Source organism: Ignavibacteriales bacterium, from assembly GCA_020635255.1.
Classification (GTDB): domain Bacteria; phylum Bacteroidota; class Ignavibacteria; order Tepidaquicellales; family Tepidaquicellaceae; genus JAEYVS01.
Genome location: JACKAC010000002.1, coordinates 1 through 57,671, shown reverse-complemented (window position 1 = coordinate 57,671; position 57,671 = coordinate 1). Strand labels below are relative to the sequence as shown.

45 protein-coding genes (1 of these 45 running past the window's edge) are annotated in these 57,671 nt (G+C 41.0%); 20 read left to right on the top strand and 25 right to left on the bottom strand.

The features are described from left to right. Together H6614_08075 and H6614_08070 are read left to right on the top strand one after the other, a co-directional pair. A protein-coding gene (locus H6614_08075; protein ID MCB9243613.1) for a T9SS type A sorting domain-containing protein crosses the window boundary here: on the top strand, window positions 1-334 show its 3' end. 1,547 nt of this gene lie to the left of the window's left edge; the window shows 334 of its 1,881 coding nt (coding positions 1,548-1,881); its start codon lies off the left edge, out of view; it ends in the stop codon at window positions 332-334. Between the two features lie 92 nt (window positions 335-426). Further along, window positions 427-3,543 carry a T9SS type A sorting domain-containing protein gene (locus H6614_08070; protein ID MCB9243612.1) on the top strand — a complete coding sequence of 1,039 codons (3,117 nt, stop codon included), beginning with the start codon at window positions 427-429 and terminating at the stop codon, window positions 3,541-3,543. A 50-nt stretch (window positions 3,544-3,593) separates the two neighbouring features. Here the strand turns inward: H6614_08070 and H6614_08065 are convergent, their stop codons facing one another. Beyond that, window positions 3,594-5,054, bottom strand: a complete 1,461-nt coding sequence (locus tag H6614_08065) for a hypothetical protein (GenBank protein MCB9243611.1) — start codon at window positions 5,052-5,054, stop codon at window positions 3,594-3,596. Between the two features lie 159 nt (window positions 5,055-5,213). Here H6614_08065 and H6614_08060 point away from each other — a divergent pair, with 159 nt between their 5' ends. The 6 genes from H6614_08060 to H6614_08035 all read left to right on the top strand — a co-directional run bounded on the left by H6614_08060 (window position 5,214) and on the right by H6614_08035 (window position 20,727). Next, complete coding sequence (locus H6614_08060; GenBank protein MCB9243610.1) at window positions 5,214-5,423, top strand: hypothetical protein; 210 nt, start codon at window positions 5,214-5,216, stop codon at window positions 5,421-5,423. Window positions 5,424-5,425: 2 nt separating this feature from the next. Then, on the top strand, window positions 5,426-8,251 hold the full coding sequence (locus H6614_08055; GenBank protein MCB9243609.1) for a T9SS type A sorting domain-containing protein: 2,826 nt from the start codon (window positions 5,426-5,428) through the stop codon (window positions 8,249-8,251). Between the two features lie 74 nt (window positions 8,252-8,325). Next, entirely contained in the window at window positions 8,326-11,448 is a 3,123-nt protein-coding gene (locus H6614_08050) for a T9SS type A sorting domain-containing protein (GenBank protein ID MCB9243608.1), read from the top strand. A 75-nt stretch (window positions 11,449-11,523) separates the two neighbouring features. Continuing rightward, window positions 11,524-14,346: a T9SS type A sorting domain-containing protein gene (locus tag H6614_08045; GenBank protein MCB9243607.1), complete on the top strand. Its 2,823-nt coding sequence runs from the start codon at window positions 11,524-11,526 to the stop codon at window positions 14,344-14,346. A 75-nt stretch (window positions 14,347-14,421) separates the two neighbouring features. Then, window positions 14,422-17,532 carry a T9SS type A sorting domain-containing protein gene (locus H6614_08040; GenBank protein MCB9243606.1) on the top strand — a complete coding sequence of 1,037 codons (3,111 nt, stop codon included), beginning with the start codon at window positions 14,422-14,424 and terminating at the stop codon, window positions 17,530-17,532. A gap of 78 nt (window positions 17,533-17,610) precedes the next feature. Continuing rightward, window positions 17,611-20,727 carry a T9SS type A sorting domain-containing protein gene (locus H6614_08035; protein MCB9243605.1) on the top strand — a complete coding sequence of 1,039 codons (3,117 nt, stop codon included), beginning with the start codon at window positions 17,611-17,613 and terminating at the stop codon, window positions 20,725-20,727. Between the two features lie 149 nt (window positions 20,728-20,876). On the opposite strand, the gene H6614_08030 is transcribed toward H6614_08035, so the two are convergent. Continuing rightward, window positions 20,877-22,337, bottom strand: coding sequence for a hypothetical protein (locus H6614_08030; GenBank protein MCB9243604.1), 1,461 nt, complete (start codon window positions 22,335-22,337; stop codon window positions 20,877-20,879). A 187-nt stretch (window positions 22,338-22,524) separates the two neighbouring features. Between H6614_08030 and H6614_08025 the strand changes: the two genes are divergently transcribed. Together H6614_08025 and H6614_08020 are read left to right on the top strand one after the other, a co-directional pair. Then, on the top strand, window positions 22,525-22,728 hold the full coding sequence (locus H6614_08025) for a hypothetical protein (GenBank protein ID MCB9243603.1): 204 nt from the start codon (window positions 22,525-22,527) through the stop codon (window positions 22,726-22,728). A 2-nt stretch (window positions 22,729-22,730) separates the two neighbouring features. Further along, a complete protein-coding gene (locus tag H6614_08020; GenBank protein ID MCB9243602.1) occupies window positions 22,731-25,538 on the top strand; it encodes a T9SS type A sorting domain-containing protein in 2,808 nt (935 codons plus the stop codon). 173 nt (window positions 25,539-25,711) lie between these two features. On the opposite strand, the gene H6614_08015 is transcribed toward H6614_08020, so the two are convergent. Continuing rightward, complete coding sequence (locus H6614_08015; GenBank protein ID MCB9243601.1) at window positions 25,712-26,380, bottom strand: hypothetical protein; 669 nt, start codon at window positions 26,378-26,380, stop codon at window positions 25,712-25,714. A 133-nt stretch (window positions 26,381-26,513) separates the two neighbouring features. Between H6614_08015 and H6614_08010 the strand changes: the two genes are divergently transcribed. Then, a complete protein-coding gene (locus H6614_08010; protein ID MCB9243600.1) occupies window positions 26,514-27,983 on the top strand; it encodes a hypothetical protein in 1,470 nt (489 codons plus the stop codon). Between the two features lie 350 nt (window positions 27,984-28,333). Here H6614_08010 and H6614_08005 read toward each other — a convergent pair whose 3' ends face one another. From H6614_08005 to H6614_07975, 7 genes are all read right to left on the bottom strand, one after another. After that, entirely contained in the window at window positions 28,334-29,107 is a 774-nt protein-coding gene (locus tag H6614_08005; GenBank protein MCB9243599.1) for a hypothetical protein, read from the bottom strand. A 44-nt stretch (window positions 29,108-29,151) separates the two neighbouring features. Further along, window positions 29,152-29,991 (bottom strand): aspartyl protease family protein, encoded by an 840-nt coding sequence (locus H6614_08000; GenBank protein ID MCB9243598.1) that lies wholly within the window; start codon window positions 29,989-29,991, stop codon window positions 29,152-29,154. Between the two features lie 117 nt (window positions 29,992-30,108). Then, entirely contained in the window at window positions 30,109-30,321 is a 213-nt protein-coding gene (locus H6614_07995; protein ID MCB9243597.1) for a hypothetical protein, read from the bottom strand. A 3-nt stretch (window positions 30,322-30,324) separates the two neighbouring features. Next, entirely contained in the window at window positions 30,325-30,897 is a 573-nt protein-coding gene (locus H6614_07990) for a hypothetical protein (protein MCB9243596.1), read from the bottom strand. Window positions 30,898-30,901: 4 nt separating this feature from the next. After that, complete coding sequence (locus tag H6614_07985; protein ID MCB9243595.1) at window positions 30,902-31,678, bottom strand: hypothetical protein; 777 nt, start codon at window positions 31,676-31,678, stop codon at window positions 30,902-30,904. Window positions 31,679-31,681: 3 nt separating this feature from the next. Beyond that, window positions 31,682-32,443 (bottom strand): hypothetical protein, encoded by a 762-nt coding sequence (locus H6614_07980; protein ID MCB9243594.1) that lies wholly within the window; start codon window positions 32,441-32,443, stop codon window positions 31,682-31,684. Between the two features lie 3 nt (window positions 32,444-32,446). Further along, window positions 32,447-32,944, bottom strand: a complete 498-nt coding sequence (locus H6614_07975; GenBank protein ID MCB9243593.1) for a hypothetical protein — start codon at window positions 32,942-32,944, stop codon at window positions 32,447-32,449. Window positions 32,945-33,489: 545 nt separating this feature from the next. Here H6614_07975 and H6614_07970 point away from each other — a divergent pair. The 5 genes from H6614_07970 (at window position 33,490) to H6614_07950 (ending at window position 41,638) form a co-directional block, all read left to right on the top strand. Then, window positions 33,490-33,729 (top strand): hypothetical protein, encoded by a 240-nt coding sequence (locus tag H6614_07970; protein ID MCB9243592.1) that lies wholly within the window; start codon window positions 33,490-33,492, stop codon window positions 33,727-33,729. A 148-nt stretch (window positions 33,730-33,877) separates the two neighbouring features. Further along, window positions 33,878-35,362: a hypothetical protein gene (locus H6614_07965; protein MCB9243591.1), complete on the top strand. Its 1,485-nt coding sequence runs from the start codon at window positions 33,878-33,880 to the stop codon at window positions 35,360-35,362. 167 nt (window positions 35,363-35,529) lie between these two features. Next, window positions 35,530-37,719 (top strand): T9SS type A sorting domain-containing protein, encoded by a 2,190-nt coding sequence (locus H6614_07960; protein ID MCB9243590.1) that lies wholly within the window; start codon window positions 35,530-35,532, stop codon window positions 37,717-37,719. 129 nt (window positions 37,720-37,848) lie between these two features. Next, window positions 37,849-40,041: a T9SS type A sorting domain-containing protein gene (locus H6614_07955; protein MCB9243589.1), complete on the top strand. Its 2,193-nt coding sequence runs from the start codon at window positions 37,849-37,851 to the stop codon at window positions 40,039-40,041. A 124-nt stretch (window positions 40,042-40,165) separates the two neighbouring features. After that, window positions 40,166-41,638, top strand: coding sequence for a hypothetical protein (locus H6614_07950; GenBank protein ID MCB9243588.1), 1,473 nt, complete (start codon window positions 40,166-40,168; stop codon window positions 41,636-41,638). Here the strand turns inward: H6614_07950 and H6614_07945 are convergent, their stop codons facing one another. The 8 genes from H6614_07945 to H6614_07910 all read right to left on the bottom strand — a co-directional run bounded on the left by H6614_07945 (window position 41,639) and on the right by H6614_07910 (window position 48,435). Further along, window positions 41,639-42,109 carry an SRPBCC family protein gene (locus H6614_07945; GenBank protein ID MCB9243587.1) on the bottom strand — a complete coding sequence of 157 codons (471 nt, stop codon included), beginning with the start codon at window positions 42,107-42,109 and terminating at the stop codon, window positions 41,639-41,641. It lies immediately after the preceding gene. A gap of 1 nt (window position 42,110) precedes the next feature. Continuing rightward, complete coding sequence (locus tag H6614_07940) at window positions 42,111-42,548, bottom strand: GNAT family N-acetyltransferase (GenBank protein MCB9243586.1); 438 nt, start codon at window positions 42,546-42,548, stop codon at window positions 42,111-42,113. Window positions 42,549-42,590: 42 nt separating this feature from the next. After that, complete coding sequence (locus tag H6614_07935; GenBank protein ID MCB9243585.1) at window positions 42,591-43,337, bottom strand: hypothetical protein; 747 nt, start codon at window positions 43,335-43,337, stop codon at window positions 42,591-42,593. 3 nt (window positions 43,338-43,340) lie between these two features. Continuing rightward, a complete protein-coding gene (locus tag H6614_07930) occupies window positions 43,341-44,828 on the bottom strand; it encodes a hypothetical protein (protein MCB9243584.1) in 1,488 nt (495 codons plus the stop codon). A 9-nt stretch (window positions 44,829-44,837) separates the two neighbouring features. Further along, window positions 44,838-46,085: a membrane dipeptidase gene (locus H6614_07925; GenBank protein ID MCB9243583.1), complete on the bottom strand. Its 1,248-nt coding sequence runs from the start codon at window positions 46,083-46,085 to the stop codon at window positions 44,838-44,840. Window positions 46,086-46,237: 152 nt separating this feature from the next. Beyond that, on the bottom strand, window positions 46,238-46,828 hold the full coding sequence (locus H6614_07920; protein ID MCB9243582.1) for a hypothetical protein: 591 nt from the start codon (window positions 46,826-46,828) through the stop codon (window positions 46,238-46,240). Window positions 46,829-46,926: 98 nt separating this feature from the next. Further along, on the bottom strand, window positions 46,927-47,904 hold the full coding sequence (locus tag H6614_07915; protein ID MCB9243581.1) for a hypothetical protein: 978 nt from the start codon (window positions 47,902-47,904) through the stop codon (window positions 46,927-46,929). A 12-nt stretch (window positions 47,905-47,916) separates the two neighbouring features. Further along, window positions 47,917-48,435: a hypothetical protein gene (locus tag H6614_07910; protein ID MCB9243580.1), complete on the bottom strand. Its 519-nt coding sequence runs from the start codon at window positions 48,433-48,435 to the stop codon at window positions 47,917-47,919. 292 nt (window positions 48,436-48,727) lie between these two features. On the opposite strand from H6614_07910, the gene H6614_07905 reads away from it, so the two are divergent. Further along, window positions 48,728-49,219 (top strand): DinB family protein, encoded by a 492-nt coding sequence (locus H6614_07905; GenBank protein ID MCB9243579.1) that lies wholly within the window; start codon window positions 48,728-48,730, stop codon window positions 49,217-49,219. 3 nt (window positions 49,220-49,222) lie between these two features. On the opposite strand, the gene H6614_07900 is transcribed toward H6614_07905, so the two are convergent. The 5 genes from H6614_07900 to H6614_07880 all read right to left on the bottom strand — a co-directional run bounded on the left by H6614_07900 (window position 49,223) and on the right by H6614_07880 (window position 52,817). Further along, complete coding sequence (locus H6614_07900) at window positions 49,223-49,594, bottom strand: VOC family protein (GenBank protein ID MCB9243578.1); 372 nt, start codon at window positions 49,592-49,594, stop codon at window positions 49,223-49,225. Window positions 49,595-49,600: 6 nt separating this feature from the next. Further along, window positions 49,601-50,338, bottom strand: coding sequence for a class I SAM-dependent methyltransferase (locus H6614_07895; GenBank protein MCB9243577.1), 738 nt, complete (start codon window positions 50,336-50,338; stop codon window positions 49,601-49,603). Further along, complete coding sequence (locus H6614_07890; protein MCB9243576.1) at window positions 50,328-51,455, bottom strand: diaminopropionate ammonia-lyase; 1,128 nt, start codon at window positions 51,453-51,455, stop codon at window positions 50,328-50,330. Before H6614_07890 ends, H6614_07895 begins: the two co-directional genes overlap by 11 nt. Window positions 51,456-51,528: 73 nt before the next feature. Next, window positions 51,529-52,218 (bottom strand): alpha/beta fold hydrolase, encoded by a 690-nt coding sequence (locus tag H6614_07885; GenBank protein MCB9243575.1) that lies wholly within the window; start codon window positions 52,216-52,218, stop codon window positions 51,529-51,531. Between the two features lie 89 nt (window positions 52,219-52,307). Beyond that, window positions 52,308-52,817 (bottom strand): DNA topology modulation protein, encoded by a 510-nt coding sequence (locus tag H6614_07880; GenBank protein MCB9243574.1) that lies wholly within the window; start codon window positions 52,815-52,817, stop codon window positions 52,308-52,310. Between the two features lie 32 nt (window positions 52,818-52,849). Here H6614_07880 and H6614_07875 point away from each other — a divergent pair, with 32 nt between their 5' ends. Continuing rightward, entirely contained in the window at window positions 52,850-53,548 is a 699-nt protein-coding gene (locus H6614_07875) for a hypothetical protein (GenBank protein MCB9243573.1), read from the top strand. Window positions 53,549-53,580: 32 nt separating this feature from the next. On the opposite strand, the gene H6614_07870 is transcribed toward H6614_07875, so the two are convergent. Beyond that, window positions 53,581-54,699 (bottom strand): transporter, encoded by a 1,119-nt coding sequence (locus H6614_07870; GenBank protein ID MCB9243572.1) that lies wholly within the window; start codon window positions 54,697-54,699, stop codon window positions 53,581-53,583. Between the two features lie 52 nt (window positions 54,700-54,751). Then, entirely contained in the window at window positions 54,752-55,120 is a 369-nt protein-coding gene (locus tag H6614_07865; GenBank protein ID MCB9243571.1) for a hypothetical protein, read from the bottom strand. A gap of 116 nt (window positions 55,121-55,236) precedes the next feature. Here H6614_07865 and H6614_07860 point away from each other — a divergent pair, with 116 nt between their 5' ends. Further along, window positions 55,237-56,559 (top strand): T9SS type A sorting domain-containing protein, encoded by a 1,323-nt coding sequence (locus tag H6614_07860; protein MCB9243570.1) that lies wholly within the window; start codon window positions 55,237-55,239, stop codon window positions 56,557-56,559. Window positions 56,560-56,564: 5 nt separating this feature from the next. Continuing rightward, window positions 56,565-57,671, top strand: a 1,107-nt coding sequence (locus H6614_07855; GenBank protein MCB9243569.1) for a hypothetical protein, incomplete at its 3' end; no start/stop codon positions are given.

Sequence of the window (57,671 nt, the reverse complement as noted above, 5' to 3'; positions counted from 1 at the left end):
CGGTAATTCGGGATATTCAAACGTAGTGTCCTCATTAATAACAGGTATAACAGGAAACGGCTCTCTTCCCGATAAATATGCACTGTACAATAACTACCCAAATCCATTCAATCCAAGCACAAAGATAAAGTTCGACATACCGAAAAGCGGTATAGTGAAGCTGACTATCTATGACATACTGGGCAGGCAGGTAAGCACACTTGTGAATAATGAACTCACAGCAGGAAGGTATGAAATGGAATGGAATGCAGGAAGCTATTCGAGCGGGATATATTTTTACAGGATCGAAGCGGATGGCTTTACAGAGGTAAAGAGAATGATGCTGGTTAAGTAATTCTTAACCCCCCGCCTCTACGAGGCACCCCCCTTTGGAAAAAGGGGGGATATGTGAAAAAGTTTAAAGCTTAAAGTTAAAAGGAAAATAAAATGAAAAAGGTCACAACAACAGTATTTTCACTAGTCTTGCTTCTTATTATGATGTATGGAAACGCAAGCGCACAGCTGACGGGTACTAAGACCATTCCCGGCACATACGCTAGCATAAAACTCGCCGTAGACGACCTCAATGCCAACGGTGTCGGCACAGGTGGAGTAACATTCAATATCACACCCGGTTACACGGAGACCATACCAATGGGCGGACTTATAATAGACATAGCAGCGAACCTGCCGACGTCTGGAAACCCCGTGGTGTTCCAGAGGAATGGCGCGGGAACAAATCCCGTCATCCAGACAGATACGAACGGTTCGGGGGTATTGTCATCGTCAGGCGCCGATTGGAATGGTGACGCCATACTCAAACTGGTAGGCACGGATTACATCACAATTAACAATATAGATTTCATAGAAAACTATACCGGGGGTAACCAGACGCTTCAAACCGAGAGCGGAATACGTCTGCTAAGAAAATCTTCCACCGACGGATGCAAGAATGTGCAAATAACGGGATGTACTATTCAACAGCAGCAGAATGATCAGTACTCAGCCTGCATATCATCTTTAAACAGAGACCTGGCAGGCGGTATAACAAACCCGACAACGATCGAAGGGAGACACGAGAATGTATCTATACAGGGCTGTACTATGAATAACAGCAGGTATGGCATTTTTTGTCTTGGTTATAACGCGCCGTCACCTTATGACCTGTATGACCATTTCTTTGACATAGGAGGCACGACCGGAAATACTATAATCAATATCGGAACAGGTCTTATTAACGGTGGAGGAACATCCGGTCATCGGGGAATATCTGTTTTATATCAGGACAGTTTGATAATCAGTAATAACACTATAAGGGTCAATACCGGCACAAGCGGCGCTTCGCCTTATCCTATATTTTTAGGGACAGGGTTGAATTCATCGGCTACAGTAAATAATAATGACATGTCCGATACATTAGGCGGCAGTACCACATCTAGTTTTGGAATATTCTGCGATTATGGTAAAGACGGGGTAAATAATACAGTAAATATCACTAACAATAAGATCCATGACTGCCGGTATGACGGCGCGACTTTAGCTCCAACAAATGCTTCTATATACATACAGACGAATCCTTACACACTAAATATAACCGGGAATACGATCAGGGATAATTATTTAGGAAACGGAAGTTCGACAGCTACAGGCAGCATGTACGGAATTTATATGTCATCGTCAAACACAAACTTTGGCTCGTCATACACAGTCTCTAACAATACCATCAAAAACCTTCGGCGGAACCAATCCACCCCGGGAAATGGAAATACATATTGTATTTATGTGAACGGCGGCGCTTATAATTATGAAGTAAGCAATAATACTGTGGACAGTATTTTCTCGACTGCGTCCACCGGCAGCATGATGGGGATAGCATGCGCGTACACATCACCGGGAATGATCAGCATACATGATAATACTATAGGCAATTTAATAAAAGAATCGGGTACGACAGGAAGTATCTATGGAATCTATAATAATAATAATACAGATACTTTAGAAGTGTACAATAATGAAGTGTTTAACCTTTATAATAACGCAACGACGGGATTATTATACGGATACTATAACTCAGGAATTCTCTCGGAAGGTTACGAAGATGTATACAATAACAAGATCCATGATCTAACAAATAACAGCAGTAATGTTTGTATAGGAATGAATATGAAAAACAATAATACTGCCAATACTCAGGAGAAAAATGTTTATGGAAACCTGGTTTACAATATCATAAATGACAGCATAGGCCAGACCGGTGGAATACAACTCGCTAAACCCGGCGTGGCCAATATATCCGCCAACCGTATATTTAATATTATTACCAGAAAAGGTTCTTCTGTTACATACGGTTTATATTTTAACGGTGCAAGTAATTCGAACTGCAACATATATAACAATATGATAAGCGAGATCTATGCTCCCGTGCAAAACACCACTTTGGGTGTGATAGGACTGGTAATAGAAAACAGCGATACTGTAAACCTGTCTTATAATACTATTTATATGGACAGCAGTTCTACAGGCGCGAATTCGGGCAACATTGCTTTGTATATTTCCGGGTTTAGTAATTCGACATTGAAGAATAATATTGTGATCAATAAGTTCACCCCTTCGGGCGGCGGACAAACGATAGCCATATTTAAGGACCCGGGTGTAACGTATAATGCGGCTTCAAACAATAATAATATTTATGTACCGGCAGGGGCATCGAACTTCTATTATTGTGACGGCAGCAATTTCCACTCTACATTTGCGGCATTCCAGACTGCTGTATCACCTGCGGATACGAATTCGTTTTCGGAGAACAGTCCTTTTAAAAATGTATCCACAAGTCCGTATGACCTGGACATGAAGACAACCATCCCTACACTATGTGACGGCGGGGCAATACCGGTAGCGGGAATAACTACGGACATACACGGCACAACGAGGAATGTATCGACTCCTGACGTTGGCGCGGATGAATTTGAGCTAAAAAATCCGGTAACGGCAGCTCCGACACTAGTATATCCAGCAAATAATGCTGTGCTGGTGGAGGTAAACCCGCTGATGAACTGGGACGAAGTGACAAATGCAACTATATATCACATACAAATTTCCACTGATTCCACATTTGGAAGCTCACTAGTGGATGTGGATACTCTTACATCATCGGAACTCCAGCTGGGCAATAACTTTCTTGCAATCAATACAAAATATTACTGGAGAGTGAGCGGAAAGAATCCTGTGGGCGAAGGTCCTTTCTCATCTGTATGGAATTTTACAACAGGTGTAACAAACATCGAACCAACATCATTACCGGTGGTATATGAGCTTTACCAGAACTACCCGAATCCCTTCAATCCAAGCACAAAGATAAAGTTTGACATACCGAAGTCAGGGTTTGTTTCGCTGAAGGTATATGATATCACAGGCAGAGAGGTTAGTACTCTGGTAAACAGCGAGCTGGCAACAGGAAGGTATGAATTTGAGTGGAATGGTGGACAGTTTGCAAGCGGAGTGTATTTCTTCCGAATAACAGCCGGCGATTTCGTGAAGGTTCAGAAAATGATACTGGTAAAGTGATAGAATTCAATACGAACAATCCTCTTAAATCCCCTTATCAAGGGGATTTTTTATTTTTGGAGCTCTTTGATCTTTATTAAGAACCATTTGCGGGATGGCAGGACATCGATGCCCTCAGCTTTTTTCAGAAGGAGGTCGATGTCTTTAGTATTTCCGGTTGTGCGGACCTTGAATAAAGAATTATAAATATCTATGAAATTTTTAAATGGACGCAGAAATTTTTGAGAATAGTCTTTAGTGTATTTGATATATTGCTTGTAAGCAGCTATAAGGGACTCTGCCTGGTCAAACAACTCCAGCTCGTAATATGTCAAAAGAAGGAGATTTTTTACATCGAGCTTATAAGTAAACATATCGTATTGTATTTTTGAAGTAAGGTCGAGAGCTTTTTCAAAATTACCCCTTTCAAATTCCAGCCTTGCCAGTGAAAAGTTTTTCATGCTTTTCCTGTGCTGCGGCAGAAGCAACGGTACACAATCATTAATAAACTCTTCAAGCCAATCAAATTCCCTCACTTTAAGGGCAGAATAAACGGTATTTCTGAACTTAATTATCTCATAAGTCATATTATCGTCAGGTGTCAATGCATTTTCATCCTTGGTCTGTTTGCATATTTCAAATTCGTCCCGGTAAAACGAGGTATCACCATGACGACCCCGTACTATACAAAAAGCACCAAGATCCTCTAAAATAAAATGTTTCTCAAAACGTGAGTATTTTTCTATATGCTCGTTAAATACCTTCCTTGCCTTATAAAAAGCATCCACATCTTCATAATTCGAAGAAAACCGAAGAGCATAATAATATAACTCGATCAACCAGAGGTATGGATATTTCCTCTTACGCAGACCTGCAATAATCTTTTTCAGGTCAAGTACATCACGGACCTCATCCACAAGCGGATTATGTATGGAATTCTTAAATAGACCATCAACCTTTTCCCTATAGATAAGACTTTTGATGAACATAATAAGGAAAGATAATGTACCGTATTCAGCTGTTTTGCCCATTAATGGAATCGCCCTGTCAAATTGGTTGAATCTTAAATAATAACTATACTTGTATGTTGTGATCGTTTCTTTATCCTTGAATGTCCTCATGCGGTTAAACGGCAATTTATCGATCTTCTTCTCAAGAGCGTTTAGAGTACTGTAGAATTGTTTAAAATTTTCTCTAAAGAAGTAATCTTTAGACAACATTAACTCTGTTTCAAAGGAGTCTTTTTTAAATCTTTCGTAAACCGCAAACTGCTCGGCAAGTTTTACCAGGGCAGAGGTTACGTTTTTAAATTTCTTTTCGTTGAATTTTTCTCCGGGGAAAAGTTTTTTAAAAACGAGTGTCCTATCCAACTCAGGTGAATCGAAGTCCGGGTAATAATTTTTCAGAATATTGAACAGTCCATCAGCATTCCTTCCTGTACTAAAGTAAGGTGAATTAACAAATTTTCCGAGCTCATTGATCTCCTTAGGCGAGAAAGTCTGCAGGATCTGTACGATTTTGCTGTTTTCCATTTGAGACTAATATACCTGAACAATTAAAATTTTTAAAGGATAAAGGTGGATTCCTGCTTAATTTTGCTGTTTTTGGCAAATTTCATTGGGATTTCCATTTGAGACTTTTGAAAAAAATCTTTTTGAAGGAGCGGACTATTGTGAATATTTTGGATACAAATGAAAAACAAAAAACTAATGGAAAAAGTAACACACAAACTTGAAGAGTTGAACAGCCTTATAAAGGTGATGAACTCGGAAGTGGTAAAGATGATAAATATATCAGCAGAGACAGAGCTATCGATGAGGAAGAACGATGCGCAGAAACTGGCAGGGGCAGAAAAAAAGATAGAAGAAATTTTAAAAAAGCATATAAACAAGGAAGATTAAAAATGGAAAAGACCACAACAACAATAATTTCACTAGCCTTGCTTCTAATTATGATGTATGGAAATGCAAACGCTCAGCTGACGGGTACAAAGACCATTCCCGGCACCTACGCAAGCATAAAGCTCGCTATAGACGACCTTAACGCTAACGGGGTTGGCACGGGCGGAGTTACATTCGATATCGCGCCCGGCTACACGGAGACCATACCAATGGGCGGACTTATAATCGACATCACAGCGAACCAGCCCACGTCCGGAAACCCGGTAGTCTTCCGGAGGAGCGGGGCGGGAACAAATCCCCTGATACAGACAGACGTTAACGGTTCGGGGGTATTGTCAGGAGCCGGTTTTGGAGTACGTAAAGACGCTATTCTCTGGTTGGTAGGAACGGATTACATTACAACCAATAATATTGACTTTGCTGAGCAGTACACAGGGGGATCACAGGTACTAAAAACAGAGTATGGGATAGTTTTAATGCGTAAGAGCAGTACGGACGGCTGCAAGCATGTTACTATAACCGGCTGTACTATCCGGATGCAGCAGTCAGATGTACAATCAACCTGTATAGTATCATTAAACAGAGACCTGGCAGGAAATACCACAAACCCCACAACTACCGGGGGAAGACACGAAAGCATTTCCATACAGGGCTGTATGTTGGATAACAGTTTCAATGGAATGTATTTTACGGGTTATGCTGATTCCGCCCCATACGACCTCTATGACCACTTTTATAATATAGGGGGGATCACAGGGAATATTTTGACAAATATAGGTTCAGGTTTAGTGAATTCTACTAATAATTCTAGTACAAAATACGGGATCTATTGTTCACTTCAGGATAGTGTAACTGTCAGTAATAATACAATTAGAGTAAACAGCGAATCGAATAATTCACAGGTCTACGGAATAAATTTGACAGTAGGCATAAACTCATCGGCGACCATAGATAACAATGACATTTCCGATACCTGCGGGGGGACAACACAAACTCACAGTGCAATATACTGCAGGCTTGGAGAGAGCGGAGTCGATAATACTGTAAATATAACTAACAATACTATTCATGACTGCACGTATGATGGCGTGACTAGCGCTAACAACTATTACATATATATTCGGAACGCTCCATACACTTCAAATGTAACGGGAAATATGATCCGGGATAACTCTGTCGGGAACGGAACTTCGACAGCCACAGGAGGGATCAATGGTATTTATAAATCGCTTCCCTCAAATAATTTATATGGAGCATCATTTACTATATCAAACAACACAATCAAGAACAACAGACGAAATCAATCTACTCCCGGTACCGGAGAATTTTTTTGTATAAATATGGAAGGTCCAAATTACAATACTGAAATTAGCAACAATGTGATCGACAGCATATTTAATCCCACCGGGGATGGCGCATTAGGAGGCATCTTTTCAGTAAACGAAGCGGATGGGAAGATTAACATACACGGCAACACAATAAGCGGCTTATTTAAAGAATCCACTGATGAAACATCGTTGTGTGGAATCCAACACATTGGTGATACGGATACAATAGAGATCTACGATAATAATATTTTTAATATATACAATACTACCGGTGATTGCGATGTATTCGGTATTTACAGCAGGGGTGACCAGACCGGCGGATATGAAAGTATATACGATAATAATATTCATGATATTGTAGGTACGGGCATAAGACATGTGGTCGGTGTGTATATACAAGCGGAAGCCACAAACAATGCGGCAATAAAGAATATAACAGGAAATAGCATTTATAATATTATGAATGACAGCACAGGACAGACCGGGGGAATACAACTCTCCGGACCAAGTATGGCTAATATATCCGCAAACCGTATACATAATATTATTAATAGAATAGGGTCCTCTACTGCATTCGGAGTATATTTTGAAGGTTCAAATAGTTCGAACGGCAATATATATAACAATATGATAAGCGAGATCTATGCTCCGGCGCAAAATACTCCTTTAGGTGTGCTCGGTCTTATAATAGAGGGGTGCGATACTGTAAACCTTTCGTATAATACCATTTACCTGGATAGCAGCTCTATAGGTGCGAATTCAGGTAACTTTGCTTTGTATATTGGCGGGTCGAGTAACGCGACATTGAAGAATAATATTGTGGTCAATAAGTTCACACCTACAGGCAGCGGACAAACAATTGCCATATATAAGGAAGCAGGTGTAACATATAATGCGGCTTCAAACAATAATAATATCTTTGTCCCGGCAGGGGCATCGAATTTCTATTACTTTGACGGCAGTAATTTTCACTCTACATTTGCCGGATTCCAGACAGCTGTCTCTCCCGCGGGAACGAACTCGTTTTCAGAGAACAGTCCGTTTATGAACGTATCTACACATCCGTATGATCTGGATATGGACTCTACTCAATCGACACTCTGTGAAGGCGGGGCAGTGCCAATCCCGGGTATTACGACCGACATTCACGGCACAACAAGGAATCCCTCGACACCGGATGTTGGAGCGGATGAGTTTGATCAGGTCATAACCAATATCGAACCAACATCATCACCGACAGTATATGAGCTTTACCAGAACTACCCTAACCCGTTCAACCCATCGACAAAGATAAAATTCGACATACCGAAAGCAGGCTTTGTATCTCTGAAGATATATGACATTACGGGCAGAGAAGTGAGTACTCTGGTAAACAGCGAGCTGGCAACAGGAAGGTATGAGTTTGAGTGGAACGGTGCGCAATTCGCGAGCGGAGTATATTTTTTCAGGATTAATGCAGGCGACTTTGTGAAGGTTCAGAAAATGATGCTGATCAAATAAGTCGAAGACTGTTTGAGTAGTCCCGCTTTAGCGGTGACTGGTAAAATAAAATTGAAACTATAACATAATAAAAAATGAAAAGGATCATAACGACAATATTAGCGCTTGCCCTGCTTCTGACGATGACACAGAGCAAAGCAAACGCACAGCTGACGGGTACAAAGACGATTCCCGGCACATACGCGAGCATAAAGCTCGCGATAGACGACCTCAACGCAAACGGAGTTGGCACCGGTGGAGTTACATTCAATATCGCGCCCGGTTATACGGAGACTATACCGATGGGCGGACTTATAATAGACATTACAGCGAATCAGCCCACGTCCGGAAACCCGGTGGTCTTTCAGAGGAGCGGTACGGGAACAAACCCCCTGATCCAGACAGATACTAACGGTTCGGGGATAATATTGACAACAGGTTTTGGAGACCGTAAGGACGCTATACTCTGGCTTGTAGGAACGGATTATATTACAATCAATAACATCGATTTTGCAGAGCAGTACACCGGCGGTTCGCAGACTTTGAAAACAGAGTATGGGATAGAAATGGTGCGAAAGAATAGTACGGACGGGTGCAAGCATGTTACCATAACCGGCTGTACGATCCGGATGCAGCAGTCTGATTTCCAATCAACCTGTATTGTATCAATAAACAGAAACCTGGCAGGAAATATCACAAACCCGACAACTATCGGTGGAAGACACGAAAGCATCTCGGTGCAGGGCTGTACGTTAAATAATAGTTTCAATGGGATGTATTTTACGGGTTATAATGATTCTGCCCCATACGACCTCTATGACCATTTTTATAATATAGGGGGGATTACAGGGAATACTTTGATCAATATAGGTTCACGTTTAATTAGTAATAATAATGCTTCTTCAAAATATGGGATCTATTGTCAATTTCATGATAGTGTAACTGTCAGCAATAATATTGTCAGAGTAAGTACCGGACCAAGTAATTCTCCGGTCTATGGAATATATTTGACAGTAGGCACAAACTCCTCGGCGACCATTGATAACAATGACATCTCTGATACCCTCGGCACTACATTTACACTCAATCACTATGCAATATATGCAGGAATTGGTGAAAACGGAACCAATAATACTGTAAATATAACCAACAATACTATTCATGACTGCAGATATGACGGAGCTTCAGGAGGTGCAAACTATTATATCTATATTGCGAACAATCCATACAATGTAAATGTAACGGGAAACACGATCCGGGATAATTACGTCGGCAATGGAACTTCGACAGCTACGGGAAATATGTACGGGATTTACAGGTCATCGGCAAACACAAACTTTGGTTCGTCCTTCACTGTCGCAAGCAACACTATCAAAAATCTGCGTAGGAACCAATCTGCGCCGGGATCTGGATTAGATTATGGTATCTATGTGCTAGGCGGCGCTTATAATTATGAAGTAAGTAATAACACCGTGGACAGTATTTTCTCGACTACATCCAGCAGCGATATGGCAGGGATAGTATGCTCATACACGTCACCCGGATTAACCGACATACATGATAATACTGTAGGCAACCTGTACAAATTAACATCTACGGGAGGTTCATTAATGGGAATTTCTACACTCATTAACAACACGGATTCGATGGCAGTATATAATAATACCGTATTTAATCTCTATCACCATGCAGGTTCCGGATCAACAATAGGTTATTACACAAGCAGTCAGGCGGCAACAGGATTCGGAAATATATATAACAACGTCGTGCATGATATTCATGCTACAAGCGTTTACCTTTGTATGGGAATTTACACCAGTTCCGCCCCGGGTACCTGCAGAAAGAGTTTTTATGGCAACAGGATATATAATATAACAAATGACAGTACCGGTACCTCAATGGGTATCAATGCTCAATTTAGTGATATAGGTGGTTCTGTATATAGCAACCGGGTCTATGGAATTTCCAGTATGAAGAACAGCGTGGGAGCGGCAGTATACGGAATGCAAATTTACGGAATATCAACCGATTCAAGGTTTGATATTTATAATAATATGGTAAGTGAGCTTTATGCTCCTTTGAGTAACTGGAATACTGGAGTAATAGGGCTACTTGTAAACTGCGTAGATACTACGAACATTTCATACAACACAATATATATTGATAGCAGCTCGACAGGTTCAAATGCCGGCTGTTATGCTCTCTACATAGCCGGAGCAAAAGTAACCTTCAGGAATAATATCATTATTAATAAATTTACTCCCTCAGATACAGGGTCAAGTATAGGGATATATAAGGTCTCCTCGACGGTATATGATCCTGCGTCTAACAACAATAACTTATATGTACCCGCAGGCGCGTCGAATTACTTTTACTATGACGGAACAAGCTTGTATTCGACATTTACAGCATTCCAGACGGCTGTGTCTCCTGCGGAGACCAATTCCTTCGCAGAAGATAGTCCGTTTATGAACGTATCTACTCATCCGTACGACCTGGATATGAAAACGACCGTCCCGACATTATGCGACAGCGGCGCCATACCTATACCCGGCATCACAACTGATATACACGGTACAATGAGGAATGCTGTAGCACCGGACGTAGGAGCAGATGAATTCGACGGTATTCCGCCGGTTACGAGCGCTCCGGTGCTAGTATATCCAGCAAATAATGCTGTGCTGGTAGAGGTAAACCCGCTGATGAACTGGGATGACGTGACAAATGCAACTATGTATCACATTCAGCTCTCGGCCGATTCTACATTTGGAAGTACGCTCGTGGATACGGATACTCTTACGTCATCAGAACTCCAACTGGGCAATAACTTCCTCGCCATCAATACAAAATATTACTGGAGAGTGAGCGGAAAGAATCCTGTGGGCGAAGGTCCCTTCTCATCGATATGGAATTTCACTACTGGTGTAACGAACATCGAACCTTCTTCATTACCGGTGGTATATGAGCTATACCAAAATTACCCTAACCCGTTCAACCCAACAACAAAAATAAAGTTCGACATACCGAAAGCAGGCTTTGTTTCGCTGAAGGTTTATGACGTAACAGGCAGAGAAGTGAGCACTCTGGTAAACAGCGAGCTGGCAACAGGAAGGTATGAGTTTGAATGGAACGGCGGGCAGTTTGCGAGCGGAGTGTACTTCTTCCGAATCAATGCCGGCGACTTCGTGAAGGTTCAGAAAATGATGCTAATCAAATAAGTCGAAGACTGTTTGAGTAGTCCCGCTTTAGCGGTGACTGGTAAAATAAAATGAAATTATAACAATAATAATAAAATGAAAAAGATCACAACAACAGTATTTTCACTAGTCTTGCTTCTTACTATGATGTATGGCAATGCAAATGCACAGCTGACCGGTACCAAGACCATTCCCGGCACATACGCGAGCATAAAGCTCGCGATAGACGACCTCAACACTAACGGGGTTGGAACGGGAGGAGTTACATTCGATATCGCGCCCGGTTATACGGAGACTATACCAATGGGCGGACTTATAATAGACATCACAGCAAACCAGCCGGCAGCCGGCAGACCGGTGGTCTTCCGGAGGAGCGGCGCGGGAGCAAATCCCCTTATTCAGACAGACACGAACGGTTCGGGCGTAATATCAAATGCCGGTTTTGGAGTACGTAAAGATGCTATGCTCTGGCTGGTAGGAACGGATTACATTACTATCAATAATATTGATTTTGCGGAGCAGTACACAGGGGGATCACAGACTCTGAAAACCGAGTATGGGATAGAAATGGTGCGAAAGAGCAGTACGGACGGCTGCAAGCATGTTACTGTAAACGGCTGTACTATACAGCAGCAGCAGTCAGATTTTGAATCAACCTGTATCACATCAATAAACAAAAACCTGGCGGGAAATACCACGAATCCCACAACTATCGGCGGAAGACATGAAAGCATTTCCGTGCAGGGCTGTACGTTAAATAATAGTTTCAATGGAATGTATTTTATGGGTTATGGTGCATCTGCTCCATATGACCTCTATGACCATTTTTATAATATAGGCGGGATCACAGGGAATACTTTGACAAATATCGGCGCAGGTTTAGTTAATAGCCCTAACTCAAAATATGGGATCTATTTTTTATACCATGATAGTGTAACTGTCAGTAATAATACAATCAGAGTAAATAGCGGATCGAATATGCTGTCAGAGACCCATGGAATACATTTGTCAGTAGGCATAAATTCCTCGGCAACTATTAGTAGCAACGACATCTCAGATACCTGCGGAGGGACTACGCAAATCCACAGTGCAATATATTGCAGGCTTGGAGAGAGCGGAGTCGATAATACTGTAAATATAACTAACAATACTATTCATGACTGCACGTATGATGGCGTGACCAACGCTAACAACTATTACATATATATTCGGAACGATCCATACACTGCAAATGTAACGGGAAATATGATCCGGGATAACTCTGTCGGGAACGGAAGTTCGACAGCCACAGGAAGAATGTATGGTATTTACAGGTCAGCGGCAAACACAGAGCCAGGCTCGTCATTCACGGTCGCAAACAATACTATCAAAAATCTGCGTAGAAACCAATCTACACCGGCAGGCGGATTAGATTATTGTATCTATGTGGAAGGCGGCGCTTATAATTATGAAGTAAGCAATAACACTGTGGACAGTATATTATCGACTACATCTACCGGGGACATGGCAGGGATAGTATGTTCATACACATCCCCCGGATTAACCAGCATACATGATAATAATATAGCTAACCTGTATAAACTTACTTCGACATCTGGCACGATGTATGGAATTGCTACCATAACTAACAACACTGATTCAATAGAAATATATAATAACAACTTATCCAATATGTATCACCAGGCAGTTTCCGGTATAACAATGGGTATTTCCAAGGGCAGTAATGCGACCGAGGGATTTGGGAAGATATATAACAACGTCGCACATGATATTCATATTAAAAGCAGCAATTTTTGCGTGGGGATATACGCCACCTCCTTCGAAGGTACCTGCATTCAAACCATTTATGACAACAAGGTATATAATATAACTAATGACAGTACCGGATCCATATTCGGTCTCAGCGCTCAAAATATTGATATAGGTGTAATACACAGCAACTGGGTCTATGGTATTTCCGGCAATGGGAGCGACACGATGAACTCTGCCGCATCCGGAATGTATATTTCCGCAGCATCGTTCACGTCTAACCTTGACGTATATAACAATATGATAAGTGAGATATATGGTCCTTTGAGTAATTCGAATAATGGAGTACTAGGGTTAATAGTAAGCGGCGGAGATACGACAAACATTTCATACAACACAATATATATAGACAGCAGCTCGTCAGGTTCAAATACAGGAGGGTGTGCCCTGTACATAACCGGAAAAAAAGCAACGTTAAAGAATAATATCATTATTAACAAATTCACTCATGCGGGTACAAGATCAACTATAGGCATCTATAAGTATCCCACAACGGTATATGATTCCTTATCTAATAACAATAACGTGTATGTACCCACAGGCGCGTCGAATTATTTTTATCATGACGGTATAACGGGTTATGCAGCTTTTAGCGGTTTTCAGACAACGGTAGCTCCTGCCGAGAATAACTCCTTCACAGAGGACAGTCCATTCATGAACGTAGTATCGCATCCGTATGACCTGGATATAAATCCCTCCATACCTACACTCTGCGATGGCAGGGCAATTCCGATAACGGGAATAACGACGGACATTCACGGTACAACAAGGAATCTCTCGACACCGGACGTTGGAGCGGATGAATTCGACCAGGTTATAACAGGAATCGAGCCAGGTTCAGCCCCAATATCATATGAGCTGTACCAGAATTACCCGAATCCGTTCAATCCATCGACGAAGATAAAATTCGACATACCCAAGGCGGGCTTTGTTTCGCTGAAGATATATGACATTACAGGCAGGGAAGTAACGACATTAGTAAACAGGGATCTCGAAGCATCCCGATATGAAGTAGAATGGAACGGGTCACAGTTCGCGAGCGGAGTGTACTTCTTACGAATCAATGCGGGTGACTTCGTGAAGGTTCAGAAAATGATGCTAATCAAATAAGTCGAAGACTGTTTGAGTAGTCCCGCTTTAGCGGTGATTGGTAAAATAAAATTTGAAACTATAACAATAATAAAAATGAAAAAGACCACAACAATAATAATTTCACTAGTCTTGCTTCTTATTATGATGTATGGAAATGCAAACGCACAGCTGACGGGTACCAAGACAATCCCCGGTACTTACGCGAGCATAAAGCTTGCCATAGACGACCTTAACGCTAACGGGGTTGGCACGGGAGGAGTGACATTCAATATCGCTCCCGGTTACACCGAGACAATACCATTTGGCGGACTTATAATAGACATCACAGCGAACCAGCCGACGTCAGGAAACCCCGTGGTCTTCCAGAGAAGCGGAGCAGGAGCCAATCCCTTGATACAGACAGATACTAACGGTTCGGGGATAATATCCAATGCCGGTTTTGGAGTACGTAAAGACGCTATGCTCTGGCTGGTAGGAACGGATTATATTACTATAAATAACATTGATTTTACTGAGCGGTACACGGGAAATTCACAGTCGCTGCAAACCGAGTATGGGATAGAAATGGTGCGCAAAGACAGTACGGACGGATGCAAGCATGTAACTATAAACGGCTGTACGATTCAGATGCAGCAGTCCGATATACAATCAACCTGTATCACATCGATAAATGTAAACCTGGCGGGAGTTATTACAAACCCTGTAACTACCGGGGGAATACATGAAAGCATTTCAGTGCAGGGCTGTACGTTAAATAACAGTTTCAATGGAATGTATTTTGAAGGTTATGGTGCTTTTGCCCCATATGATCTCTATGATCATTTTTACAATATAGGAGGTATTACGGGGAATACTTTGATAAATATCGGCGCAGGTTTGACCGGAACTAACAGCCCTAATGCAAAACACGGGATCTATTGTCTAAACATGGATAGCGTTATTGTCAGCAATAATACAATCAGAGTAAATAGCGGATCGAATAATACCGTGACCTATGGAATACATTTGTCAACTGGCAGAAACTCCTCGGCAATAATTAATAATAATGATATTTCCGATACCTGCGGTGGGACATTACAACCTCATAGTGCAATTTATTGCGGACTTGGAGGAAATGGAGTCGATAATATAGTTAATATAACCAACAATACGATTCATGACTGCCGGTATGACGCCATGACATCCGCTACCAATGCTTACATACAAGTTGCAACAAATCCATACACTGTAAATATAACAGGCAATACGATCAGGGATAACTATGTCGGTAATGGCAGTTCGACAGCTACGGGACACATGTACGGCATCTACCGCTCAGCGGGTAGTTCTGCCTTTGGTGCATCGTACACTATCTCCAATAACACCATCAAAAATCTAAGGAGGATCCAATCGACACCCGGCGCAGGGAGGATCTTTGGTGTTTATACAGCGGGCGGGGCGTATAATAACGAAATAAGTCATAATACCATAGACAGTATCTATTCTACTTCCTCGACAAACGATATAGCGGGAATATTCTGCCAGGAAACCGCACCGGGAATGATCAGCATACATGATAATAAGATAGGAAATTTAATAAAAGTATCGGGTACTTCAGGTAATATCTATGGGATCTACAATAGCAATAATACGGACACTTTAGAAGTGTATAATAATGAAGTGTTTAACCTTTACAATAAGGCAACAACGGGATTATTATATGGATATTATAACTCCGGAGTTCTTGCCGTAGGTCTCGAGAATGTATATAATAACACGATCCATGATCTGACTAATAACAGCAATAGTGTTTGTGTAGGTATGAATATGTCAAACAGTAATACCTCCAATACTCATGAAAAAAATGTTTATGGAAACTTGATTTACAATATCATAAGTGACAGTATAGCGCAGACCGGTGGAATACAAGTCTCTAAACCGGGCGTGGCTAATATTTTTGCCAATCGTATATATAATATTATTACAAAAGGTTCGTATACTGCATTCGGTGTATATTTTAATGGTGCAAATAATTCGAACTGTAATATATATAACAATATGATAAGCGAGATATATGCTCCATTTCAGAACACCTCTTTGGGTGTAATAGGACTGGTAATAGAAAGCAGCGATACAGTAAACCTGTCGTATAATACCATTTACATGGACAGCAGCTCTACAGGTGTGAACTCGGGTAACTTTGCTATGTATATTGCCGGTTTTAGTAATACGACATTAAAGAATAATATTGTGGTCAATAAGTTCACACCCACAGGTAGCGGACAAACGATTGCCATTTATAAGGAAGCAGGTGTAACATATAATTCAGCTTCAAACAATAATAATATATTTGTCCCGGCTGGGGCATCCAATTTCTATTACTTTGACGGTAATAGTTTTCACTCTACATTTGCCGGATTCCAGACTGCTGTATCTCCTGCGGATACGAATTCGTTTTCGGAGAACAGTCCTTTTAAAAATGTATCCACAAATCCGTATGACCTGGACATGAAGACCACCATTCCTACACTATGTGACGGCGGGGCAATGCCTATAGCAGGCATAACTACGGACATACACGGCACAACGCGGAATGTATCGACACCTGACGTTGGCGCGGATGAATTTGAGCTAAAAAATCCCGTAACGGCAGCTCCGACGCTCGTATATCCTGCAAACAATGCTGTACTTGTGGAGGTGAACCCGCTCATGAACTGGGATGAAGTGACAAATGCAACAATGTACCATATACAGCTCTCGACCGATTCCACATTTGGGAGTACGCTGGTGGATGTGGATACTCTTACATCATCGGAGTTGCAGCTGCCGAATAACTTCCTCGCTATCAACACAAAATATTACTGGAGAGTGAGCGGAAAGAACGGGATAGGCGAAGGTCCTTTTTCATCTGTGTGGAATTTTACAACAGGAGTAACAAACATCGAGCCGTCCTCGGTGCCTATTGTGTATGAGCTTTACCAGAACTACCCTAACCCGTTCAACCCATCAACAAAAATAAAGTTCGACATACCGAAAGCGGGCTTTGTTTCGCTGAAGGTGTATGACATAACGGGCAGAGAAGTAGCTTCTCTCGTGAATAAAGATCTCGTGGCATCCCGATATGAGGTGGAATGGAACGGCTCACGGTTCGCAAGCGGAGTATATTTCATCCGAATCAATGCGGGTGACTTCGTGAAGGTTCAGAAAATGATGCTAATCAAATAAGTCGAAGACTGTTTGAGTAGTCCCGCTTTAGCGGTGACTGGTAAAATAAAAAAAATCTAAACCTATAAATTTAATAAAATGAAAACGATCATCATGACAATATTAGCGCTTGCCCTGCTTCTGACGATGACACAGAGCAAAGCAAACGCACAGCTGACGGGTACAAAGACCATTCCCGGCACGTACGCGAGCATAAAACTGGCGATAGACGACCTTAACGCTAACGGGGTTGGCACTGGAGGAGTGACATTCGATATCGCGCCCGGTTACACGGAGACCATACCAATGGGCGGACTTATAATAGACATCACAACAAACCAGCCGACATCAGGCAGCCCGGTGGTCTTCCAGAGGAGCGGAGCCGGAACAAATCCACTGATACAAACAGATACGAACGGTTCGGGCGTAATATCAAATGCCGGTTTTGGAGTACGTAAAGATGCTATGCTCTGGCTGGTAGGAACGGATTATATTACTATCAATAATATCGATTTTGCGGAGCAGTACACAGGGGGATCACAGGTTTTAAAAACAGAGTATGGGATAGTTTTAATGCGTAAGAACAGTACGGACGGGTGCAAGCATGTTACTGTAACCGGCTGTACGATCCGGATGCAGCAGTCTGATTTCCAATCAACCTGTATCACATCAATAAATAGAGACCTGGCGGGAAGTATCACAAACCCGACAACTATCGGGGGAAGACACGAAAGCATTTCCGTGCAGGGCTGTACGTTAAATAATAGTTTCAATGGAATGTATTTTATAGGTTATGATGATTCTGCCCCATACGACCTCTATGACCACTTTTATAATATAGGCGGTATTACAGGGAATACTTTGATCAATATAGGTTCACGTTTAATTGGTAATAATAATATTGATTCAAAATTTGGGATCTTTTGTCAATATCATGATAGTGTAACTGTCAGCAATAATATTGTCAGAGTAAGTACCGGACCGAGTAATTCTCCGGTCTATGGAATATATTTGACAGTAAGTCTAAATTCCTCGGCAACTATTAATAACAATGATATTTCCGATACCGTCGGTATGATTGCACCAAACCATTATGCAATATATGCGGGAATTGGTGGAAACGGAACCAATAATACTGTAAACATAGCCAACAATACTATTCACGACTGCAGGTATGACGGAGCTTCAGGAGGTTTAAACTATTATATCTATATTGGAAGCAATCCATACACTGTAAATGTAACGGGGAATACGATCCGGGATAACTCTGTCGGGAACGGAAGTTCGTCAGCCACAGGAAATATGTATGGTATTTACAGGTCATCGACAAACACAAACTTTGGCTCATTATTCACAGTCGCAAACAACACCATCAAAAATCTGCGAAGAAATCAGTCTACACCGGGAGCCGGATTAGATTATGGTATCTACGTGCAAGGCGGTGCCTATAATTACGAAGTAAACAATAACACCGTGGACAGCATTTTCTCTACTTCGTCCAGCGGCAGCACGATGGGGGTCGTATGCGCATACACATCACCGGGAATGATCAGCATACATGATAATACGATAGGCAATTTAGTAAAAGAATCCGGTACTACAGGTAATATGTATGGAATCTTAAGTAGTAGTAATACCGACACCATATCATTGTATAATAATACGGTTTTTAACCTTTACCACCGTGCAAGTTCCGGAACAACAGCAGGTTACTTCGTAAACAATTCTGCCTCCGAAGGTTTCGTAAAAATTTATGACAACATCGCTCATGATATCTATGCTATCAGCATTGCCAAATGTCTGGGAATAAACGCCGTCTTCGATGTGGGTAGCTCAATAAGAAGTATTTACGGCAATACTACTTATAGTATAACAAATGACAGTACCGGCGCTTCAACAGGCATCAATGCTCAATCTGTTGACATAGGTATAATACACAGCAACCGGGTTTATGATATTTTCAGCAAGAACAACAACTCGACGGGAGCAGCGGTAACCGGAATACAAATTTACGGAATATCATCCGATTCAAAATTTAATATATATAATAATATGATAAGCGAGATTTATGCGCCGGTGTGCAACTCGAATTTAGGAATACTGGGGTTATTCATAAATGGCGGAGATACAACCGATATTTCATACAACACAATATACCTGGATGGCAGTTCTACAGGACCAAATGCAGGCTGTAATGCCATGTTTATAAACGGACCAAAAGCAACCCTAAAGAATAATATCATTATTAATAAATTCACTTCCTCAAGTACAGGGCAAACTATCGGCATCAATAAGTTTTTCATATTGGAATATGATACTGCATCTAATAATAATAACGTTTATGTACCCGCAGGCGCGACGAACTATTTTTATCATGACGGTACAACAGGCTATACAACTTTCAGCGGTTTCCAGACTGCAGTAGCTCCTGCAGAGACTAACTCTTTTACCGAGGATAGTCCGTTCATGAACGTGTCGACACATCCGTATGACCTGGACATGAAAACTACCGTAGCTACACTGTGTGAGAGCGGAGGTATCCCGGTTCCGGGAATTACGACAGATATTCACGGTACAACCAGGAATGGTACTATGCCGGATGTTGGCGCGGACGAGTTCGATGGAATTGGTCCTATCACACAAGCTCCTTCGCTCATCTATCCCGCTAATAATGCCGTACTGGTAGAGGTAAACCCGCTGATGAACTGGGATGACGCGGCAAATGCTGAAAATTATCACATACAGCTCTCGACCGATTCTACATTTGGAAGTACACTTGTAGATACTGATACTCTTACATCATCACAGTTGCAGCTGGGCAATAACTTCCTCGCCATTAACACAAAATATTACTGGAGAGTGAGCGGAAAGAATTCCCTCGGAGAGGGTCCTTTCTCATCCATATGGAATTTCACAACAGGCGTAACAAACATCGAACCAGCCTCCGTGCCTACTGTATATGAGCTTTACCAGAACTATCCTAACCCGTTCAACCCAACAACAAAAATAAAGTTCGACATACCTAAAGCGGGCTTTGTTTCACTCAAGGTATATGATATTACCGGCAGGGAAGTGAGTACCCTGGTAAACAGCGACCTTGCAACAGGAAGGTATGAGTTCGAGTGGAACGGAGGACAGTTTGCCAGCGGGGTGTATTTCTTCAGGATCAATGCCGGCGACTTCGTGAAGGTTCAGAAAATGATGCTAATCAAATAAGTCGAAGACTGTTTGAGTAGTCCCGCTTTAGCGGTGACTGGTAAAATAAATTTGATTTAGTTGTTGGTACACTACAAAAGGATGTTGCTTATCCGGGACATTCTTTTTTTTCCTCTCCGAACAAGTGACTAATAAAGTTAACACAGCATTTATTTTTGTAGCCCTTTTATCTTCTCGATGAGCCATCGGCGCGCGGGGAGGTCTTTGATGTCTTCTACTTTTTTGAGCAGGTAGCCGTGATCCTCCGGATTACCTGTAGATCCGGCTTTGAAGAGAGCCGAGTAGATATTAATGAAGTCATTAAACTTGCGCAGATATTTTGTGGAGAATTCCTTGTTGTTTTTAAGATAATGCCTGTAAGTGTCCATCATGGACTCCGCCTGATCATATAGCGCCAGCTCAAAATATGTCATAAGGAGCAGTATCTTAATGTCGAGTTTATAGGTGAACATATCATATTGCACCCTCGATGCATTTTCGAGACACTTTTCGAAGTTGCCCCTTTCAAATTCCAGCTTGGCTGTGGCAAAATATTTCATGCTTTCCCTGTAGGGCGGGCGCAGAAGAGGTGTACAATCACGAATAAACTCTTCGAGCCATTTATACTCTTTCACTTTAATAGCGCATAAAACAATATTCCTGTATTGCAGCAATTGAAGCGCCGTCGAGTCATCAGGGGTCAAAACATTCTCATCTTTAAACTCTTTAGCAATATCAAACTCGATCCGGAAAAAATCGGTCGAGCCGCTCACAAACTTCCTGATGCAAAAGGCAGTAAAGTCTCCCAGGATAAAATGTTTTTCACTCCGTGAAAATTTTTCTTTATTTTTACCGTATATCTCTCGCGCTTTATGAAACGAATCTACATCATCGATGTCATGTGAGAACCTTGAAACATTATAGTATAACTCAAGGAGCCAGAGGTGGGAATACTTTTTTTCCCTGAGGTCCTCCATAATTGTATCGAGGTCCATATTTTTCCATACAGTATCTATAAGTACATCATTCATTCCTGCTTTGAATGTTCCGGGTATTCTGCTTTTATAGTTATTCGCCTTTATAAATTTCACAAGGAATGTCAGCGTGTTGTATTCTGCTGTTTCTGCGATCAGCGGTATTCCTTTATCCGGCCGATTGATCTTCAAAAAATAGCCGGTTTTATTACCCAGGATCTTTTCCTTATAGTAGTAAGCATTGATATGATCGAAAGGAAGGTCATCGACCTTTTTTTCAAGGGATTTTAATGTACTGTAAAACAGCTTAAGATTTTCATTTTTCCAGTAGTGATCAAAGAGTTTAAGCTCAAATTCGTATGGGTTTTTCTTTAGATCGTCGATCACCATAAACTGCTCAGCCAGCTTAATAAGTGAGGAGGTTATATTCTTAAGTTTTTTCTCGTTGTATTTTTCCCTGGGAAAGAGTTTCTTGAAGATCTTTTCTCTCTCGATATTAGCGGAGTCGAATTCAGGATGGTATTTTTTAAGGATATTAAAGAGCCCCTCCACACTGCGCCCCGCAGTAAAGTAAGGTGAAATGACAAACTTTTCAAAAGACTTCATCTCACCTTTTGAAAACATTCCAAGCATTTCCACAAGTTTACTGTCTCTCATACCTTTGCAATATAGCAAAAAAGATAGCTTTATAATCAGACTTTAGAAAGGAAAAAGGTTTAATTTTTTAAAGGAATCGCCGTTTTTTGCTAAAATTGTAAGAAAACGGTTCGAGACTTTTTAAAAAACTTTCATTGAAGAGCTATGGTGTCATTAATATTTTGAAACCAAAGTTAAACAAAGCCAAATGACGAAGGAAAGATTAACAAAAAAGCTGGAAGATCTGAACAGGTTAATAAACGGGATCAACTCAGACGTAGTGAAACTGATAAATGTCTCGGCAGAGACAGATCTATTAACCCGAAGAAAGAACGTTCCAGAAGAAAAACTCATCATTGCCGAAAATAAAATAGAAGAAATCTTAAAAAAATATAATAGTAGGGAGAATTGAAAATGAAAAACGGTAAAATTTTAGTACTTGTATTACTACTTGTAACACTGCAAAGCAACGCCATCGCCCAGCTTACGGGAATAAAGACCATTCCCGGATCATACGCAAGCATAAAGCTGGCGGTCGACGACCTCAACGCCAACGGGGTCGGCGCGGGAGGTGTAACCTTCAATATCACGCCCGGTCACGTAGAGATCGTACCAACCGGCGGACTTATAATTGACATCACGGCAAACCAGCCGACCCCGGGCAACCCGGTGGTCTTCCAGAGGAGCGGCGCGGGAATAAATCCGGTACTCCAGACAGATGTAAGCGGGTCAGGTACTATCACCGGAACAACCCTGGGTGGAGTAGGTGATGCGATCCTCTGGCTGGCAGGAGCGGATTACATCACTTTCAATAACATTGATTTTGTAGAGCAGTACACAGGCAGTTCGCAGACTCTAAAGACCGAGTATGGCATATTAATGGTTCGGAAGTCCAGTACCGACGGGTGCAAACATATTACCTATAACGGCTGTACAGTCCAGCAGCAGCAGTCGGACATTTACTCAAGTTGTATTTCAACTACAAACAGAAACCTGGCGGGAGTAAGCACAAATCCCACCACTATCGACGGAAGACACGAGAGCATTTCCATACAGGGCTGTACCTTAAATAACAGTTTCAACGGAATGTATTTTGCAGGTTTTGCCGATTCATCGCCATATGATCTGTATGACCACTTTTTTGATATAGGCGGAACTACCGGGAATATACTCTCAAATATAGGCTCGGGCCTGGCGGGAACTTCGAACGATGCGAGATGGGGAATTTATTGTCTATTCCTGGATAGTATTATAATCAGCAATAATACTATTAGAATTAATAACGGATCAAATAATGGCAGTATAATCGCTCTTTATCTGTCAAACGGTATGAACTCATCGGCAACTGTAGATAATAATGATATTTCGGATACATGCGGCACTACATTGACAGGCTCCCTGTACGCATTGTACTGCGCGTTTGGAGCCGACGGTGTCGATAATACTATAAATATAACTAATAATACGATCCATGACTGCAGGTTTGATGGCGCCTCCAACGGTGGAAGCTATTATATTTATGTTTCTTTCAGCCCATACACGGTAAATATAACCGGAAATACTATCCGGGACAACTATCATGGAGACGGGAGTTCAACTGCTACCGGGAACCAGTATAGTATATTCCGCTCATCTACAAACTCAAACTTTGACGCGTCATGTACGATCTCCAATAATGTCATAAAAAATATAAGAAGGACTCAATCCACTCCCGGCTCAGGTAACAGCATCTGTATTTATTCACCCGGAGGAGCTTATAATTACGAGGTAAGCAATAATACTATCGATAGTATTTATTCTACAACTTCAACAACCAATATGGCAGGAATATACTGCTCATATTCCGCGCCGGGAATGAACAGCATACATGATAATACGGTTAGCAATCTCATGAAAGTGTCGGGTACAACCGGTAGTCTTTTCGGGATATACAATGGTAATAATACCGATACAACATCAACATATAATAACACTGTCTTTAACCTCTACAATAACGCGACAACCGGGGCAACGTACGGCTACTATAATTCCGGCTCACCCACCGACGGGTATGAGAATGTTTATAATAACACGATCCATGACCTGCATCCAAACAGCAGGGGGTTTTGCACGGGAATATCTGTTATCTCCGGCAGTTCTGCGTCGATAAAAAACGTGTTCGGTAACAATGTATATAATATTGTAAACGACAGTATTGGTGATGCAGGCGGTATCGTTGCCAGTGGTTTTACTACCGGGAATGTACATAGCAACCGGGTATATGGGATTTCCAGTGCAGAGAATTTAGATGATATGGGCACAGCTTTCGGAATGCTGGTAACAGGAGCATCCGGTTCTACAGCCAACGTCTATAACAATATGATAAGTGAGGTATATGCTCCGGTGAATAATTCGGGACTTGGAGTAATAGGGTTATTAGTTGTCGGTGACACAAGTAACATATCATATAATACCATATATTTGGATAGCAGTTCACTGGGTTTAAATACCGGCTGCTATGCTGTGTACTTATCGGGAATAAATGCAATTTTAAAGAATAATATCATAATAAACAAATTCACTCCTTCAGGGTCAGGGTCGATTGTTGGGATCTATAAAGATTCCGCGACTGTATATAGTTCGGTTTCTAATAATAATAACGTATATGTGCCGACGGGCGCATCGAACTATTTCTACTCTAACGGTTCTAATACATATTCGACATTTGCGACATTCCAGACGGCTGTGTCTCCTGCCGAGACTAACTCCTTCGCCGAGGATAGTCCCTTTATGAACGTATCCACACATCCGTATAATCTCGACATGAAGACAAACGTTCCGACACTTTGCGACGGCGGAGCAATGCCGATACCCGGCATTACGACGGATATTCACGGCACTACGAGAAATCCTTCGATGCCGGACGTGGGAGCGGATGAATTCGACATCATAACCAGCATAGAGCCATCTTCATTACCTATGACGTACGAGCTATACCAGAACTATCCGAACCCGTTCAATCCGGCGACAAAAATAAAGTTCGACATACCAAAGGCAGGTTTTGTTTCGCTAAAGGTATATGACATTACGGGCAGAGAGGTAGCGACATTGGTAAACAGGGACCTTGAAGCATCGAGATACGAAGTAGAATGGAACGGCTCACAGTTCGCCAGCGGAGTGTACTTCTTAAGGATCAATGCCGGTGATTTCGTGAAAATTCAGAAAATGATGCTAATCAAATAAGTCGAAGACTGTTTGATTAGTCCCGCTTTAGCGGTGGCTCATAAAATAATTTTGATTTAGTTTGTTGGTATACTTCAAAGGATGTTGCTTATACGGGGCATCCTTTTTCTTTTCACAATACCAAATTAAAACGGGAACCCCATGCGCTCCCCTTCGGGCTTAGTGCAAATTCCTTACTCCTTCGCAATATCAAAAACAGACCCGCCTACTTGATCGAATCCTTCACGCTTTTTTTTCTTTTCCTTACCGGGGACTGACTTGACTGGATACTCCTTATTAGACGTATTCTTTTTCCTTTTTCTTTGTTCAGTCGGTTTTTTACCGCGCATATTTTTGAGTGAGAGGATCTCAGGCACTGCAAACCTTTCCAGTATAACTATATCCCTCTCATACCTTTTTATCGTGTACAGCTCGATAGGAAGATCCTCGAAGCACGCGAGATTTTTCTGGTAACGTGTAAATGACCGCGAAATAAAAACAACCTTTGAGTCGGACCAGTTGATAGAGGAGGTCTTTAGTGACTCATTCAATGCTGTATTGTACATGAGTGTGAACGAATCTCTGTTCCTCAGCATCACGGACAGGTATGCAAAACCCTGGTCGATGAGAGATCCCCTTGAGGTTTTTTTGTACTCGATAATAACGAATGACTTTGTCCTTGGGTCGAATGCGAGAGTATCAATCCGGAAGTTCTTTATACAAAATTCCGACATCACGAATTTATAGGAGAGAAACGATGGTAGGTCTGATTCGATTAGAGAGCGTATTTCATCTTCCGAATTGAAAGACTTCTCGCGGAGAGATTCGAGTGTGGTAGAATTTTGTTTATAAACCTTCAGCACAATAACCAAATATAATCCCCCGCTCAAAGCAGAAAAATAAAGAAAAGGTTAGATACGTATCTATACACGATTTTTGCTTTTGTTATCTGTAAGTTAAATTGTGTTTTCCGTTGGAAATTTGTAACTTTTTGTGATGAAGAATACCAAACTGATCTCTCTTCTTAAAACCTTCAGCAAAAAGGAGATAAAGGAATTCGAAAAATTCCTCTCCTCGCCGTACCATAGTGCTTCAGCCGTCCTATCACCTCTGTTTGACGAACTGATAAGGTATTACCCGCAGTTCGACCACCCCGAACTGACAAAAGAAAAACTTTACGCAAAACTCTACGAGGGTACATATAATGATGAGTACATAAGAAAAATGATGTCGCGTTTATATGCTTCTGCAAAAGATTTTCTGATCAATGAGGAGCTGAAGGAGAGAGTGACCGAAAGAGAGCTTTTACTATTGAGCCAGTTCCGCAAGCGGAACCTGGACACACAGTTCACTGGTCTGGCGCAGCAATTGGAAAAAGATGTAAGCGCAAGCCGCCTTGCTATCGAGGAGTTTTTAGATCTCGGTGTTGGCTTGACAGGAGAACAAACCGATTATTATCGCAACAAAGAAGCCTATGGCAAAACGTTACATCATGCGGGACATCAGGTAGAGGCGGTGGCTGCCCAATTCGTTTATTATTTGATAAAGGGTCTCATAGCCAAAGAAACTGCGAGCCGGGCATATGCCGGGGGCTTTTACCCGCCCGTCCTGGAAGCGCTCGAAAAGAATTTTAATCTGGAAGAATTTTTAAGATCAGCCTCGGACGAAAGCACTGCTTTAAAACTTATGGTGATAGATCATTATATTTACCTGTCTCTTTGCGACCCTGACGATATGGATATGTACGAAAAAGCAAAAGCCGCATTCCTTTTAAACATCGAAGATCTCTCGCTCCAGACAAGGCATGATTATTTTAAATGGCTCTCCAGCGCCATCACCTCGCAAAGCAAATATGCAAAATCGGAGGAGATCAGGCAGAGGGCGAGAACGGAGGGATTCAAATTGATAAAGCTACGCTTTGAGCATAATGCCGTTTTCCCTGAGGGAAAGAAAACTCTCGATATTCAAAATTTCGTGATCATTTTAAAACATTCGCTCATGGAGAGAGACTTCGAGTGGGCGGATAAGTTCGTCGAAGATTACGTTCCGCGCCTTGAGCCGGAGCATATAGACAATATGAAAGAGTATTCGATCGCCCTGGTCGAATGCATAAGAGGAAATTTCGAAAAAAGCCTCGAGCACCTTATAAAAGTAAAACCCACCACCCCCTTTATTAAGTTCGACGTGCGAGAGTTAAACCTGGTCCTCTTTTACGAGCTGGAGCTCTATGAGGAGGCCCGGTACCTTATTAGTAACTCGCAAAAGTATTTCGAAAATACAACAGAGCTCGCCCCCCACGTAAAAAAATCCGGCATGACTTTCCTAAAATATTATAAAATGCTGGTGAAATACACCGACCGGCATGATAAAAGCGAGATCGAATTAAACTATAATAAGATGAGAAGCGAGAAATTAATGACCGCAAAAAGCTGGCTCACCTCAAAATTCGATGCGATCCTAAAATAATAGTGATGTCACAAATTTTTTTTGTGTGTATCACTTATCTGCTTATTTATCAATAACTTATTCCTTGTACTAATTCCATTACTCCTCAAACCCAGGTGTAGCCCTCTTTCACAATGGAAATAATTTGCTTTGGAGAATAGGGTGCGGGATCATAAATTATGCTATGAACAAATCAATAAAAATGGGTATCACAACGGGATATATAGGGTGCATCGTAAAGTCGGTCGATGTGAAAAAACCCTGGGCTTAGGGAAAGATTTTCCGACATAAATTATGGAATGACAAAAATATTGTCCTCCAATTAACAATTAACATTCCATACTACAAAAAGCGTCTCAATAGAGGCGCTTTTATTTTTTGTGGCCGATGATGTATCTCATCCGGACTGTGAGCTTACCTTTTGTGATGCCGGTCTCCCAGGTGTACGCGGGGAAGTTTTTTACGAGGGAGCGGATCTCGGGCTCGCTGTAAAAGCGGAACGCGGAGGCAATTCCGTCCCAGATAGTAGTGACCGGAATAAGCGGGATAATGTAAGTAAAGAAGAGACGGCTGAAGCGGAACGGCTTTATGAACGGGGTGGCAAAGAAAAAGATGAAGGGGTGTACAAGCGCAATCGAGAGCGCGATGATGAACTTATTTCCTGCTCCGTCGAAGAACGCGACGGGCGCGTTATTGTCGACGGCGTTTTTAAGAATGAGTTCTGCCTGTTCCGGGGTGAAGTGGTGAAAGGCGGAGAACATCGTGCGCACTCCTTTAATGTTGGCGGGAACGTCCAGCGCGTCGACGGAAGTATTAATATATTTTATACCGCCGTTAGTGATGCGGTTTATTTCTTCGAACGCGGGGATATTAGGATATTTGTCGGAGAGGGTTATGGTAATATTTTGAGCGGACTGTTTGTTGAGTTCGTTATACACGTCCAGCATACCGCCTCCCCCGCCGGAGCAGAGATCGAGAACGGACGACAAGCCGGTCTTTTGCAAAACTTTTTTTATGTAAGGAACGGCTGAGTCGTAAAAGCGAAGCTTCTCGATCATAAAGCGGAGGTAATCCGTGGCAGAGTCCCGGATCACAGCGGGAAACCACGGGAAGTCTTCGAATTCAAAGAGGTGGAGTCTTTTCATTACGCAAAGATACTATCACATAATGAAGTTTTCAGGGCATTTAGCTAATCATTAATTATCATCTGCGAGTCAGGAATGTCTATCGTTACTTTTTTGTCCTTAAAGATACCGCTTCCGATAAGCCCTTCGTATATCAAGCCTGTTTCGAACTGGGCAGGCATATTGAGTTGTGTAGTACCCGTGCCGCATATCTCGACCTTTGGAATAGCGCCGTTCTTTCCTGTTCCGGTTACGGTCATAGTGCCTGCATCGAGACCGAGTTTATCAATGAAGAAGGGATTAACAAAAAATGTACGGAAACCGCTTCCCGTATCGAACTCCGCGTCTATCGTAATCGAGTCATTGAGGCAGACGGGAATAAACATATCGAGCACCATATCCGTCATGGTGTTAAATTTAATGGGAACACTCTTTCCCGAACTTTCGAGAGCGCTGAGCTCTGCAGGTGTATTGAGTATGAGAAGTTTATTTTTGAAATCGATAGTAAAGGGCTGATCTTCGAACATTTTTAATGAGACAAGCCCGTCCATACCGTAGTCATCGAGCAATCCGAACACACCGATCTTCACAGCAGACTTTTTGTATTCGCCAATGCTGATGGAAGGAAGCAGATACGTGGGTAAGTCCACGCGGTCACCCTGACTGCGAAATCCCGTGCCTACGGAGAGACGAGTGAGCGAGCCGTCGAGCTTTTGGAGCGTCTTGTTTGAAATGACAATGATGCCGGCGCCGGTATCGAGAACAAAATTTGACTTAACGGAGTCATTTAGTGTTACTTCGACAAATATGAATCCGTCTTCGCTGATATTGATAGGATATGTCTGCGCCCTGCTGACGCCGGAAATGGAAATAAGGAAAACAATCGTAAGGATAAACTTTCTCATTAATGCTGAATTTAGAGGGTTTTTGAAACTTATCTTGCTTACGTAAAGGTAGCAAGAAAGTTTAAGGGTACTTTTGATTCTCAACTTCAGTAGGCTTATCTGGATAATGCTAATAAATTATAGATTTTCTTTTTCCCAATTCCTAATTTCATTTCTAATGCTTGTTAAAGATAAAATTAAATTGTCTATATCTTCTTTATCTAATTGAATAGTAATACCACCAAACTCTAATTGTGGATCAATTGAATCAATTATCAATTTGTCCTCTCTATTATAAATTTCAAAGTATGTGATGCCTAGATCTTGATTGGTTTCGAACTTGTATTTCATAAACTAAGTTTTAAGCTTTTTTAGTAAAATATTCCAATTATTTAAAAATTTTGTCAGATTTCTAGTAGGGCTATTATAAAAGTTAAAGTAGTATCCTTCTAACTCCTTTTTTGAAAGTCCACGCGTTTCAAGTGCTTTATCGTTTCTAGTTACACAAGAATATAAATGATAACTACCATTCTTATCAGGTTTATTTTTTAATTTCCTTAAAAAAGCATAAAACTCTTTTGGTTTAACTATAATAAAATCATTTTGCTTAGTATCAAAACTGTATGTAACGAAAACCCAAAAATCAGCTAATGATAGTTTTAATTTTTTCGAATTTATGATCCACCATCCCTGAGATCTTACCCTTTTCCTAATTTCTGGATTATCGCTCACTGGTTCGAAACTTTTAGAAAATTTAACCTGTAAAGATACTGTTCTTCTATTAGTTTTATCTGTTAATAATAAGTCTATTCCAGTATCCTTTCCAGGTATCCATATATTTGCATTACTCTTCTTGAAGGATTTATTTTTCTCTAATTCCGAAGCTACTAAATATTCGCCTGCATGAATTGTAAAGATTGGTCTCATTCTTTTACTGGTTAGTTAACAAAATTACTTCTGCTCCTAAGAAGTATCTTGATAGATAAAAAAGTTTCATAATTTCGTTCTCCTGTTCGGGTATATTTTTCACTATCTCTCGCATCATCATTGGATAATTTTTTGAAATAGTACTCAATAAATGTTCATTATTATTTTTTATTAATGTTGGCAAATCATCTTCAATGCTTTCCAAACTATTATTTATTTCTTTATAAAATTTTTTATGGCCAAAATTTCCTTCTTTTTCCATAGGCTCCGAAAAAATGTAAAAGTGTTTGGAATCTTTCTTGAACGAGATGTGGTGTTTTTTGTTATCGTTAATTTTGCCAATAATTTTTGGATTCACCTGAAAAGATGATTTCAGTACACTGTCATCAAGGTAATGATAATTTAACTCCTCTTGAGTATTAAAATAGGGTGATATGTAATATACTTCATTCAACTTCTTATCATATAAGTCAACTAACATATTATGTTGCTTGCTTTTTGACTTTGGAATTATATAAAACCTATTAAAAGGCGTACTGAGGTATCCCAGGTTCACTTCTTTTGCGGTATTTCTAACAAACACATGTGATAGTTTGAACTGAATGAATAGTGGGAGACCTTTCTTTCCTCGCTCAATCCTTACGTCATATCCACCCCCTTTTTTGCCTTCTCTTCTTAAGGATGGAAAGAAAGGAGCACTAGAAATAGATTTTTTATATCTTTTTGTTAACTCTTCTACAACTGCATACCCGTAAGAAAATTCAGAAATTTGAGGTTCCATAAGTTAAAATTTTTTAACAACCTGTGGTCCCTTATCTACAGGAAACCAAATATTCGAATTGTCTAATATTGAATCAATTTTTAGTGAATTGAGAAGATTTGAAATGAAATATGAAAATGCCATATCCTTTAGATTGTAAAGCCAATTATTCTCTTCTGGCTCCATATCTTCCCAGAATTTATAGAGTATATCTTTATTGAAGCACATTGTATTAACTCGGAAATTATCTAAATGATTTTCTATACCTTGTTCTGATAACTTCGAATTTGCATTACGAATCTTTGAACTAATTAGCTCAATATTTGTATTAGAAGTATAACCTTCATATGCAAAAATACCATTAAAAATCTTTACAAAAGGACTACTGTTATTTATGTAAATAAATTTTCCGTTTTCAGTTGCCTTAAGAATAATATTTGTTAAATCCTGAGTCTCGACATTTGTCTTAACCTCAATTATTGCTCTTACGGAATCAATTGTTAGGATTACAAAGTCTCCATCTTTGAATAGGACGGGGTATTCTGAATCATAAATTATGATATCTATTTGCATTGAAGATAAGTGAATTCCTCTGGTTTCTGTTTGCTTTACAACAAAACCTGAACCTATTTTAAATTTTTCAGGTAGAAATCGTTTAATGACAGACTTGAGAACAACTTCTTTGTGTCTTCCATCTTCTCCAAAATGGTTTACTAGATTCCGAACACGATTTTTAAGGGAGATTAATTCAGCAGTAGTTGATTTATGAAACTCTAATAGGCTCATGATTTATAGGAGTTTATTTAAAAATTTTCTTTCAGTAAAAACTTTACCATATCTTCCTATCAAACCACCTGGATTAAGCATTGATAATTTTGTGTATGGTTCAGATCTGATAAATTCGTCCCTTATTGCTTTCTGGAATCTTCCTTTTACTATATATCCAATTTTTTCAATTTTCCCTTCCTTTAATTCTATCAAAACTAATTCATCCCAGGGATCCTTGATGCGAGTAGTTCTTTTGGTTAGATTCTCACAAGTAATAGTCTTTACTGAAATTTTTTTATTATTGCACAATAAATCATAACCCTTTTGAGTTTTATTAAGATTTTTAATCGGAACTCTTGAGTAGTTTCTAAGAAACTGTATTGCAATAAACTCACCTATCCTACCAACAATATTATCATTTCCAAATAATTCATTTTGTTGGTTTGAAATGTCCAAAAACTCTCTTCGTGCTTTCAAATAATTTTTACAAACTTTCTTTAACTTTGATGTTGAATACATATTTTAAGGTAAAAAAATGGTGTAACCATTTCAACCTACTTTTCTAAAGCCAATAAGCCTACCAATATTAACTTTCAGAGCATTACAAGACTCAAAAGTTTATGTGTTTTTACACGTCTAGTAGGCTTTACCATAAAATATTCTCCTCGGAGTTGGTAGGTACAAGCCAACAATACAACAGATTGTTTAATAGTAAGTTATATTACGTCTCAATCTTTTCCCCCCAGTACAAAAAGGAAATCTTTCTTTGCCAAGGATATGTTAAATTTTTATTTTAGTTCGATCTCAAAATCATGTAAAGCGGAGTAAGAAAGGTTAAAAGGTATTAGCACCAATCAGAGGTACTACCACATGTGTATCTCTGCTAGCAGTAAAAGAAGAAATATTATATAATACAGAATTCGATCTCTGCCACAGTAAAATACGAAAAGAGATCCGAACGGAACGATGCTCATCATCCGACAACGAATAATTGCTGAATCTTCTTTCCTCCCCTCTCGTGACTCGGAAGAGGGGAGTTTTTTAAAACCTGTTAAACTCCTGACATGAACCATACGAAAGAAGAGCTGGAAAAAAAGCTGGAAGAAAAAGCCGGCAAGGATGAGGAATTTCGTGAGCGGCTGATAAATGACCCAAGGGGAACCGTGGAAGAGACTTTCTGGATAAGGATCCCGGACGACCAGGAAATAACAGTCAGTAAAGAGAGGGGGGGTAAAATAAAAGTTTCATTACCGTTTATTAATAGGATAATTAATAAAGGGGACAGCCACTGTATGGAAAGTTAGTAAACCCTTTATTGGGCAGTAAGGGTAATTTTTTTTGTTGTTGTAATTCCTCCTACATGCTTTAGTAGCTCCGAAGCGCCTCCTTGTAAGGGAGGAGGCGCTTTTTTTAATCCTCAACTTTGTAAGTTAGATTTGGTAAGTTTTTGATATGGAAAGCACGAAACTTACAGCGATGCTGAGGACATTCGACACGAAGGAGATGAAGGAGTTCGAGAAATTCATTGCTTCGCCCTATCATTCGGGATCACGCGACCTGCTCCCACTGTTCACCGAGATAAAAAAGTTCTATCCGAAATTTAACAACCCGAAATTCACCAAAGAGGAAATATTCAAGAAGGCATTTAAGGGAAAGAAGTTCGATGAAGGCTATTTCAGGAAGATGCTGTCGTTCCTGTATAAGATGGGAGAGGATTTCCTTGTAGAGCTGGAGCTGAAGGAGAAGCGCACGGAGAGAAATCTTCTTTTATTGAGACAATTCCGTATGAGGGAGATGGAATCCGCGTTCCTGGGTCTATCCGAATCAATAGATAAGGACCTGCAATTGAGGGATCATAAGCTGGAGAATTATTATTCGAACAGGCTGAGATATACAATGGAGAAGTTCGAATATTATTATGAATTTAAGAGCAATTATGAAAAGGCGCTGTCATTGGCGAGTGATCACCTGGAAAGCGCAACCGGGCAGTTCGTGTACTTTTTTTTGAAAGGGCTTGTCGCCCGAAAGATCTCCGAGAAAGATTTCGGAGGCCGGTTTAGTTTCAGCCTTCTCGAAACGCTCGAGAAAAGTTTCGATGTAAAAGAATTCTTCGAACTTGAAACGCAAAAGAGTGAAGCTTTAAATCTGCTGTTAATAAGTTATTTCATTGAAAGAGCCATTGCCGAGCCGGACCGGATGGAACATCTCGATAAAGCCACCGATCTATTCCTCACTATAGCGGGTAATCTATCACAAAGCATCAAGTATTCTTACTTCAGAGAGCTTCTGAACGCCACTACAAACCAAACATTTAGTGCAAAGTCCGATGAACTGAGGGTGGTATTGCGTAGAAAGTATTTTGAACTGACCAAGCTGAAATTCGAATTTAACGCAATATTACCCCCGGAAAAGAAGTACATAAGCATGCTGGAGTATAGCTCGATCTTAAAGAATGCCTTAGGTATGAGAGAGTTTGAATGGGCGGAAAAATTGATCACGGATCATAATAACCTGATCGAAACTCCTCACAGGAAGAATATTAAGGAATATTCTTATGCAATGCTCCTGTTTGTAAAGGGAAAGTTTGAGAAAAGCCTTGAGCACCTGGCTTTGATCAAACCAACGACACATTTTATTAAATATGATGTACGTGAATTAATGATGGGTATTTATTATGAGCTGAGATCAAGTGAAGAAGCCCGGTACCTAATAAACAACTCACAAAGATATTTTGACACTACCAATGAGCTTGGTGGTGCTTTAAAGAGGAAAGGATTGAATTTTTTAAAATATTACAGGATGCTCATAAAGTACCTGGATGACGGCGATAAAGAAATCATAGCGATGAACTACCCAAAGCTCAGAGACGAAAAAGCCATAACCAGCAAGTCCTGGCTAATGGGAAAATTCAGGGAAATTACAGGCGAATCTTTGTGACAATTCCACTACCCTAGGCTCACATAAATAACCAATAAACATAAATATATCTCTCCCATACTATTCCATTTCCGAGGAATAATTCAATAAAATCGCTTTGGAGTGGTAGCTCCTCCGCAGTATCTTGATGACAAATAAATGCTCAAAATACAATCAGGAGGAAAACCATGAAACGAGCAAATCTTATTCTATTTAATTTTTTAATTACACTTCTACTAATAGTCCCTATTATTCCAACTTCAGCACAGGTGAATAACGACTATAAGTGGCTGCATCCAAAACCGGTGGGGATCGAGCTGGACTGGATAAAGATGTGGGACGCAAATAACTGGTACGCGGGAGGTAACGGTACAACCTTCATGAAAACCTCGAATGGGGGAAATAACTGGGAAATACGAAACAACTACTTCAAGCATGATGATCTTTACATACTTGACTTTACAGATATGGAATTCTTTGACATGAATACCGGGTACGCCTGCGGTTCGGAAGGAAAATTCTACAAAACAACGAACGCAGGGGAAACCTGGGATTCGATGACAGTCCTCAGTCCTTCAGCCTTTTGGACCGATATGTACTGGGTGGACCAGATGACAGGGGTACTCAGCGGCTTTAAGCCATACTGCACAGCAGTTACAACAGACGGCGGTGCAACATGGTACAAGCCGGGCACACCGCCAAACTACTCGGCATTCTCCGTATTTGCATTTTCCAAGGACAGTATAATGCTGTCATGTGAACAAGGGAGGATATCGAAAACGACAAACGGAGGAGCAAACTGGGAATCTGTACTCGCGGCAGTGGCAGGTATAACACTATTTTCAGTAGATTTCATAGATAACTCAACAGGATATATATGCGGTACAAACAAGAATGTGAGAATGACAACCAATTTCGGATCGAACTGGACTCTTATGAATTCAGGTCTTCCAAATACAATTTACAACCGCGTAAATATTAAAACTATTTCAGATACACCATATGTATATGTAACGGGAGATTATAAAGCAATCTACAGAGCAAAGCTCGGAACTACCGCGTGGGATACACTTTCCATATATGATAGCACACAAACACTAACATCAGCAATGATCTATTCAGATATATCGTCGACAGGCGATACAATAATCACCTGCGGGAACTATGGTCTGATAAACGCAAGATACGGCTCCTCGCATAATAAAGCATTTACAAATTACGTCACAACATCAGAAAAGTACGATATCTGGTCGGACGGTTTGGGAAGAATTATCTCGGTCGGAGAGCAGGATGGGGGTAATGATGAGTCAGTTTATTCTACAGACGGAGGTGTTACCTGGCAGCGGAGTAATATAACCGGCTCGCAGGATGATTTTTATGGTATCTCGATGGTAAATTCAACAACAGGATATGTATCCGGTAACGGCACTGTATTTAAGACAACGACCGGGGGCGCAGACTGGTTCGAGACCACACCCACCGGCAGTAACGATGACTTATACGATGTTTTCTTTATAAACGAAAATACCGGATGGACAGTTGGTCAGAACGGCAACTGCTTTAAAACCACTAACGCGGGGAATAACTGGAGTCCGTTTACGTGGGGAGGCGGTACGAGTGATGCTCTGGACTGCAGCTTTATCAATGCGAATACGGGATGGATAAGCGGAGAAAGCGGGAAATTATATAAGACCACAGATGGGGGCGCAACCACCACTTCTCAAAATATAAATGCCGCCAGCGCAGATATTGTAGGTCTCGATATGTTTAGTTCTAATAGCGGATGGCTAACCACTGAAATAGAAGTAAGAAAGACAACTAACGGAGGAACTAACTGGGATACGGTCTATTTGCCTTTTGTAGATATATATCCTCGGGATATGAGTTTTGCAGACGAGATGAACGGCATGATACTGGATGTGGAAGGAAATGTCTTTAAGACTTCTGATGGCGGAGACAGCTGGGAAGCAGGGAGTTTAGCAGCTTATCCAGAGTCAGTGTATATGGTATCTCCGACCGAGGCTTACTTTTGCGGATACAGATCTTATATTTTCGGATATAAGGAGATCATTTCCGGCACAGAGCTGACCTATACAAATTCCATCCCAAAGGAACATTACCTGGAGCAGAACTATCCGAATCCATTTAATCCGAGCACGACGATAAAATTCGGTATCCCGAGGCAGGGACTGGTATCGCTAAAAGTATATGACATGTCGGGAAGAGAGGTAGCAAACCTTATCAATAATCGGAAAATGAATGCAGGACAAGTCACGCAGAGATTCGATGGAAGCAGTCTTTCGAGCGGAGTGTATTTTTATTCGCTGGTGGTGGACGGTGAGTTTATAGCAACAAAAAAGATGGTACTGGTGAAGTAGGGTGGAATTTATAAATAATTAACCCCCCGCCTCTTCGAGGCACCCCCCTTTGTAAAAGGGGGGATATTTATTCCGAAGATGGTGCTGGTAAAGTAAAGCTAAAAAAAATCATATACAATCAGAGCGAAAATGAAAAACATAAATCTTAACATAATACTAATACTTGTTGTAACATTCATAATAGTGCTAACGAAGCCGGTCATGTCACAGGTGAATAATGATTATAAGTGGCTTCATCCAAAGCCACAGGGAAATTCATTGAACTGGATAAAGATGTGGGACGCGAATAACTGGTATGCCTGCGGTGCAGGTACAACCTTTATGAAAACCTCGGACGGCGGGAATACATGGGAAATACGGAATAGTTATCTGCTCTCAGATGATATTAAATTACTTGATTTCCTCGATATGGAATTTATCAATATGAATACCGGGTACGCCTGCGGGTCAGAGGGTAAATTCTACAAGACAACGAACGCGGGAGAAACCTGGGATTCATCAACGGTAATTAGTAATTCTATCCTCTGGTATGATACATACTGGATCGATCAGAATACAGGTTTCCTCAGCGGTACCAAACCCACCTGTATCGCAGTAACAACAGACGGAGGCACAACCTGGGTTCAGCCGGGTACTCCTCCAAATTATACAGCATACTCGGTATTTGCATTATCCCCGGATAGTATATTACTCTCCTGTGAGCAGGGGAAGGTATCGAAAACAACAAACGGGGGAGTCAATTGGGAAACAATAAACGCAGCTTCCGGGGGCATAAGGTTATGGGCATTAGGCTTCATAAATGACTCGACAGGGTACGTATGCGGTTCAAGCAGGAATGTAAAAATGACAACCGATTTCGGAGCGAGCTGGACACTCTTGAATTCCGGGCTTCAAAACACATTATATTATGATATTGATTTCGCAACTATCGATGACACAACATATATATATGTAACCGGAAGTGACTATGCTATTTTCAGGTCAAAGGTCGGAACAAATAGTTGGGATACACTCTCCATACTAGATACAGCACAGGAATATTCAGGAACGATGTTTAGCTCGGATGTATCTGTAACAGGTGATACTATTATCTCCTGCGGAACAAGGGGTTTTATAAATGCGAGATACGGTTCTTCCCATAATAAAGCCTTTACGAACTACATTGCCACTACGTTTAAGAATGATATATGGTCTGACGGTATGGGAAGAATAATTGCAGTGGGCCGTAAGGACGGGGATAACGACCAATCTATGTATTCTACTGACGGGGGCAATACCTGGCAGAATGGAATTGTAACAGGATCCCAGGATATTTTTTATAGTATCGCTATGGTAAATTCCACTACAGGATATGCTTCCGGCAGCGGGAAAATATTCAAGACGACGACCGGCGGCGCCGGATGGTTCGAAACGTCACCCACCGGCAATACCGATGACATATACGGTGTTTCCTTTATAAATGAAAATACGGGCTGGGTGGTTGGTGAAGGCGGCAACTGCTATAAAACCACAAATGCAGGAGGTAACTGGACCCCATTTACATGGGGGGGCGGTACGGACGACGCGCTCAGCTGTTGTTTTATTGATGCTAATACAGGATGGATAAGCGGTGAAAACGGGACACTGTATAAAACCACGGACGGCGGGGCGAGCACAGTACCTCAAAATATTAATACCGGACTTTATTATGTCATTAATGTTGACATGTTAAACGCCAATACCGGCTGGCTGACTAACCGGTTCGAACTCATGAAAACGACTAATGGGGGAACAAACTGGGATACAAATTACCTGCCATACAGCTCTCTATACATTAATGATTTTGATTTCACGGATGAAATGAACGGTATGGTAATAGATGATGATGGAAACGTTTATAAGACCACTGATGGCGGGAACAGCTGGGAGGTTGGAAATGTCTCATCCATCCAGATCGAGGGAGTGTATATGGTGTCACCCACCGAAGCCTATATTTGCGGTCCTTCGTCTTTTGTTTTTGGATATAAGGATATTGTATCCGGCACAGAGTTGACCTACACTAACTCCATCCCAAAGGAACACTATCTAGAGCAAAACTATCCGAACCCATTTAATCCGAGCACGACGATAAAGTTCGGCATACCGAGGCAGGGACTGGTATCATTGAAAGTATATGATATGTCGGGGAGAGAGGTGGCAAACCTTATCAATAATCGGAAAATGAATGCAGGACAAGTTACGCAGAGATTCGACGGAAGCAGTCTTTCGAGCGGTGTGTATTTTTATTCGCTGGTGGTGGACGGTGAATTGATAGCAACTAAGAAGATGGTTTTGGTGAAATAAAATCGATTTCCTCTATCAGGTTTCTTAGGAACCCTGATTGTATAAGGCGTCCTGTGCGACATGCGCGGGACGCTTTTTTTTATTTTTCCTCAAAAATATTGGAGGGAATCGTTATTTTAACATTATGATAAGTACCAAGCTAGTACACCTTCTGAGGACATTCACTAAAGCAGAATTCGCCGATTTTGAAGCGGAGGTATCCATACATTATACAGGAAAGAAAAAAGATCTAAAGGGATTCTTTCTCCTGTTAAAGAAGCATTATCCAAAATTCGACGACCCGGAATTTACAAAAGAGTCCGTATTCAGAAATTTATATCCGAACAAGAAGTTCGAAGACATAAGAATACGCAAACTATTATCGTTCACATATAAGCTTGCGGAAGATTTCCTTGCAAAGAAGGTACTCAAAGAGAATGATATAGTAAGAGACCTTCTTATGCTGAGCGAATACAGGAGCAGAAATCTCGATAAGTCGTTTAAGGCGCTCTCAGCAAAGATAGATAATGAACTGAGTAACTCGAAGATCTCACCGGATAAATATTACAATTATAGAACGACGTACTACCAGGAAATGCTGGATTACTATGCATTCGAGAAAAACTTTCCGAAATCCATAGAGTTCCAGAACAAACTGATCGAAAACATTACATCACACTTTCTGCTGACATACTATATTACTACAGCGTCGAAGACTGCGATGGAAAGTTCGTACCCGTATAAAATGTGCTCGGACGTGCTGGAGGGCATAAGAGACGGTCTGGAAACGGACAAATTCCTGGTAAAAGCGGGAGATAACGAAGTAATAAAACCGGTCGTGCCTTTTTACTATGCGGCTAAGGCTCTTGCGAACACAGATGATATTGAAAGCTACAGGACAGCAAAGAAGTTATTCCTCGAAAATATAGATAAATTCACCAAAGGTATGCAGTATGGTATCTTTTTAATGCTGATAATCTTTAATACTGCCAGGAAGAATCATAATAAGAATACAAAAACGGATGAAGAAACCGCAAGAGAAATATTAAATATACAAAAACTCCAGCTGGAACACGGCGCTTTGATCCCGCTGAATAAAAGATATATGAGCCCGATAGGCTTCAGGAACATGTTATTAAACGCCATACACCTGGATGAATTCGAATGGGCGGAGGAGTTTATGGAGAGCTGTATCAAGCTGATGGAACCGAAACAGCGGGATAACATGGAAAGGTTTTCGATGGCATATATGGAGTTTGCAAAAAAGAATTTTTCAAAGAGCCTCGACCATGCATCCGGAGTGAAATACGAGACTTTCTTTTTTAAGAAGGACATCATGCTGTTAAACTTTATGCTCTACTTCGAGCTTGAGCTGTATGAAAGAGCTCACTACTACATCGACACCACGCAAAAATACTATTCCGGTACTAAGGAGATGGTGGATTCATTTAAAGAAAGCCATGAGAATTTCCTAAGATACTATAAGATACTTCTCCGATACATAGATAAGCAGGATAAAGATATACTGGAAATGAATTATATAATGCTCAAGGCGCAGGATCATGTGAAGAATAAGAAATGGTTAATGAATAAATATGAAGGGATACTGAAGAAGTAATTATAAATATTTTTTCCATTCATCCGATTCCAGGCATTTTTTAACGGCATTACAGCGCCGGGCAAGAAACCTCTTCATATATTTCGCAAGATAGATACTATCGAAGGCTTTACCGATGAAACCAAAGGGTGATACCATTTTCATCCTGTCGGTCATTACAGTTATATCTCCTCTGGACTCAAATATATGTTCGTGGCGGAGGTCTTTGAATGGACCACGGAGCATTTGATCGGTGAATTTGCGGGGGCGGTCAAACCGGATTATTTCGGAAGTGAGCTCCCAGCGGAAGCCGAGGTGGCGCGCGGAGAACGTAATCGTGTCGCCGAGCTCAACCATCCCCGTCGTACGGCCGGCAACGGCTCTTTCCCCAGTGTGAGCAGTGGATACTACGTGGAAGTCAATATTGCGGGCGAGGTCAAAACAGCGTTCGATGGGAGCATGAATCTCCGTGACAATTTCAAAAACAGCCATATCAGAGCTTCTTCCCTTTACGCTTAACCATGAGTAGCGGTCCTACACCGGCTTTCTGAGTGTAGTTATAATATCTGTCTGTTAGATGTTCAGGGGTTTTTTCGGGTTTTATTTGACTAAAGCCGATATCCCCAAGGAAGGTTTCGAGGTAAGCTTTGCAGATACAGTAACACTCACGGTCACCAATTTCCACATCCATGAGGTCGAGCATCTGCTTCCCTATCCCCTGCCGTTGGTACGGCTTATCGATAAACATACCCCGGAGAACGAGTGTATTCTCTTCGATGACAAGACGGACCACGCCGATGATGCGGTCGCCGTCCTCGGCAACAAGCGTGAACTCGCTTCCGTCCATAGTATCGGTGCCGTGATAATTCTGGGACTTGTAAAATTCGATGACGGCTTCGAGCTCGTCTTTATTTGCCTGACGAATGATCATTCATAAAAATAAAAGAAAAAGGGAATGAAAACCACACTTAAGCTAATCTTCGTCTAAAATAATATGTGAACGGATATAGAATCCTTTTACAGAGTTTTCTTTCTGTTGATCCTTGTAATAATTATTCCACCATCTGAATGATTGCCATATCGCTTCCGGACAGCTTGAATTACTTGGTAACCCCGGTGTTAGTTCAAATCCGGCAGAGTTGACGACAGCTTCCATCAACGTAGCCGAAGGGAGGCCATAACTCTCACTAATAGGGTTACTTACATTACCAACCTCCCATATGTACGCCAGCCATCTCAAGATTAATTCAGGGGAATCAATAATGGGTCTCTGTTTTTTGAATCTCTTTATATTTTCATCAATTTCAGATTTGTTAACCGGCAAAAAAAGTACTCCTACATTAGGGAAATCACTCGAACTATTGTAAGAGGATAAAGAATTCTCTTGAACACCATTATGAGATGGAGGAAATCCAAATCCCTTAGGAGGAGTTAATGAAATTTCAAAGATGTTAGTTTCAGGTTTAATATTAATTAAATCATCAAGTAAAATGACATGCGACCAGGAGCTCGGGGTCAAATCGTTCCGTAAATACGACTGAGCATATCTAATGCGGAAATCTTGTATAAATCTGCCCCCAATTAAAACAAGTACCGGGTATTTGTTATTTTCGGGGATACAATTTGCAATCCAACTAACATTATCCTGGCTTTTATTTCTTTTTTTTTCTTTAAAAGCAGGGTTAGGTTTATTCGAACTGGATTGGATGCTCTTACTCATTTTTTATATTTTTAAAAGTTTATGCAGATCAATTTGTTTGTAAAAGGCTTTATTCACTTCTTTGTCACGGTGATTTGGCAGATAAGTAATCTTTGCGTCAACACCTACTCCACTTCTCTTGAGAGATAAAATTCCAACCTGATTTCCGACCTGAGAATGAAAGTTTTTCTTTGAATATGAATTAAAGTGTGGAAGAATAGAATCTCCAATTTCATCAGGTTTAGAATGTTTTTTCCATGGATCATAATGTCCAAAAATAGATTTTACCCACCCCCATGCCTCCCTAAATGGATCTGTAATGGGGTTTTCGACCAAACTTGCCGGGGAAACCACAATTTCCGAAATTTCATTAAACCTAACGTCATATTTTTTAAGATACGCGACCCTTCCCCAGTGTACATCCCCCGTAATACATGTAAAAATTTTGCCATCAGCAGCATCCTTTATCAGATCTGTTATTGAAGGGTAGTCACCATAATTAGGGAGTTCGAAATCAGAAAATTCACCTTTTATTTTTCCAACTTTATCAGTAAACAACGACTGCCCTGTAATCAAGAATCCAAAATTGTCGTTCAAGCCTTTTATCCAATCTTCGAAAACTTTAAATTCCTTATCTTTAAAGGTGTGTTGTTTATCCGGATCACGAAAGGTTCTCAAATCAGCAAGAAAAAAAGAAACCGGTGGAATGTTAATTTTTACCGATCCTCCCATTGTATCTTTATCTATGCTTTGAAAACCTTCGAACAAAGCAATAGACGCTTCTCGCCAGTTATTTCGCCCAGCTTCATTCTTAGAATTTCCAATAAAGAAACATTCATGGGGATAGTTATTCCAAAATTCGTGGTCATCGGGAATAAAAACAGAAGGGGCAAGCGAGAGTACCCTTGGAAAGCCAGTTGCAGCATATGAGGAAACAACATCTGTATCAATACCAAACCAGTTTACAGCATAATCAGATTCAAATTTTTCCGCCAACCATTGCTTATCCTCCGGAAAATCTTTAAAAACGGGTAAATCCAAATATACTTGATCACCCATAAAAAACGATAAGTCCGGTTTCATATCTGCGGGGATTCGTCCAATAATGTTATCTATGTTGCCCTTGTCATTGTCATAATAGTAACAGGAAACCAATAAAATATTAAACCATTTATCCCATGGTAACTCACCCGGAAGAGTTTTATATCTCAACGAATAGCCATTGTCGGTTCCTGAAATCTTTACATTAACAGCATAGACAGAATCAGGTTTGCAATCTCGGAATTCATATATACCTGAGAATACTCTTTCAGAATCTTTAAATAGTAATTCATTACTTCTTACACTCTGTAATTCTTTAATTGGTACGGGTACCTTAGAAGGGTTTGAAACATTATTAGAGAGAGCAAGAATATTCCACTCCAATTCGGGTGCTTCTTTTGCATTTCTAACGCCGACCCAAACACGAACAGAATTGGATACACTATATTTAGGATGTAGTATGATCTGCATTCCAGATTGTTATATTTTTCCCCAACCCATATCCAATACTCTTAAAGCATTCAAACCCAATACTTTTTTGATATTATCGGGTGAAATACCTTCGTCCAGCATACCCTGAGTAAGCCTCTGCATCTGTGAAGAAGTATACAAGTCATCTACCGGTTGAGTAAATCCATCCATATCGGACCCAATCGCAATATTATCATAACTTCCTCCACAAATAATTGAAATGTCTTTTATAGTTTTAATAATGTTTGATATTCCATAATCAGGTTCACCCTCAAAATTTCTTAACCAATAATTCATGAATATAACCCCTATTACTCCTCCGCACTCTTGAATTTTTTTTATTTCCTCAAGTGTGGGGTTTTTTTTCTCGGGACAATTAAGCCTTATACCGGTATGCGAAAAAACGAGAGGTCTTTTATTCCCAGCCAGCGAATCATTCAATGCATAAACATCTTCTCTTCCATTTGGAGAAACGTGATTCAAATCCACAATTATTCCAAGTTCAAGCATCCGTTTGACAACGTCTTTTCCAATATTAGTGAGTCCATTGTTTTGGTCAACTGAATAATCATATTCAAAGCCCAAACTTTTTTTAGTTTGAGGAGAAATACCATTAATTGGAAAACAAATATCATTCGGCATGAAGTGTCCAAGGGTCATGGAACAAACACCTCTTTCAAAAAAAGTTTCAAGATTATTAATATAATCATATGAGTTAGCCAGATTTCTTCCGAGCATGTGCGCACCTTCGACGGAATGTAATATACATTTTTCATTTTTATTAAGGTGATCAACCAATTCACTAAAACCATTTGGATTGTATGCTTTAATTTTTTCGGCCTCTGGCCTCAAATGAGATTCTAAAATCTGCTCTTCCATCCGCCTCATAAGATTTAACGACTGTTTAAAAGGACCTCCAAGCGCTGGGTTTTCAATTATATTAGTAAAATATAAACCCAGGATCTTTGCCAGCCATGTTCCAAACGAAAGCTTATCAGAATGATCAATTAATCCCTTTTCCACTATATATATGGAAGACCAGATGGAATTTACTCCACCTTTAAACATCTTAAACAGATCATACTGCATTTGGCCAATTTCGTCCGAATCGGAATCTTTAACCTGTATTCCCATTAAATAATGAAATTCGTCATAGATGCGATATTCAAACAATTTTACTTTGAGTGAGGGATGACAATGGATATCCATAACCAAAGAATCCCTATGTAAGGCTTTTGCCTCTTCGGAAATAATCATAATTTATTATTTAAATAATCGAATGTGAGACGGGTAGTAGATTATCGGGCGAACTATATAAATTATTATTAATATAGTATTTTAAAAATAGGCATCTTGAATATTCTACCAGAAAGAATATTCATAGAAAATAATTAAAAAGCAACCTATTTTTACGCTTCGCAGGGTGTAACCCTGTCGATCGCAATGAGGTAATATTTTCCGTTCTTACTGCCGAAATAGAAACCTACCTGCTGATCGGTATTATAGACGAAATAAACATAGTTTTTTTCGGAAGCGGCGGCTTTCTCACGAAGCTCCGGCGCAACCACAGCATCGAGCAGGTCATACTTTATCATATCGTCATAGACACCGACAAGACTGCGGTCTTTCTTCGTTCCGTAAAAGCACCCGGTCTTATTCCATCTATCCTCCTCACAGCTGTAGACGGGTTCACTTCCCTTGCGCATCTTCACACAATCTACTTTTGTAATTTTGAGATTCCCTACGTCATAATCACCGGTCATCGCCATAATGTCGGCAAATGAATTAAGATTGGTCGCGACAACGTAAGCACCGGGATTATATATCACAAAAAGCCCGTAGCTTTTATCTATGTATTTATCTATCGTTTTCACGTCTTTACTATTAAAGGCAGTGATAAATTCATCAGCGAAGGAGAGGAATTCCGAATCCCCCTGGCTGGACGAACTGCATCCCGAAAGGATAAAAACAAATAATACTAAGGCTATTAGGTTTTTCATTTGTCTAAATTTTAAACTATTGATTTCAAACCGGTGGTTAGTAATAACCCACCCCCCTCCCGATAAATCGGGAGTACCCCTCCGTCGGAGGGGAGTTATTAGCTACCTGACTCCTGTATAATGGTTTTGAGTTTATCAATTATCCACTGATCGGGCGCGCTTTCTTTATTTACGAGCATTCTGAAATGGTCGGCGGAAGCTTCCTCCGGATGAATGATATAACCGGTATTCCTGCCAACCTGCTCGAAAAAATTACTTACTTCATCGAGCTGAAGTATGACGGGCTTGCCGTCTTTTACTACGGGTGTTTTGTTATTATCGTCACCCTCGACGACCATAAGACCGAGCTTTGCATAGCGGAAGAAACTTCCTCCCTCGTAATCCTTTAATGAATACAGCACCAGCATGGCATCGACGGGACCGTCAGCCGATTCGACGGTAATATAATAGTTATTGAATGGGGCGTCGGGGTTGGAGATGCGCTGTATACCATCCGGGTAAGGTACTTCGTTGCTTTTTTTGAAGCCGAGCGAATTGTAAATTTTCCCCTGCAATTGCTGGTTATTCCTAGAAAGCACGTGAAAGAGTTCATGGATGAATACGTCTTCAAAATCTTTATCACTCATGCCGAACATATCTGCGCTCATGGCGATGTAATTCAAACGTGTGTAGGCTGAGGCGCCGCTCTCCTCTTTCATATCGGTCTTTATAACCTCAATAATAGGAGGGAATGCCGGATGCAGACCCGCGTCATCGAGTTTTTTTGTAATGGAGGCTGCAACGCGTTTTAGTTTTTCGACGTCTTCGTATGTGTATTCCATCGCGCGTCCCTTTAGAAATTCGAGGTACTCTTCACGAGTGACAGTTCCTATGGTAAGCGTCTTGGACTGAAGATCGAAGTCGCTAAGCCCGTTGACGAAGCCGTCTACAGTGACCATCATTTCGGCGGCTCTCTCGGGGAGCGTGGTAATGAGCTCACATTGGTCCTGCAGGGGTATGCCGTCTGCAACAGCGTATCTTTGCAGGGCGGGTAAAGTCAGTATAGATAATACAAATATTAAGAAATTTCTTTTCATATAGTAAGTTCGTTAGTTTGTTTTTGTAAGAACAGCTTTTTGCACGGTGCGGACGGGATAATTTATCACTTCGGGGATATCCTTCGTCCCGCCAGTCCTTTCGCCCTCGATATTTGCCGAGGTAACTTCAAAGTAAATTTTCTCGTCTTTTAGTTCATATCTTACCGTTATCAGGGCTTTTCCAACCGCGTACATGCTGTAAAAAGCATCATTAAAGTAAAACATATCGAGAGTAATGGAATTCAGCTCGTCCATTTTATAAACACCGGATTCCGGGTTATCGCCGACGAGCTCATAATTTCTCCACGCTCCGCCGTTATTGTCGTCGTACCATATATTCCACAATCTCACGCCAACTTTCGGTGACTCCTGTATGCTGAGCTTCATCTTTATAACCTGGTTCTTATCACCGGGCTGATTATGAGCTATGAGATCGCCTTCCCAATTACCGATCCATCCGTTTGGAAACTGGGCATACGAATTTACAGACAAAACCGTACATAAAGTAAAAAGTGTAAATAAGATCTTCATTTAAATATTTAGATTACCGGAAAGTAAATGAATCGATGATGAGTTTGACGAAAAAGAAAATCGATATAAGTGTGGCAATAACAACGACCCCCATGAGAAATTTACCCAAACCTGACGTCGATGTTGTTTTGTTTTCTTCCATAACCCTGCGATTTATTTCAATAAAGTTACGGATTTTTGAGGAAATTTACTATTTCACAATTTTTTTGGGGAATATCTGTCACGCCGATACATTTCCCGCGGTCTAATTAATAAACGGTAAAAATTCATTTAAATAAACCTTAAAACCAAAATGGAAGCAACACAAACAACAGCAGGGCTTTCGGACATTCTGAGACTGCAAACAAGATTATTCAAAAACGTGCTCAAAGACATTGACCCGGAAAAAGAAACGGAGAGAATAAACGGGAACACCAACCACCTCAGGTGGCTTGCGGCACATGTAGTTTCGACGAGGTATTTTATCGGACAGCTGACGGGGATGGAGATAGAGGAACCTCATTTTGATATTATCGGACAGGGTAAGAAGCTGGATGAGACAATCGAATACCCGACACTCGAGGAGTCACTGCAGGATTGGGATGCTATCGCCGGAAAAGTAGAAGAAGGACTGGCAAACGCAAGCGATGAAGTCCTAAGTGCTAAAGCGCCGTTCGAATTTCCTGCAGTGGATAATACTATTCTAGGTGCGGTCTCTTTTATGGTGCATCATGAGGCGTATCATATCGGGCAGATGGGGCTGATCAGGAAATCCTTTGGCAGTGAAGCGATGAAATATAACTAGACACTATGACAGCTTTTCGAGAAACTCGAGCCTGTTACCGAACGGGTCACGTATGGAAAACCGGCTGACACCGGGTATACGCGTCTCCTCGTGAATTTCGATGCCGCTTCTTTCGAGATAATTACGGGCTTCGTCCAGGTGCAGGATCTCAAAAGCCGGGTGTGCTTTTGTCAGAGAGCCGGGTTCTTCGACACCAATGTGAAGCTCCTGGTTCTCCCCTACCCTGTACCATAGACCTCCGTTAGGTTTTAGCGCCTCGGGTTTTTCGATCTCCTCTAGTTCAAGGATACCGGAGTAAAAGTTGCGCGCTTCGGTTTCCTTGCCCGGGGGGATACAAACCTGCACATGATCGATTCGGAGTATTTTTATTACCATATAGTGTTATTTGATTGCGATCAGTTCGAGCCGGCGGGAGTTAACAGTAAACTCTTCGCCTTTGAATCCGCCAAAGGAACGAAATTCCGTAAACCCGGCTTTTTCCAGCATATCGATATGCTCTTTATAAGTGTAAATCCTTATGCTACTGTGAACTTTGAGTTCCTCTTTACCGCGCAAAAAAATCCATTCAACATTAATCCGCGAATTCCTTGCATCGTATTTGCGTTCTTCAATAAGGTATCCACCTTCCATTTTCCTTGTATCGGTCGGGCTGTATATACGCATAATACTTTCGAGCGTCAATGTGTCAAAAACCGCCGCACCACCTGGACGAAGGGCTTTGTATAGAGAACAAAAGAAGTTAAAATTTTCCTCATCTGAAAAATAACCCAGACTTCCCCACATACATGTGATCAGATCAAACTCTTCCCTGTAAGAGATCTCTCTCATATCACCCTCGACAAATTCGATATTCATGCCGGATGACCTTTCCCGGGCGATCCTGACAGCGTTGGGATTAAAATCTATGCCCGTAACCTCGTACCCTCTTTGCGCGACCGGAATGGATATTCTGCCTGTACCACACGGTATATCGAGGACTTTCTTGTACCCCCGTTCTTTTGCAAATTCATCAATGAAGTTAGTTTCTTCAATTGCTCTTTCCGGAGCAAGATAGGCATCCTGGAATTTATCCCATCCATCTATAAAAAAATCTTCCTGCCAGTTCTTTTTAATCTCCATGTATGATCTTATTGAAATTGATGGGGTCTGTATTACCCTCCGTATTAAACACCAGCACACGCGAATTATGATTCAGCCCGATAAAATCTCTTGCCTCACCGAGTGAATCCTCCCTGAGCATTGCAAGCAATCCGCCAAGCCCGGCGGCTCCGGATTCACCGGAAATAATCTGCTCGTCTTCATCTTTAGCATAATACAGCGCATTCATCGCCGCGCCAGCATACCAGTCAGGGATCGAAAGAAAGAGATCGACGCTATTGTGCAGTATCTCACAGGCCAGTCTCGATGCAGTCGCGCAATTAAGCCCAGCCATCATCGTTTCGCCGGATCTTTCTATAGGAACAGGCATGCCCCGTTTTTTAGATTCCATTACGCAATCGGCGGAAGAAGGTTCGACAAGAACGATCTTAGGACGCTTTTCGCGATATCTTTCATGGTAATACCATGCGGCAGATGCCGCCCAGCTGCCCACACCTGCTTTTAAAAAAACTATATCGAACGCGGGCTCACCCGGCTTATGAAGCGTGTCTTCCATTTCTCTAAAGACCGTGCTATATCCCGCCATTATATTAACAGGTATGTCGGTGTATCCATCCCAAGAAGTGTCCTGCACCAGTATCCATCCCTTCTCAGATGCTTTCTCCTTTGCCATGTGTACCGCATCATCGTAATCTCCTCCAACAACGATTACCTTCGCGCCTTCATTCTCGATATTGTGTATCCTCGACTCGACAGTCGATGCCGGCATAAAAATAACGGCGTGCCTGCCTGCCATCCTCGCTGACCATGCAACCGCTTTGCCGTGATTGCCATCGGTCGCGGTGCAAAATACAGCATCTTTAGACAGACCATCCAGCATCTTACTTATCGCATAGGAAGCACCGAGCACTTTGAATGCTTTTAGACCCATTCTCTCGGATTCATCTTTGACCCAGAGTTCACCAATATTCAGACCTGCCGCAAGCGAGGAAAGGCTGTAAAGGGGTGTCGGCTGGTACCCGGGGAGCGACCGGTGAAAGTGCAGTATTTCCCCGTTATCAAATACGCCTTTATATCTGACAATTAAGTCATCCGGTAAGGTTGAGCTATGATTGATATAAAACTCACAATCATTCATAATTCCATATTAACGAAATCCGCCTCAATAAAAAAATGAAAAAAACGGAGTGATATAAATCACTATACTTATCTCAACCTCTAAAGAAATCTATTATCTCATGGATCAGCTTATCGCCGGAAACTTTTTCTATAGGATGATATGTATCGGGAAGCACCAGCATTTGCCCGTTCTTTAGCTGGCGGTAAACACCAAGCGTCTCTTCGATGGAGACCATTTTATCCCGGTCACCAACGCTGACGAGAGCGGTGTTTTCTATCGCACGGAAGTCCGCATCCTTTATTGTATTATTATGCCCGAGAGCGATCATCATTTTAGCGGTTTTCCGCAGTACTTCAGCCCAGTCCTCGGGAGCGTGGCGGTGCTTCAGTTCCTCGGCAAACGCCGGGAATTTATCCATAATCTTATCCGGGTCGAGCATTGAGGCTTCGCGTTTAGCAGTCTCTTCGTGCCAGTGGAATTTAGTCGCGAGCGTAAATACGCGCCCTATTTTTTCCGGATAGAACCGTGCTAAGAATAAGCCAACATACCCGCCCATACTGTATCCGAAGATGTCTATTTTGTCTATTTCCTTTTTTGCCATCCAATCGAGGACGTCATTCGCAAACATCTCTATAGTGAAATCTTCGGCAGGTATCTCGCTACCGCCGTGTCCGGAGAAATCTATCGCATATACTTTAAAATCGCTTTCGAGAAATCTGATGAGATGGGTGAATTGTTTGACGGAGCCTATTGCACCGTGAAGGATAAGCAGATTATTCATAATGTTAGATTTTAGCGCGGTTATAGTAATATAAGGATTGGTACACGATGTCTAAAGGTGAAAACGGAAAAAGATGTGTCAATTATGGGTTATCTACAAAGGCTCCTCGCAAATTCGTTCATCTCTTTGCGGTTTTTGAGAATTATGATATTTTTGGAATCTTTATAGTTGGTAAGAAAATTAAGGATCTTCGGGCGATTGTTCTTATTATACTGCCAAACCCATTTTGTAAAAGCCCAATCGAACCTCTCCGGGCATCCCTCCGGCAGATCGGGGCGCGTTTTTCCATAAAATTTTAATACGCGCGTGAATACTCCCCATAATTGCAAAGTGCGGGAAGTATCTAGGAAAATGACGGTGTCAGCGGCTTCGACCCGGATAGGGATAGTCTCACCAAAATTTCCATCCATAACCCATTTATCCTGCTTTACCAGCTCTTTGACTTTTGGAATCCACTCCTCATCCGTCGATTCTATCCAGCCGGATTTCCAGAAATGGATGTCCAGATGAATCACGGGCAGGGTGAGAATATTGCCTATCTTTCTTGCCAGGGTGGATTTTCCTCCCCCGCTACAGCCTATAATGAGAATTTTTTCCATGGTTAGAGGCATTCAATATAAGAAAATGAAGCATGAGAAAAAATTCTTTACATTTTCAAATAAAAGATATATTTTTGAATATGGACTATGATACATTAAAATCCATAAATGATAATATAAAGAGAGCTAACGGAAAACTCATATTAGAGAATGATGCTTTAAATAAACAAATTGAGGCATTAACTCAGGAATTGGCGCTTAGTGAGAAAAAAATAGACAGTTTGAATGTAAAGCTCCAGGATCTCATGATAAAATCCGATTCCCTATTCGATAAAAAGGAATCCCTGAAGAAAGAGAACAAGGAACTGTTGAAAAACACTAATTACTTTAAGTCCATAATAGAAACTCTCCAAAAAGAGAAAGGCACCGGCAAAAATACTCTAGAGGAAGTACCGATTTCGGAGGAGATATCGGAGCCGGATGCAGGAAAAACAGCACTGATAAAAAATAAGCTTAAGGACCTAACGAGCGGGAATTATCTAAATCCAGTATATGACAGAATCTCGGATATGATGGGATTATTCTTTGAAAACCAGACACTGGACTGCAACACTTTGAAACAAAGATCGGGGGTATCCCGGGCTACTTTCGCAAGGGATACAAAGATACTCAAGGATATGGGCTTTATCGAGCTGACAAATTCAAAAAAAGAAGGTTTATATAATCTAACCAAATCGGGCAAGAGACTAAAAAAGGAGATCAAGAAAGAAATGAAAAAAGCCTCTATATAGAGGCTTTTTTCTTAAAAACCGGTTTGTATTATTTACTTATGAAGTGTAAACGAATACTGGATACCTGCGGTTACGCTCCATGAAGCCTTTAGCTGTGGACCGTCGAGATTCTGATAGATCGGAGATGAACCCTCGATACCAAACCTAAGATTCCTCGTACCACCGGTATAGCTATATAGGTTAAAGCCAAATGCGGCATCAACTCTGGTTCCTGCCTGCAGATTCGGGTTCGCAGTAGGCACCATATTAGCGTTAAGCGTAGTATCTGCACCTGTGATGTTATCTACCCTATTTCCCGTTACTCTGAAAGAAGCGCTGATCCATTGAGCTATAGGGGCTGCTGCCCAGATCGTACCGTAATACTTATTTCCGAGACGGTAATCACGGTTATTCTCACCGAAACGGATAGTCGCGCCGGACTGTACACCCCAGGAAAAACCTTTCGTCTGCCCCAGGTAAGTAATTGCCGGCATAATGCCGAATGTTCCGCTTCCCAGCTGCATCGGGTAAGGCAGTATAGTTTCATTTGGAGATGATGCCGGTGTAACGTCCATCGCGTCGATCTTTCCCGATGGGAATATTACACCTAAATTTCCAAGAATGGCGTTTCGATTCTTATTATACAGCTTAAATATACCTGATAGAGTAATATCGCCAAGTCCATTAGATTCCGTAGTGAAATTGACACCGCTGCGTGTAGTATGATCCATAGACTTGATCAGGTAGGGAACCATCGCTGTAATAGTAACGTAATTCGACGGCGCATACATAATGCCGAGCATGTGCATCTGCGTCGTCATATTCTTTGGTGTTACCGTATAATAATAAGGACCGCTCGGTGTTACTACGGTTTCCTCGAGGACTTCATCCGTACCATCAAGCATACCGCTCATATACATATTCATGAACCTGTATGAAAACATCATTTCACCTTTGCTGTGTACGTGGTCACCCATAACTCCAATAGGGGCGTGACCGTCCGGGCGTGCACTTGTCCAGTAGCCTTTCCCATCATCAGATCTATGTAAAGGAGAATAATTGGTTTTTGAGACATTTTTAAGGGATAACTTCAGATCGAAGTCGCCCGGTTCGTCTGCCCAAAGAGCCGGAGAAGATATAAAAATGATCAATAATAATGTTAAATATTTCATTTGTTCTATTTTTTTAAGTGATTTAATATATCTATAGCAAAATGAGATAAGATTAAACACATTCCGGCGGAGGCACGGACGGTTTTTGCAATAAGTTCACAATCCGATGGGAATTCATTCCATAAAACAGATCATTCCCAAATTGTATTACTAAACTATTTGAAGCTGATAAATGCGGCGAAAGGTTTTCGTTTTGGTTATTCCCGGCTCTTTTTCCTGAACTTGTTTTTTCGCTTCCGGCATTCAGCTCTTTGGATATGTAGCACTTTCCTTTACAGCAGTTGCCGGGTTCGTCTTTTTTTACACACAGCTCTTTTTGGATATAAGAGGAATTTAGCATCAAGCCGCAATAAATTACGCCCGTGCTAAAAACCGAACAAAAATAGGTGAATAATATTATTGGTGTAATAATATTCTTCATTATTATAAAATATGTTATTGAGACACTTTGTTCAATTCAAATAAAAGTTAGCTATTGATTTTGATTTTCTTTATAGCCATTTTAAAAAGGCTACCATAAATCATAAAAAATAAGCCATGAGAAAACTATTACAAACTCTCTGGCTCCCGTTAATCTTTTTAATATTACCCCTTGAAGTAAATGCCCAGAACGGCTGGGTGGCGTACTCATTTCCGGGCGGAGATGCGTTTCATTTTGCTGATGACAATAACGGCTTAGTAACAGGCAAATACATATACAGCCGAACCACTAACGGCGGTAATACATGGTCATCGGATTCTGTGCCATATCCACATAATTTTAATTATTATAATGCGGTATTTTTTATAAATGCAAATACCGGCTGGCTTGGAATGGCATATGAAGTATTTAACTTCCCCATAGGTTTAACCGGGGGTGTTACATATAAGACAACGAACGGGGGAGTGAACTGGAGCCAGGGCGAAAATGCAGGTCCGGTCAAAGATATCCAGTTTTTAAATGAGAACACAGGTTATGTAGCGGCAGGAGGTACAAACGGATTTTGGACTGAAGGAGGTATTAAGAAAACTACTGATGGAGGAATGAACTGGGCAGGAATTTACGGCGGATACTATTTTGTTGACGTTAGTTTCATAAATGTAAATACGGGATGGGCGATTGGGTCATACGGTGATGACATCGGAACATATATAAGTCTAATGCTGAGAACAACAAGTGGAGGAAACAGCTGGACAACCCTAATCCGGGATTCGGCAATTGCTTTTCCTGTAGATCCACTTAAGAAAATCCAGTTCACAAACGCAAACACAGGCTATCTGCTAAAGAACAAGCTATACAAATCTACAAACAGCGGTGATAATTGGTCCATGCTCGATACGAATGTTTTTGCGGGGCGCCAGCTTAGGAAATTTTACTTCATAAATAATGATACCGGCTGGGTAACCGCGACGGGAACGATATTCAGAACTAACAACGGTGGCATGAACTGGACAATGCAAAGCATACCGACTCCGGATGTTACCGGTGACATCTATTTTACAAACACATTAACGGGGTGGGCAATTGCAAACGGAACAACTATCCTGAGAACCGGTACCGGTGGAGTGACAAGTATAGAACCGCTTTCAACTGAGATACCGACTGAGTTTTCCCTACACCAAAATTACCCGAACCCCTTTAATCCCACGACAAAGATAAAATTCGACATACCTCAAACGGTGAGAGGTGAAAAGTCAAAGGTCAAATTATCGGTTTATGATATGTCAGGGAAGGAGATTGCAGAGCTTGTAAACAAGGAATTGCAGCCGGGAAGCTATGAGTACAATTTCGATGGATCGGGACTACCGAGCGGGGTGTATTTTTATAAATTGCAAAGCGGAAGCTTCATTAAAACCAAAAGGATGGTAATGGTAAAATGAGGAAAGTGATATTACTTTTATTAATACTTTTCTCCGGATCTAATTTATTTTCTCAAAATGGATGGGTGGCATTTACAATACCATCCCCGGGCGGAGGGAGTTATGATTTTGCAGACCAAAACACAGGAATCTTGACCGGCCAGCACAAGTACTACAAAACAACAAATGGGGGATCTCTTTGGTCGGGATATCCTGTCCCAGATACCAGCAGTACTATTGTATATGGGGGAGTATATTTAATTAACAGTCAAACCGGCTGGTTAACGGGGGGTTCAACCGTAAGTCCAATTCCATATAGTTTTATCCAGAAGACTACCAATGGAGGCTTAAACTGGGGACCCATGGTAAGCACTTATACTATAAAAGATTTGCTCTTCATAAATCAAGGTATTGGTTTTATGGCATCTGGCGATGTACCAATGTTTGTCACTGAGGGATCACTTATTAAGACATCAGATGGTGGAAATAATTGGTCTTTACTTCTCTCCGATTATTTTTCTTATGAAAAGGTAAGCTTTATAAATCCTGATATAGGATGGGTGTATTGTTATTTTGCAGACGATGTAGGAACATTTGTAAACAAAATACTCAAAACAAGTAATGGTGGAGATAACTGGTCAAGTGTGCTGATCGACTCAGCAAATGGGACTTTTAGTCCCTTTAAAGGAATGCAATTTTTTGATGAAAATACCGGTTACATTATGAAAAATACATCTTTCCAAAACGTACTTTATAAATCAACAAACGGCGGAAGCATATGGAGTGCAATTGATACTAATAACTTTACCGGAAGCTATATATGGAATTTCTTTTTCCTCAATAAGGACACTGGATGGGTTACTACAGTCGGGTTCACGGGAAAGATCTTCCGTACTAATAACGGGGGAGAAAGCTGGACAACACAAAATACAACAGCCTCAAATATTAACGGGAGAATTTATTTTATAGACGCCTTAACCGGTTGGGCTCTCGCAAGTAATACAACTATTTTAAAGACCACTACAGGTGGAGTAACCGACATACTAAACATTTCGTCGGAAATACCTACGATTTTTAATCTCTATCAAAACTTCCCGAACCCATTCAATCCTTCGACGAGGATAAAATTCGAC

Excerpts from the sequence above, each read along its gene's own strand:
- H6614_07980 (MCB9243594.1), bottom strand. The coding sequence starts at position 32,443 with ATGAGCCTATTAGAGTTTCATAAATCAACTACTGCTGAATTAATCTCC.
- H6614_07895 (MCB9243577.1), bottom strand. The coding sequence starts at position 50,338 with ATGGAGATTAAAAAGAACTGGCAGGAAGATTTTTTTATAGATGGATGG.
- H6614_07885 (MCB9243575.1), bottom strand. The coding sequence starts at position 52,218 with ATGAATAATCTGCTTATCCTTCACGGTGCAATAGGCTCCGTCAAACAA.
- H6614_07880 (MCB9243574.1), bottom strand. The coding sequence starts at position 52,817 with ATGGAAAAAATTCTCATTATAGGCTGTAGCGGGGGAGGAAAATCCACC.
- H6614_07990 (MCB9243596.1), bottom strand. The coding sequence starts at position 30,897 with ATGAGACCAATCTTTACAATTCATGCAGGCGAATATTTAGTAGCTTCG.
- H6614_08005 (MCB9243599.1), bottom strand. The coding sequence starts at position 29,107 with ATGAAAAGACTCCACCTCTTTGAATTCGAAGACTTCCCGTGGTTTCCC.
- H6614_07915 (MCB9243581.1), bottom strand. The coding sequence starts at position 47,904 with ATGAAAAGAAATTTCTTAATATTTGTATTATCTATACTGACTTTACCC.
- H6614_08050 (MCB9243608.1), top strand. The coding sequence starts at position 8,326 with ATGAAAAGGATCATAACGACAATATTAGCGCTTGCCCTGCTTCTGACG.
- H6614_07905 (MCB9243579.1), top strand. The coding sequence starts at position 48,728 with ATGGAAGCAACACAAACAACAGCAGGGCTTTCGGACATTCTGAGACTG.
- H6614_07860 (MCB9243570.1), top strand. The coding sequence starts at position 55,237 with ATGAGAAAACTATTACAAACTCTCTGGCTCCCGTTAATCTTTTTAATA.
- H6614_07995 (MCB9243597.1), bottom strand. The coding sequence starts at position 30,321 with ATGAAATACAAGTTCGAAACCAATCAAGATCTAGGCATCACATACTTT.
- H6614_08035 (MCB9243605.1), top strand. The coding sequence starts at position 17,611 with ATGAAAACGATCATCATGACAATATTAGCGCTTGCCCTGCTTCTGACG.
- H6614_07960 (MCB9243590.1), top strand. The coding sequence starts at position 35,530 with ATGAAACGAGCAAATCTTATTCTATTTAATTTTTTAATTACACTTCTA.
- H6614_08060 (MCB9243610.1), top strand. The coding sequence starts at position 5,214 with ATGAAAAACAAAAAACTAATGGAAAAAGTAACACACAAACTTGAAGAG.
- H6614_07965 (MCB9243591.1), top strand. The coding sequence starts at position 33,878 with ATGGAAAGCACGAAACTTACAGCGATGCTGAGGACATTCGACACGAAG.
- H6614_07925 (MCB9243583.1), bottom strand. The coding sequence starts at position 46,085 with ATGATTATTTCCGAAGAGGCAAAAGCCTTACATAGGGATTCTTTGGTT.
- H6614_07930 (MCB9243584.1), bottom strand. The coding sequence starts at position 44,828 with ATGCAGATCATACTACATCCTAAATATAGTGTATCCAATTCTGTTCGT.
- H6614_07975 (MCB9243593.1), bottom strand. The coding sequence starts at position 32,944 with ATGTATTCAACATCAAAGTTAAAGAAAGTTTGTAAAAATTATTTGAAA.
- H6614_08070 (MCB9243612.1), top strand. The coding sequence starts at position 427 with ATGAAAAAGGTCACAACAACAGTATTTTCACTAGTCTTGCTTCTTATT.
- H6614_07890 (MCB9243576.1), bottom strand. The coding sequence starts at position 51,455 with ATGAATGATTGTGAGTTTTATATCAATCATAGCTCAACCTTACCGGAT.
- H6614_07875 (MCB9243573.1), top strand. The coding sequence starts at position 52,850 with ATGAGAAAAAATTCTTTACATTTTCAAATAAAAGATATATTTTTGAAT.
- H6614_08040 (MCB9243606.1), top strand. The coding sequence starts at position 14,422 with ATGAAAAAGACCACAACAATAATAATTTCACTAGTCTTGCTTCTTATT.
- H6614_07985 (MCB9243595.1), bottom strand. The coding sequence starts at position 31,678 with ATGGAACCTCAAATTTCTGAATTTTCTTACGGGTATGCAGTTGTAGAA.
- H6614_07935 (MCB9243585.1), bottom strand. The coding sequence starts at position 43,337 with ATGAGTAAGAGCATCCAATCCAGTTCGAATAAACCTAACCCTGCTTTT.
- H6614_08065 (MCB9243611.1), bottom strand. The coding sequence starts at position 5,054 with ATGGAAAACAGCAAAATCGTACAGATCCTGCAGACTTTCTCGCCTAAG.
- H6614_08055 (MCB9243609.1), top strand. The coding sequence starts at position 5,426 with ATGGAAAAGACCACAACAACAATAATTTCACTAGCCTTGCTTCTAATT.
- H6614_07865 (MCB9243571.1), bottom strand. The coding sequence starts at position 55,120 with ATGAAGAATATTATTACACCAATAATATTATTCACCTATTTTTGTTCG.
- H6614_07910 (MCB9243580.1), bottom strand. The coding sequence starts at position 48,435 with ATGAAGATCTTATTTACACTTTTTACTTTATGTACGGTTTTGTCTGTA.
- H6614_08010 (MCB9243600.1), top strand. The coding sequence starts at position 26,514 with ATGAAGAATACCAAACTGATCTCTCTTCTTAAAACCTTCAGCAAAAAG.
- H6614_08030 (MCB9243604.1), bottom strand. The coding sequence starts at position 22,337 with ATGAGAGACAGTAAACTTGTGGAAATGCTTGGAATGTTTTCAAAAGGT.
- H6614_08025 (MCB9243603.1), top strand. The coding sequence starts at position 22,525 with ATGACGAAGGAAAGATTAACAAAAAAGCTGGAAGATCTGAACAGGTTA.
- H6614_07940 (MCB9243586.1), bottom strand. The coding sequence starts at position 42,548 with ATGATCATTCGTCAGGCAAATAAAGACGAGCTCGAAGCCGTCATCGAA.
- H6614_08045 (MCB9243607.1), top strand. The coding sequence starts at position 11,524 with ATGAAAAAGATCACAACAACAGTATTTTCACTAGTCTTGCTTCTTACT.
- H6614_07955 (MCB9243589.1), top strand. The coding sequence starts at position 37,849 with ATGAAAAACATAAATCTTAACATAATACTAATACTTGTTGTAACATTC.
- H6614_07900 (MCB9243578.1), bottom strand. The coding sequence starts at position 49,594 with ATGGTAATAAAAATACTCCGAATCGATCATGTGCAGGTTTGTATCCCC.
- H6614_07950 (MCB9243588.1), top strand. The coding sequence starts at position 40,166 with ATGATAAGTACCAAGCTAGTACACCTTCTGAGGACATTCACTAAAGCA.
- H6614_08020 (MCB9243602.1), top strand. The coding sequence starts at position 22,731 with ATGAAAAACGGTAAAATTTTAGTACTTGTATTACTACTTGTAACACTG.
- H6614_07945 (MCB9243587.1), bottom strand. The coding sequence starts at position 42,109 with ATGGCTGTTTTTGAAATTGTCACGGAGATTCATGCTCCCATCGAACGC.
- H6614_08000 (MCB9243598.1), bottom strand. The coding sequence starts at position 29,991 with ATGAGAAAGTTTATCCTTACGATTGTTTTCCTTATTTCCATTTCCGGC.
- H6614_07970 (MCB9243592.1), top strand. The coding sequence starts at position 33,490 with ATGAACCATACGAAAGAAGAGCTGGAAAAAAAGCTGGAAGAAAAAGCC.
- H6614_07870 (MCB9243572.1), bottom strand. The coding sequence starts at position 54,699 with ATGAAATATTTAACATTATTATTGATCATTTTTATATCTTCTCCGGCT.
- H6614_07920 (MCB9243582.1), bottom strand. The coding sequence starts at position 46,828 with ATGAAAAACCTAATAGCCTTAGTATTATTTGTTTTTATCCTTTCGGGA.